This is a genomic window from Sphingosinicella sp. (genome assembly GCF_052387495.1).
GTDB lineage: Bacteria > Pseudomonadota > Alphaproteobacteria > Sphingomonadales > Sphingomonadaceae > Allosphingosinicella.
Genome location: NZ_JBQTJC010000094.1, coordinates 1 through 48814 on the forward strand (window position 1 = coordinate 1; position 48814 = coordinate 48814).

Consider the following 48814-nt stretch of genomic DNA (forward strand, 5'->3'; position numbering starts at 1 on the left):
ACGTTGATGACGTCGTCGACGCGGCCGGTGATCCAGTAATAGCCGTCCTCGTCGCGGCGGCAGCCGTCGCCGGAGAAGTAGCGATTCTGGTAGGTCGAGAAATAGGTCTGCACGAAGCGGTCGTGATCGCCGTAGACGGTGCGCATCTGCCCCGGCCAGGAGGCGGCGATGCAGAGATTGCCCGAGGCGGCCCCGGCGAGCGGGTGGCCGTCGCCGTCGACGATCTGCGGTACGATGCCGAACAGCGGCTTGCCCGCCGAGCCCGGCTTCATGTCGTGCGCGCCGGGCAAGGTCGTGATCATGATCCCGCCCGTCTCGGTCTGCCACCAGGTATCGACGATCGGGCAGCGCTCGTCGCCGACGACGCGATGATACCAGAGCCACGCCTCCGGGTTGATCGGCTCGCCGACCGTGCCGAGCAGGCGCAGCGAGGAGCGGTCGTGGCGCTTCACGGGTCCCTCGCCCTCGCGCATCAAAGCGCGGATCGCGGTCGGGGCGGTGTAGAAAATGTCGACCTTGTGCCGCTCGACCACGTCCCAGAAGCGGCTCGAATCCGGGTAGTTCGGCACGCCCTCGAACATGAAAGTCGTCGCGCCGTTCGCGAGCGGGCCGTAGACGACATAGCTATGCCCGTTGACCCAGCCCTCGTCCGCGGTGCACCAGAAGATCTCGCCGGGGCGATAGTCGAAGACGTAGTGGAAGGTGGCCGCCGTCCACACGGCATAGCCGCCGGTCGTGTGGAGCACGCCCTTGGGCTTTCCGGTCGAGCCCGACGTGTAGAGGATGAACAAAGGGTCCTCCGCACTCATCGGCCCGCACGGGCAGGTGTCGGGGACAGTCTCGCCGATCTCGTCGTACCAATGGTCGCGGCCCTCGCGCATCGCGATCTCGTTGCCGAGATGGCGGACGACGACGACCGCCTCGACGGGCGTCGGCCGCTCGAGCGCGGCATCGACATTGGCCTTGAGCGGCACCAGCTTGCCGCCGCGCCTGCCGCCGTCCGCGGTGATCACGAAGCGGCTCGCGCAATCCTCGATCCGGCCGTGCAGCGCCTCGGGCGAGAAGCCGCCGAAAACGACGCTGTGGACCGCGCCGATACGGGCGCAGGCGAGCATCGCCACCGCCGCCTCGGGGATCATCGGCAGATAGATGGTGACGCGGTCGCCCTTGCCGGCGCCCAGCGTCTTCAGGACGTTCGCCATCCGCACCACCTCGGCGTGGAGCGCGCCGTAGGTCAGAGTGCGGACGGTGCCGGGTTCGTCGCCTTCCCAGACGATCGCGGTCTCGGCGGAGCGCGCCTCGAGATGCCGGTCAACGCAATTGTGGCAGAGGTTGAGGATGCCGTCCTCGAACCATTTGATCTCGACCGGATCGAAGCACCAGTCGGCGATTCGCATCGGAAAGTGCTCCCAGTCGATCCGCCGCGCCTGCTCGGCCCAGAAACCGTCCGGATCGTCGAGCGAGCGGCGGTAGAGCGCCTCATATTGCGCGGCGGTGCAGTGGGTGTTCTCGATAGCGGCGGCAGGGGGCGGAATCCGGTCGGCCATGCGGTCGCCTTAGCCATTCGGGCCCGGTGAGGCCAGCGTCGACTTTGCAGGGTCACTTGAGTCAGCCAATGAGTTTCGATACCTAAGTATCTTGAAACACATGAAAAGATGCCGACCCTTCGGTGGCATGAACGGAAAGGACTCGTCGAAGCGGAACGTCGCCCCTAAATAGCGGCTCCGCGGGCGAGGAATGCGACGGACGCCGCGATTTGCGCGGCCGGCGTGTATTACATATATAACGCACCGACGAGAAAGCTGCTATTGGCAAGACGATGACGGCCGACGCACTGACCCTTCCGACCTTGCGCCTCCCCGAGGCCGTACGCGCTTATTGGCGCGCCGCTTTGGTGGGCGCGCTCATGCTCGCCTTGTTCGCGGCGACCCTGGCCGGCATCGCGCTGCGCGACCCGGCCTCCGACGCCGTTTTCGCCCGCGAGGCCGCGGAGACGGCCCAAGTCTCGCAGCTGCGCCGGCAGGCGATCCAGATGTCCGCGACTCAGATCCGCCCCGTCGCGCCGACCGACGCGCTGGCGATCAACGCCGCGATCCCGATCGCGAACCTCGCCAATCCCGCCGCGCGACCCTTCCGGCTGGCCGGCGGCGAGGCGGAGCGCGCCCGCGCCCTCGATTGCCTGACCGCCGCCATCTATTATGAGGCGGCGACCGAGCCGACCGAGGGCCAGCGCGCGGTCGCCCAGGTGGTGTTGAACCGGGTCCGCCATCCGGCCTATCCCGCCAGCGTCTGCGGCGTCGTCTTCGAGGGCGCGCGCCGCTCCACCGGCTGCCAATTCTCCTTCAGCTGCGACGGCTCGCTGCGCCGCGCGCCGATGGCGCCCTTCTGGCAACGCGCCCGCGCCGTCGCCGAAGCGGCGCTGGGCGGATATGTCCATGCGCCGGCCGGCTGGGCGACCCACTATCATGCCAATTACGTCGTGCCTTACTGGGCCTCGAGCCTGGTCAAGACGGCGACGGTCGGCGCCCACATCTTCTACCGCTGGCGCGGCGGCTGGGGCCGACCCACGGCCTTTCTGAACCGCTATGCCGGCGCCGAGCCGGCGATCGCCTGGCGCGGCGGCTTCGGCCAACCGACCGCGCAGGAGCGGATGCTCGCCGCCGCCGAGGCCAATGCCCGCGACGCGCTCGCCGCGGCGGCGGCCGAGGGCGCCGCGCCGATCCACAGCGTCGACAGCTTCCAGCGCGCGGTCCTCCGCCGCTACGAGCCGCTGCGCCGCGACACCGCCAACGCGCTCATAGCCGAGCGTACTCGCGCCGATTCGTCGATGACCAACAGCCAGCGCTGGGCGCTGACCGGCAATGACGACGAAGCCGAGACGCCGCAGCAGCGCCCGCTGGGGCGCTGGGCGCCGCCTTCCGACACGCAAAGCCAAACGCAAACGCCTCCGCCGGCGGCGGCGGGCGGCGCGCCGCCCTCCCCGATGAACGTCTAGCGGACGCTTCCCCAGCCGGAATCGCGCGCGCGGCGCTCGCCGGCGGCGTCGAGTGGCTCGCCCGCCATCATCGCCTGCGCCGCTTCGAGCACCAATGGCGCCGACCCGCCCGCCTGGCGATAGTCGGTTTGCCGCGCCCGGCTCCCGGCCGCGGTCATCACCAATTGCCAGTCCGCGCCGCCGCGGCAGGCGATGCCGCTCAGCGCGCCGCCCTCGAAGGTGCGGCAGGGGCTGCCGTCGGCGCGGGCGAAGGTGACGCCGATCCGGGTTGCGGCGTCCGCCGCCTGGGTCGAGGCGAGCTGGGTCTCCAGCGCCTCGGCAAGCGCGCCGCGCGCGACCAGCACACCCTCATCGGTCACGACCGTCGCGCTCTCCGGCCAGGCGCGGCCGACGAAGATGCCGAGCACGAGGGTGGCGGCGATCGCGGTCAGGCTCTGCCAGAGCGGCCGCGACCGGCCCGGTCGCGCCGCCGCGATCTCGACGACGTTGGTCTCCAGCATCGCGCGAAAGCGCTCCGGCACGTCTTCGTCGGCCACGGGGCCGTAATGCGCGGCGAGCCGGTCCCGCAGGCGGCGCTGCCCGTCGAGCCGGGCGGCCAGGGCGGGATCCTCGGTCAGCGCCGTCTCGACGCGGCGCCGCTCGACCTCGTTCAGCTCGCCGTCGAGCCAAGCCATCAGGGTGTCGTCATCCACGGCCATTACGCGGCCTCCAGCATGCGGGCGAGCGCCTGACGGCCCCGGGTCAGCCGCGAGGTTAAAGTCCCGATCGGTATCTCAAGCAAATCGGCCGCCTCGCGATAGGCGAGCCCTTCGACCAGGACGAGCGCGATCACCTCGCGCTGCTCTGCCGGCAGCGTATCCATCGCCCGATCGACATCCTGCAACTCCAGGCGCCGTTCGATCCGCTCGTGAGCGTCGCTGCCGATCCGCTCGCCGGCCTCCTCGGGCGCGAAGGTCCGGCCGCTGCGCGCGCGGCGGCGGGCTTCGTCGATCCAGCAATTGCGCATGATCCGCATCATCCAGGCATCCAGTCTCGTTCCGGGCTGCCACTGGCCGCGTGCCTTCAAGGCACGCTCCAGCGCCGCCTGGGTCAGGTCGTCCGCATCGGCCGGGTCGTGAGTCAATGCGCGCGCGAACCGGCGCAGCCGGGGCACCAGCGTCAGCAGCTCACGCTCGAAAGCCTGCAACAGGCGACTCCGTTCGTTGGAGGAAACGGATGGTCCCGCGCGTTTCATCCCCAAGCAAGCGAAAATATGTCAAGAGGAGGCCCGATGGCGCCACGAAGGTTCTTGTCCCGAACTTTGATCGCCGTGCTCGCATTGAGCGCGGCGGCGGCCGGCGCGCAACTCCTGCCGCAGACGCCGATCCCGCCGGTCGGCGATGTGCTCGGCGGGATCGATCGCACCGGACGCGACCTGCTCGATTCGGCCGACGCGACGCTCGGCGAGGTCCGGGCCAGCGCCCGCACGCTCGCCCGCGACCGGATCGACCGCCTCGAAGCGCTCGTCCGCCGCAACCGCGACCGGCTCGAGATGACCGATCTCGGCCCGGCGGTGCGCGGCGAGGTAATCGCAATCGATCCGGGCCCGGCGGCCTTGGCGGCCTTGCAGGAAGCGGGCTTCGTCCGGCGGGGCGAAGAGGCGCTGGACGGGCTCGGTATCCGCGCGGTGACGCTCGCCGTGCCGCGCGGCTGGTCGGTCGACCGCGCCTTGTCGCGGCTGCGCCGGATCGCGCCGGGCACCGAATTCGCCGCCAATCACCTCCACCTGCAAAGCGGCGCCGAGGCCGCGATCGACGGCGCGGTGGCGATGCAGGGGAGCGGATCTGGGCCGCCCGCTGTCGGGATCGTCGATGGCGGCGTCGCGCGCCACCCGGCGCTGCGCGGCGCGATCCAGCAGCGCGGCTTTGTCGCCGGGGCGCCCCGCGCCAGCGCGCACGGTACCGCGGTCGCCTCGCTCGTCGCGGGCCAGGGGGTGATGCGCAGCGCGGCGCCGGGCGCCGCCTTGTTCGTCGCCGACATTTACGGCACCGACCCGGCGGGCGGCAACGCGCTGGCGCTGTCCCGCGCCCTCGCCTGGCTGGCCGGCCAGCGCGTTCGGGTGGTGGCGGTCAGCCTGGTCGGCCCCGCCAATCCGCTCGTCGCGCGGACGGTGGCGCAGGCGCGGGCGCGGGGCATGCACATCGTCGCCGCGGTCGGCAATGACGGCCCGGCCGCGCCACCCGCTTATCCCGCCTCCTATCCCGGCGTGATCGCGGTGACCGGCATCGACGGGCGCGGCCGGGTGCTGATCGAGGCCGGGCGCGCCAGCCATCTCGATTATGCCGCGCCCGGCGCCGATATGGCGGCAGCCGGCGGCGGGGGTCTCGTCGCCGTGCGCGGCACGTCCTATGCGGTGCCGCTCGTCGCGGGACGGCTTGCCCATCATGTGGGCGGTCGCAACCCGATCGCCTCGCTGGACGCCGAGGCGCAGCTCCGGGGCCGCAGAGGCCTCGGACGGGGCGTGATCTGCGGCGGTTGCCGCACGGTTCGTCGACGTTGAGGGATTAAACCCGACAGCTCGTCCGTTTCCCGCACGTGAGGACGCGATCCTCGCCTGTTTCAACGGGAGATCGACAATGAAACTCGCATTCAAGCTCATGGCCGGCTGCGCCTTCCTGATCGCCGCGCCGGCTTCGGCCCAGATCCTGGGCGGCGGCGGCCTTGGCGGCTCGCTGGGCGGCCAGCTCGGCGGTACGCTCGGCCGCCCCCTCGGTGACGTGCGCGGCACGCTCGACAGCACCGTGCGCGGTACTGCCGACACGCGCGTCGAGCGCAATGTCGACCGGCGCCGCGGCCGCGCCAGCGCGCGCGGCTCGGGCAATGCCGCCGCCGACGGCACGCTCGACGGCACCGTCGATTCGGCGCTCGGCAGGCGCAGCGTTTCCGGCAATGCCGGCGGCAGCGCCTCGGGCAGCGCCGGCGCGGACGCCGAGCTGGTCGGCACCGACGCGGTGCGCGATACGGTGGGCAATGCGCGCAACCGGGCCCGCAACACGGTCGCCAACACGCGCGAGCGGGCCGGCAACGCCGCCGCGAACGCGCGCGGCCGCGCCGACGGCGCGCTGAGCGGCGTGGCCGACAAGCTGAACGCGGTCCAGGCCTCCGCCTCCGCGACCGCCGATGCCTCCGGCAATGCCTCGGCCGGCAACAGGTCGAACCGCTCGCGATCGGGCGCCGCACAGTCGGATGCACCGCGCAGCAGCGCGACGAGCGAGCGACGCGGCAGCCGCGCCAGCCGCAGCGAGCGCACCCGTACCCGCGAGGAATAGCACTCGCGGACTTCAGGAAAGCCCCGGCGCCTCCCGACGCCGGGGCTTTTCCTTTGCCCTCTCCGCGAGCCGGCGACATAGGAGCGGCGATGCACCCGCTCTTCGCCCAGCTGCCGGTCTCGATCTTCGAGCATATGTCGGGCCTCGCCCGCGCCCATGAGGCGGTGAATCTCGGCCAGGGCTTTCCCGATTTCGGATGGCCGGACGACGTCGTGCGCCGCGCGGCGGAGGCGCTGACCGGCGAGGCGAGCCAGTATCCGCCAATGCGGGGCAAGCCGGAGCTGCGGGAAGCCGTTGCGGGCCATTATGCGGCACAGCAGGGGCTGACGATCGAATCGGAGCAGGTGATCGTCACCTCGGGCGCGACCGAGGCGCTCGCGGCGTCGCTGATGGCGCTGATCGCGCCCGGCGATGAGGTTTTGCTCTTCCAGCCGCTCTACGATGCCTATCGGCCGCTCGTGCTGCGCGCAGGGGGCGTGCCGCGGCTCGCGGGGCTGAAGCCGCCCGGCTGGCGGATCGACGCGGGGCTGATCGCCGGAGCGTTCAGCGATCGCACCCAGCTCGTCGTCTTCAACAATCCGCACAACCCGACGGCGCGCGTATTCGATGCCGAGGAGCTGGCGTTGCTCGCCGAGGCCTGCGTTCGGCACGACGTGATCGCGCTGACAGACGAGGTCTGGGAGCATGTCCTGTTCGACGGCCGCAAGCACATCCCGCTCGCCTCGCTGCCGGGCATGGCAGAACGGACGGTCAAGGTCGGGTCGGCGGGCAAGATCTTCTCGCTGACCGGCTGGAAGGTCGGTTGGGCGGTGGCTGCGCCGGCGCTCGCGGCGGCGGTCGCCAACGTCCACCAGTTCCTCACCTTCACCACCGCGCCCAATCTACAGAGCGCGGTCGCCTACGGGCTCGGCAAGAGCGACGAATATTACGAGGCGATGCGCGCCCGCTTCGCCGAGGCGCGCGACCATCTCGCGGCCGGGCTCGAAGCGGCGGGCTACGCCGTGCTCCCGGCCGAAGGCACCTATTTCCTCAACGTCGACCTCGCCGCCTCGGGCATCGCCACCGGCGATGTCGATTTCTGCGAGCGCGCGGTGCGCGAATGCGGGGTGGCGGCGATCCCGCTCTCCGCGCTCTACGCCGAGGCGCCCGTGACCAACGTCATCCGCCTCTGCTTTGCCAAGAAGCGGGAGACGCTCGACGAGGGCATCGCCCGCCTCGCCAAAGCGCGCGCGCTGATGAGGGCCTAGAGCGGCCCGCCGCGCCACGCCGGCAGGGGGCGATCGCCGAGCGCCACCTCGACCGCAGCTTTGGCGAGCAGGCGGGTGGAATCGAAGATCGGCAGCGGCGAATTCTCCGCGCCGATCAGCAGCGGGATTTCGGTGCAGACCAAAGCGACCGCATCACAGCCGCGTGCGGCCAGCCCGTCGATGACCCCGACGCAGGTTGCGCGCGATTCGTCGGTGAGGATGCCGAGGCAAAGCTCGTCGAAGATGATGCCGTGGACGGTCTGACGGTCGGCCTCGTCCGGGATTTCCCAGTCAAGCCCGCGCCGGCCGAGCACGCCCGGATAGACCGGTCCGGTCATCGTCCAGTCGGTGCCGAGAATGCCGATCTTGCGCCGGCCGTCGGCGCGCGCCCGATCCGCGACGACCTCACCGATATGAAGGCAGGGAATCGGGAAAGGCGCGCCCGGCGCCTCGAGCGCGATATGGGCGGTGTTGTCCGGCAGCACGAAGAAATCGCAGCCGGCGGCGGCCAGCTTCCCGGCGTCGGCGAGGAAAATGCTGCGCAGCATTTCGAGGTCGCCGCGCTCCCAGGCGTCCAGCCCGAGGTGCATGTCGACGCAAGACATCGTGAACTCGGGATGGAAGTGCGCGACAATCCGCGAGACGCAATCGAGCCAGGCGGTGCGGTAGCAGAGCGTCGCCCCCTCCGCGCTGTGGGCGAGGATGCCGATATGCAGGGTCATGGCCTGTGCTGGCGTGCCGCGGCGCTGCTGGCAAGCGCGGCCGCATTAACGAAGCGTGGAGAATATCGGCGCAGGATGCGGCCCATGCACTTTCTGCTCCTCGCGATGATGATCCAGCCGCAGCTTCAGGCGGTCGCCGAGCCGCCGCGGCGCGTCGCTCGCGCCGAGCGGAGCCGCCGGCTCGACCTACGCTCGCTGGACGCAACGCTCGCCTCCGAGGCGCGGCGCGAGCGGCGTGGTCGCCAGAGCCCGCAGCGGATTCAGGCCTGGCGCGGCGTGCCCGTGGTCATGGTCGACGGGCGGCCGCACGGAATCTGGTAGGCTCAGCGTGGTGCCATCCGGATGGCGCCGTCGAGCCTCACATATTCGCCGTTCAGATAGCTGTTCTCGGCCATGACTACGGCGAGGCGCGCATACTCCTCCGCCCGACCGAGCCGTTTCGGGAAGGGTACCTGCGCGGCGAGCGCGTCCTTCACGTTCTGCGGCATCATCGCCACCATCGGCGTTTCGAACACGCCGGGGAGGATGGTGTTGACCCGGATCCCCTCCCCCATCAGGTCGCGCGCGATCGGGAGCGCCATGCCGAGCACGCCTGCCTTCGAGGCCGAATAGGCCGCTTGGCCGATCTGCCCGTCCTGGGCGGCGACCGAGGCGGTGTTGACGATCACGCCCTTCTCGCCGTCCTCGAGCGGATCGAGCGCGGCCATGCCGGCGGCGGACTTGGCGAGGACGCGGAAGGTGCCGATCAGGTTGATCTGAATGACCAGTTCGAACTGGTGGATCGGATAGGGTCTGATCTCGCCGGTCGTTTTATCGCGGCCGACCGTCTTCATCGCATTGGCGACGCCGGCGCAATTGACGCAGATCCGCTCCTGCCCGTGCGCCGCGCGCGCCGTCGCGAAGGCGGCCTCGACCGCCTCGTCCGAAGTCACGTCGCATTGCGCGAAGATGCCGCCGATCTCGCCGGCGACCTTCTCGCCCCGCTCGGCGTCGCGGTCGAAGACGGCAACCTTCACACCCTTCGCGGCCAGCGCGCGCGCCGTCGCCTCGCCGAGGCCTGACGCGCCGCCGGTGACGACGGCGGCGATGCTGGAGTCGAGCTTCATGGCGGTTCCTCTCGAATTTCGGATGGCCGGCGCACCTAGCGGCATGCCCCCGGGTTGGACAAGACACGCCCCTTATTTACCGTGTTGTTACTATATCCGGAAAGGCGTAAGCAGGCGGCGCCCTTTGGGGGGCATGTGGGGAGAGTCCAAATGAAGGCTGTACGTAAACTCAGCCGCCGCTCGTTCATGACGCGCGTGGCGGGCGGTGCCGTGGTTGGGGGCGGCGCGCTCGTCGCGCTGACCGGGAGAGCCGAGGCGTTCCAGGTAACGGATGCGGACGACGGGGCGAATGCCGACCCGGCCGGCCGCGGCCGCGGCGGGCCGGCGAACCGGATCCGCGGCTGCACCGACGGCGACACCGGCGCCCGTGCCGATCCCGGCGGCGCGGGACGCGGCAATCGCCGCACCGACAGCGACGCTGGACCGGGCTCCGACCCGGCACGATGCGGCCGCCGCTGACGGGCTGAATCGCTGAAACGAGGCGCGCTCGCCGGACCGCCGGCGGGCGCGTTTCTCTACGCCTAAGCGAGATTCTCGACGATCGTCACATTGGCGATGCCGCCGCCTTCGCACATCGTCTGGAGGCCGTAGCGCTTCCCGCGCGCCTTCAGCGCGTGGGTCAGGGTCGCCATCAGCTTGGCGCCGGACGCCCCGAGCGGATGGCCGAGCGCGATTGCGCCACCATTGACGTTCAGCTTGTCGGGTTCGGCCCCGGTTTCGCGCAGCCAGGCGAGCGGCACCGGCGCGAACGCCTCGTTGACCTCGTAGAGATCGATGTCGGCGATGGACATCCCGGCGCGGGCAAGCGCCCGGGCCGTGGCGGGGATCGGCTCCTCCAGCATGATCACCGGATCGCCGGCGGTGACGGTGAGGTTGTGGATGCGCGCCAGGGGCGTCAGCCCGTGCGCCTTGAGCGCCGCCTCGCTGACGATCAGCACGCCGCTCGCCCCGTCGCAAATCTGGGAGGCGTTGGCGGCGCTGATCCGCCCGCCCTCCTTGAGCAATTTGACCGAGGCGATACCCTCGAGCGTCGCGTCGTCCCGAATGCCCTCGTCGCGGCGATGCTCCCCGCCCTCGACCGCGAGCACCACGATCTCGGCGTCGAGCGCGCCGGCGTCGGCGGCGCGCGAGGCCTTGCGGTGGCTTTCCAGCGCGAAGCGATCGAGCTCTTCGCGCTCGAAGCCATATTTCTCCGCGATCATTTCGGCTCCGGCGAACTGGCTGAACATCGCGACTCCGAATCGTTCCTGGATGCTCCTCGGAAATGGCCCGGTGCCGATGCCGTGCTGCATCGGCAGGGTGACGGGCAGGCCCATCGGCACCCGCGTCATCGATTCGACCCCGGCGGCGATCACCACGTCCTGCGTGCCCGACATCACCGCCTGCGCGGCGAAATGGATCGACTGCTGCGAGGAGCCGCACTGGCGGTCGATGGTGACCGCCGGCACGCTCTCGGGCAATTTCGAGGCGAGCACGGCGTTGCGGCCGACATGGAAGGCCTGCTCGCCGGCCTGGCCGACGCAGCCCATGACCACGTCGTCGATCGCCGCCGGATCGACGCCGCTGCGCTCGACCAGGGCATTCAGCACCTGCGCGGCCAGATCGACCGGATGCCAATCCTTCAGCGCGCCGCCCCGGCGCCCGCCCGCGGTGCGGACCGCCTCGACAATATAGGCCTCGGCCATCCCTCGCTCCTTACGTTAACGTCAAGCCGCTCTAGCCGCCGCGCGACGAGTCTGGAAGCCCCGCCCCGAAATCGCTATGCGCGGGCCTCAGAGAGAACGGGACCCACGAGACATGCCCAACCCCTTCACCCATCACCCCCGCGAGGTCGGCGAAAGCTATGGCGAGCATTTCGGCCATGCCGCCTGGTTCGGCGTGCGGATGATCGGCGGCGGCCTCGCCTGCCTGGTCCACGCCATCTTCCCGTTTCTCTGCGTCAGGACCGGCAGCCAGACCATGGACCGGCTGCACAGCAAGCTGCACGGCCGCGCCGACAAGGCCAATTGGGAGCGGCATCCGATCATCTGAACCACCGGGGAGGGATTGATGAAACGTGGCTTGCTGCTCGGCGCGACCCTGATCGCGATCCCCCTCACTGCCGCCCTGGCCCAGACTCCGCCCGCCGGTCTGACGCCCGAGCAGATCGTCGCCGCGCGCCAATCCTCGTTCATGCTCTCGGGCGGAGCGTTCGCGGGGATGAAGTTCGCCGCCGATGCGGGCGCCGACGTCAAACAGCTCGCTTTCCCGGCCCGGTCGCTGGCGCGCTGGGCGCGGACCCTGCCGAGCATGTTCCCGGCCGGCACCAACCTTCCCAACAGCAAGGCGCGGCCGGAAATCTGGAGCGACCGCCCGGGGTTCGAGGCACGGGCCCAGGCCTATGCCGCGGCGGCGACCGCGCTGGCCGAGGCGGCGCAGGCGGGCGACCGCGCCGTGTTCCTCGAACGCTGGGCGGCCGCGCGCGCAGCCTGCTCGGGCTGCCACGACAACTATCGTTCGGACTGACCGGTTTACAGGCCGAGTTTGCGGCGGTCCTTGAGAATCGCGGCGGCCGCATTATGCCCGGGGGCGCCGGTCACGCCGCCGCCCGGATGGGCGCCGGAGCCGCAAAGATAGAGGCCCGGGAGCGGCATGCGGTAATCGGCATGGCCCAGCATCGGCCGGTTCGAGAAGAGCTGGTCGAGCCCCATCTTGCCGTGGAAGATATCGCCGCCGATCAGGCCGAAGCGGCGTTCGAGATCGAGCGGGCTGAGCGCGAGCCGGCCGACCACGCTCGCCGCGAAGCCCGGCGCGAAGCGGTCGACATGGGCGATGATATGATCGGCGACCTCGTCGCGGCGCGCGTCCCAGCCATCCTCGATCACATAAGGGAAATGCTGACAGAATAGGCTGGCGACATGGGCGCCTTCGGGCGCGAGGCTGTCGTCGAGCGTCGAGGGGATCAGCATTTCGACGATCGGCTCGCGCGCATAGTCCTCGGTTCGCGCCGTCAGCCAGGCCCGGTCCATATAGCCGAGCGACGGGGCCATGATGATGCCGGCGGTCATCTGGTCGCCCGGCTCGGGAAGCGAGGTGAAGCGCGGCAGTTCCGAGAGCGCGACGTTCATCCGGAAGGTCGCTGATTCGCTCTGCCAATGCGCCATCCGCAGCTCGATCTCCGGCTCGACCGCGCCGGCGGGTAGCAGGCGGCCAAAGAGGAGCTTCGGATTGACCCCCGCCGCCACCGCCTTCGCCCGCCAGGCCTTGCCGCCGGCGATCGCCCCGGCCGCCTTGTGCTGCTCGACGATGACCGCCTCGACCGGCGTGTCGAGCCGGATCTCGACCCCCTTCTCGCGGCAGGCCCGCGCCATCGCCTCGGTGATCGCGCCCATCCCGCCGATCGCGTGTCCCCAGGCGCCCTCGACCCCCGCCGCCTCGCCGAAGACGTGGTGGAGCAGCACATAGGCGCTGCCCGGCGCGTAGGGGCTGGCATAGTGGCCGACGACCGCGTCGAAGCCGAACAGGGCCTGGACCAGATCGTGGCTGAAATAGCGGCCGAGCACGTCGGCGGCCGAGCGGGTGAAGAAATCGACGAGGTGGCGCTGGTCCTCGATGCCGAGCCGCCCCACTCCGCGCCCGAGCTTCAGCAAAGCGAGCAGCTCGCCGATCCCGCCGCCGGCATTGGGCGGCGCGCGCAGCAGCCACTGGCGGACGATCCCGACCACCTGGCTGAGCGCGGCGGAATAAGCGTCGTAATTCTCCGCGTCCGCCGCGCTGTGTCGCGCGATCTCACGCTTGGTCAGCCCGCCTCGCCCGGCGAGCAGGTAATCCTCGCCGAGCGTGGGCAGGAAATTGTCGATCTTGCGCAGCACGACCTCGAGGCCGTGCTCGTAGAGCCGCATGTCGCGGAGCACCTTGGGATTGAGCAGTCCGACCGTGTAGCTCGCCGTCGAATTGCGAAAACCCGGGGCGAACTCTTCGGTGACGGCCGCACCGCCGACCACGCTCCGCGCCTCCAGCACGGTCACCTTCAGCCCCCGCGCGGCGAGATAATAAGCGCAGACCAAACCGTTATGGCCGGCGCCGATGATGAGCACGTCTGAGGGCGAGGTCATGGCGTTCTATGCCTCGTCGCCTAAAGGCACCGCCAGTGTCGCCTTCACCCGCTTCTTGACGAACGTGCTTTCGAAGCGGCGGACCGCCGGATGCTCGGCCAGGGTCGCGTCGGCGAAGGCGTTGTAGGCCTCCATATCCGGCGCGACGACGAGGAGCAGGATGTCGAAGGTTCCCGCAATGTCGAGACAGAGCTGGACGTTCGGGCTGGCGACGAGGCGGCGGCGGAGCCGGTCGCCCTCGTGCGGCGCGTGGCGCTCGAGTTGAATCTGCACGATCGCCGAGAGCGGATGCCCCGCGGCTTCCTCGGAAATCACGGCGACGTCCGCCGCGATCGCGCCGCCGGCGCGCAGCCGCCGCAGCCGCCGCGCGACGGCGGACGGGGAGCGCCCGACCCGTTCCGCAAGCGCGTCGGCGGTCTGGAGGTTGTCCTCCTGCAGACAGGTGAGAAGGCGCAGATCGAGCTTGTCGAGGCGGGGCATCGCGCCCTTCTCACGTCATTTGCCAGAATCTGGCAAGCGTCGATGCAACTTTGCGCGAAATCACCGTGCGGATCGCGATAGCAAGGTGTGTTGCCCGGATAAAACGGAGGAGACGTATGCGAGGTTCGGTTCTGCTGGCGGCGCTGCTGGGCGCGACCGCGATCGGCGGCGCGGCTCAGGCACTTCAGCCGCCCCCCGCGGTCCAACAGGCCACGATCGATCCGCGCTCGATCGTGACCGAGGTGCGGCGCATCATCGCCGAACGCTATGTTCTGCCGGAGCGGCGCGCGGCGCTCGACGCGCTGCTGGCGCGCGGCCTGGAAACCGGCCGGTACGACACGCGCGATCCTGCGGTCCTGGCCGAGCGGATCAACGCCGACCTGGCCACCGCGAACGACGGCCACCTCAACTTCGGCTACAATTCGCGCCAGGCGCAAATGCTGGGCACGCCGCGCTCGGACGACGGCCCGCCGCCGGAAGCCTTCGTCCGCCTCGCGCGGGCGGCCAATCATGGCGTGAGCGAGCTGCGGGTCCTGCCGGGCAACATCCGCTACATGCGCTATGACGGCTTCATCTGGACCGGCCCGGAGAGCGCGGCGGCGCTGGACAATGCGATGCGCTTCCTGGCCGGCGGCGATGCGATCGTCATCGACATCCGGCACAATGGCGGCGGCAGCCCGCAAGCCGTCCAATATCTGGTGAGCCATTTCCTGCCGCCCAACCGTCCGCTGGTCGAATTCCACATGGGCGGACGGGCCGAGCCCGATCGGCTGTCGACGCTGGCCGAATTGCCCGCCGGGCGGTTGATCGGAAAGCCGTTCTATTTGCTCACCAGCCGTCACAGCGCTTCGGCGGCGGAGGAATTTTCCGGGCACGTCGCCGGCTTCCGGCTTGGCGAGCTGGTCGGCGACCGGACCGCCGGCGCCGCTTTCCGCAACGATCTCGTGCCGATCGCCGACGCCTTCGTGCTCAGCGTTTCCGTGGGGCGCCCGGTGCTCGCCGCGACAGGCGGCGATTGGGAACGAACCGGGATCGCGCCGACCATGCCGGTGCCCGTCGAGAGCGCGCTCGAGGCGGCGCAGGTCCATGCGCTGCGCCGGCTCGCCTCGGCGGCGCAAGGGCAGGATCGCGAACGACTCGAAGCCGTGGCGGAAACCGCCGACGCAAGACTGACGCCCAGGCAGCCCGGACAGGCCCTCGCCACCTATGTCGGTACCTATGGCGAGCGAACGGTACGCACCGATGGCGATCGCCTGCTTTATCAACTGGGCGAGCGACCGCCGGTCGCGCTGATTCCGCTGGGCGGCAATCGCTTCGGCTTCGAGCATGACGCGATGCTGCGGATCGATTTCCTGGTCGCGGAAGGACGCGCCGTCTCCTTCGACCTGGGACCCGCGGGCGGACCTCTCCAGGGCCGTTACGAACGCTCGCGCTGAGATCGCCGCGTTTTTCCGAGAGCGCCCGCATTTGTCGGATTGCCAAGCCGCCGGAAGCCTCTAAGCCTTCGCGCACCGGAAGGGTAAGGGAGGTTCATACATATGAGAAAATTGATGATTGCAGCCGCCGTCGCGCTGTCGATGGCGGCAACGGCCGCTTATGCCGCGATTCAGGATTTCACGATCCACAACAGCACGGGTCAGGCGATCATGACGCTCAACGTCTCGCCGTCGGATTCGAACGATTGGGGGCCGGACATCCTCGGCGTCGACGTGCTCGGCGCGGGCGAATCCGCGGAGGTCAGCTTCGATCCCGGCGACGACCAGTGCGAATGGGACATCCGCGTCACCTATGAGGACGACGACACCGGCGACTGGCGCGGCATCGATCTCTGCTCGACCACGGACATCAACCTGACCTGATTGGGTCTGTCCGCGAAACGACGGGGCCTCGCCGGCGACGACGGGGCCCTTTTCGCGTCAGCGCATCAGCACCAGCTCTTCCGACATGGTCGGGTGGAGCGCTAGCGTGTCGTCGAACTGGGCCTTGGTGAGGCCGGCCTTCACCGCGATCGCGGCGGCCTGGAGGATTTCTGGCGCGTCGGGGCCGATCATGTGGAGGCCCACGACGCGGTCGGTCTCCTGGTCGACGATGATCTTGTAGAGAGCGCGCTCGTTGCGGCCGGCGAGGACGTTCTTCATCGGCCGGAAATCGGAGACATAAGCCTTGTAGGAGCCCAATTTGTCGCGCGCCTCCCCTTCGGTCATGCCGACTCCGGCGATTGGCGGGTGGCTGAAGACGGCTGAGGGGATGTGGGCGTAGTCGACCCGCGTCGGCTTGCCGCCGAAAACGGTGTCGGCGAACGCCTGGCCCTCGCGGATCGCGACCGGCGTGAGCTGCACCCGATCGGTGACGTCGCCGATTCCGTAGATCGAGGGTACTGACGACTGGTTGTCCTCGTCGACCAGGATCGCGCCATTCTTGCCGAGCTCGACCCCGACCTTTTCGAGGCCGAGGCCGGCCGTGTTGGGCGCGCGGCCGACCGCCCAGAGCAGGAGGTCGGCCTCCAGCGGATCCTGCCCCGAGACGTGGATTTTCAGCGTGCCGTCCTTGCGCTTCTCGATCTTCTCGAACGGCGCGTTGAACTTGAACTCGATGCCCTTCATCAGGCTGATCGTCAGCAACCGATCGCGGATCTGCTCGTCATAGTGTCTGAGGATCACCTCGCCGCGATTGACCAGGGTCACGTGGCAGCTGAACTCGTGGAAGATGCCGGCGAACTCGTTGGCGATATAGCCGCCGCCCGCGATCACCACCCGCTTCGGCATCCGCTCTAGGTGGAACACCTCGTTCGAGGTGATGCCGTGCTCCGCGCCGGGCAGCTTCGGGACGACCGGATGCGCGCCGGTGGCGATCAGGATGGTCGCGGCGGTGACCTTCGTCCCGTCCGCCAGCGCGATCTCATGGGGACCGGTGAGGGTCGCGCGCTGGGGGATGGTATCGACCTCATGGCGGTCGAGAATGTCCTGGTAAATGCCTTCGAGCCGCTCGACCTCGCCGAGCACGTTGTCGCGCAGCACCGGCCAGTCGAAATCGCACTTGCCGACCTTCCAGCCGAACCGCGCCGCGTCCTGCAGATCCTCGGCGAAATGAGCACCGTAGACGAGCAGCTTCTTGGGCACGCAGCCGCGGATCACGCAGGTCCCGCCGACCCGATATTCCTCGGCGATCGCCACCCGCGCGCCGTGCGCCGCCGCGACCCGCGAGGCGCGCACCCCGCCCGAGCCCGCGCCGATCACGAACAGATCGTAGTCGTAGGTTTTGGTCATTCGACGGGCTCCAGCCAGATCGCGCGATCCGGAAAATCGGTGGTGATGACGAAATGGCGCAGAATCGACGTGCCGAGGTTAAGATCGGACGCTGTCTCGCCGGGATCGATCGCCGCGCGCACATCTCGGAACTCGCGTCCCCCGACGTTCAGAATCCTCAGGACAACAATGTCGCGATCGAGCGCGCCGCCGAGGCCGCCGCCGCTGCGCCGCTCGACGATCCGTTCGGGCGCGGTCAGGCCTATCCGTTCGGCATAGGCCCGGCCGATCAGCACTTCGCTGCCGTTGCCGATGTCGACCACGGCCTCGACCGGTTCGTGTCCCTCGGCGGCGGCCGGGATGGCGGGGACGCCCCGATGCTCCGTCACCGGCAGGCGCACGGCACCGGCGGGGATCGAATCGACGCGGTCGATCGCGCGCCCCGGGATGTCGATGCGAAAGCGACCCTGATCGAGCAGGTCCCGGCCGAGCAACATGTCCGCCCGGCGTCCGAGCAGCCGTTGCGAGACCTCGTCGAGATCGAGTATCCCGACGCGGGTGGTGAAGCGCGTGCCCGCGCCGTCGATGCGGACATCCTCGGCGAAGCGCGCCTGCACCGCCGCCTCGCCCGAGCCGTGCGCAGTCGCGCTGCCGACCTGAACAAGGCCGAGACGCCGGGCGCTGTCGTCGTCAAGGATGGTCATCTCGGCGGCGGAATCGAGCAACGCCGTGACCGGCTGACCGTTTACGTTGACGGTCAGGAAGAGGCGGTTGTTGACTTCCTGCAGCGGCACCGCGGCGGCGCCCTGCGCGCCGAGGAGGCCAGCACAGGCAGCGGCGGCGAGCCAGATTCGCTTCATTCCACGTCTCCGAAAGCGCGGGCGATCAATGCTTCGGTCGAGGGATCGAAGTCCAATGCGCTTTGGCTATCGAGCGCGTTGGCCATTTCCTTGCCGAGCTCGACGCCGAACTGGTCGAACGGGTTGATTCTGAGCAGCACCGCATTGGCGAAGGTGCGGTGCTCGTAAAAGGCGAGCAAGGCGCCGAGCGTGCGCGGGTCGATGCGGTCGAGCAGGATGGTGGTCGAGGGCCGGTCGCCGGGATAGGCGCGGTGCGGGTCTGCGGCGTCGCGGCCGGCCATCAGCGCCGCCCCTTGCGCGAAGCAGTTGATCAGGAGCTGGCGATGATGCTCCGGGTCGAGCTCGTTGCCCGGCTCCAGCGACGCGACGAACTCGACCGGGACGAGCTGGGTGCCTTGGTGGAGGAGCTGGAAGACCGCGTGCTGGGCGTCGGTGCCGACCCCGCCCCAAGTGACCGGCGCGGCGGTACGGCCGACGGGCGATCCGTCGAGCCGGACCGACTTGCCGTTGGATTCCATTTCGAGCTGCTGGAGATAGGTTGGAAGCAGCCGCAGCCTTTCGTCATAGGCAAAGACTGCGCGCGTGCCGGCGCCCCGGACATTAGCGTAATAGCGGTCGACGAAGGCGGCGATGAGCGGCACGTTGCGCTCCGGCAGGGCGAGGCGGAAATGGCGATCCATCGCCGCCGCGCCTTCGAGCAGGCTCTCGAACGCGTCCCAGCCGAGCGCGGCCGCGGCCGGCAGGCCGATCGACGACCAGAGCGAGAAGCGACCGCCCACCGTCTCGGCGAAGGGCAGTATGCGCGTCTCGTCGATGCCGAACGCCAGCGCCTTGTCCGGCGCCGCGGTGAGCGCGACGGTGCGGCCCAGCGGGTCGGTGACGCCGTGATCGCGCATCCAGTCGAGCGCCGAGCGCGCGTTCAGCATCGCCTCCGACGTGGTGAAGGTTTTGGAGGCGATGACGAGCAGGGTCGCATGCGGATCGAAGGCCAAAGCCGCCTCCTCCAGCGCCGCGCCGTCGACGTTCGAGACGATCGCCACGTCATAGCCTGCGCCCGCCCGGCCGAGCGTGTCGAGCAGCAGCTCCGGTCCGAGCGCCGAGCCGCCGATGCCGATATGGATGATGTGCTCGACCGGACCGAACGCCTCGGCCTCGACCGCGTCGATCAAGGTGCGCATCCGCTGGTGCAGCTTGCGGGCACGGGCGACGCTTTCCGGCGCCCCCTCCCCGCGCTCGGCGCTATGCTCGGCGGCGCGTCCCTCGGTCGGGTTGACGATCTCTCCGGCGAACAAGGCGTCGCGGCGGCCGGCGAAATCCGCCGCCTCGGCGAGTCGGATGAAGGCGGCGAGCGCGTCGCGGCTCAGATGGGTCTTGGAGAAATCGAAATGGATGCCCGCTTCATCGAGGGCGAGCCGCTCCAGTCGGTCCGGCTCGTCGGCGAACAGATCCTTGACCGAGGCCGTTTTCACAGCCTCCACCGCCGCCCACGCTTCGTCCATGCCGGTCCTCCTCGCGCCGCTATCTAGGGGCGGGCGAATGGAATGCCTAGCTTGACCGCCCGCCGCGCGGCGGCGAAAGCGGCGCGGATGGAGCGCGAGTCCCCCGCCGCCGAGCCCGGCGAAGCCACGGCCGAGCCGGAGAAGAAGGAAAGTTGGTGGGACACCATCCGCTTCCTCTTGATCCTGTTCGCGATCACTTTGTTCGTGCGCACGTTCGTCTTCGCGCCCTTTTCGATCCCCTCGGGCTCGATGCTGCCCAACCTGATGATCGGCGACTATCTGTTCGTGACCAAATGGCCCTATGGCTGGTCGCGCTACGCGATGCCGTTCGGGATGGGCGGCTTCGAGGGGCGGATCGGGGGCGCATTGCCCGACCGCGGCGACATCGTCGTCTTCCGCTATCCGGGCCAGGAGGAAGAGGATTATGTGAAGCGGGTGATCGGCCTGCCCGGCGACCGCATCGAGGTGCGCGGCGGAGTCGTGATCCTGAACGGCACGTCGGTGCCGCGCCAGCGGATCGCCGATTACGTGATGCAGGTCAGCGCCAACAGCCCCTGCCGAGTGGTCGGCAACGATCCCGAGGCGGGCGCGCAGCAAAGCTCGAATGGCGAGGAATGCCATTATCCGCGCTACCGCGAGACGCTCCCCGGCGGGCGCAGCTACGAGGTGCTCGATCAGGGCGGCTCGCCAGCCGACGAGTTCGGCCCGATCGTCGTGCCCGACGGCCATCTCTTCGTGATGGGCGACAATCGCGACGACAGCGAGGACAGCCGGGTGTCCCTTGAGGAGGGCGGGGTCGGCTTGCTCCCGGCCGAGAATCTGATCGGCGAGGCGCTGATCGCCTTCTGGTCGACCGACGGCTCGGCCGGCTGGCTGCCCTGGACCTGGCTTTCGGCCGCGCGCTGGGCGCGGATCGGGCGGACCTATTGATGAGCGACCTTTCCGACTGGCTCGAGGACAAGCTCGGCCACCGCCCGCGCGGCCTCGCGCCGTTCGAGGCGGCGCTCACCCATGCCAGTTTCGGCGAGGGCAATTACGAGCGGCTGGAGTTTCTGGGCGACCGCGTCCTCGGCCTCGCTGTCGCGCATTGGCTGATCGAGACCTATCCGAACGAGCCCGAAGGCAATCTCTCGCAGCGCCTCAACGCGCTCGTCACCCGTGAGGTCTGCGCCGAGATCGCGCGCGAGCTCGAGCTGACGCCGCGGCTGCGCCTCGGCCGCCAGGCGATCGACGACGGCGTGTTCGACAGCGACAATGTGCTGGGCGACGTCGTCGAGGCCTTGATCGGTGCGCTCTATCTCGAGGCGGGCTTCGAGGCGGCGAGCAAGTTCGTCCGCGCCGCCTGGGCGGACCGGGTCGACCGGCTCGCCGCGCCGCCCAAGCATCCCAAGGCGGCGCTGCAGGAATGGACCGCGGCGCAGAGACGGCGGGCACCCCATTACGAGGTGGTCGAGGCGCGCGGTCCCGACCATGCCCGCCGCTTCACGGTGACCGTCACCATCAAGGGCGTCGGCGAGGCGACGGGCACCGGCCTTTCCAAGCAGGAAGCCGAAACCGAGGCGGCCCGCGCGATGCTGAAGGACCTGCCATGACGCAGCGTTTCGGCACGGTCGCCGTCGTCGGCGCGCCCAATGCGGGCAAGTCGACCCTGGTCAACGCGCTGGTCGGGCAGAAGGTCGCGATCGTGACCCCCAAGGCGCAGACCACCCGCACCCGCTTGATGGGGATCGCACTGCTCGGCGAGACGCAGCTCCTGCTGACCGACACGCCCGGCATCTTCCAGCCGAAGCGGCGGCTCGACCGGGCGATGGTCGCCGCCGCCTGGGGCAGCGCGCAAGACGCCGACCTGATCGCGCTCGTCGTCGACGCTAAGACCGGGCTGACCCGCGGTCTCGACGAGATGCTCGACCGACTGAAGGAGCGGCGCGAGCCGAAAATCCTGGTCCTCAACAAGGTCGATCTGGTCGCCAAGGAGAGCCTGCTCGCGCTCGCCACGGAGCTCGGGCGGCGGACGGAATTCGAGCAGATTTTCATGATCTCCGCGACGAGTGGCGATGGCGTCGCCGATCTCAAGGCCGCGCTCGCTGCACGCATGCCGGAAGGACCGTGGCACTTCCCCGAAGATCAGGTTTCCGACGCCACCGACCGGATGATGGCGGCCGAGGTGACCCGCGAGCAGCTCTACCACCAGCTTCACGCCGAATTGCCCTACGAAAGCGCGATCGAGACCGAGAAGTTCGAGGAGCGGCCCGACGGCTCGGCTGTGATCCACCAGCAGATCCTCGTCGCCCGCGACAGCCAGAAGGCGATCGTGCTCGGCAAGGGTGGCACCCGCATCAAGGCGATCGGCGAGGCGGCGCGCAAAGAGCTGTCGGCACTCCTCGGCCGCAAGGTCCACCTCTTCCTCCACGTCAAGGTCAACCCGAAATGGGAGGAGGACCGCGGGCTCTACCGCGAGATCGGGCTGGAGTGGGTGGAGTGAGGCCCGCCGCCGCGGACCTCACCCTCATTCACCCTTTGACGTTGACGATCTGCCGCAGCCGGTGCCGGATCCGCACCAGATCGGTCTGCGCGTTCATCACGGCGCCGATGTCCTTGTAGGCGGCCGGACTCTCGTCCAGCACGCCTTCGTCCACCCGCGCCTCGATGCCGCGCATTGCCGCCTCGTGCTGCTCGAGCGTGATCCGGCGCTTGGCTTCGCCGCGCGACATCAGCCGGCCCGCGCCGTGCGAGCAGGAGCAGAAGCTCTCGTCATTGCCGAGCCCCTCGACGATGAAGCTGCCGGTACCCATCGAGCCCGGGATGATCCCGAGCTCGCCCTGGCCGGCGCGCACCGCGCCCTTGCGGGTCACCCAGACGCGCTCGCCGAAATGGGTCTCCTGCACCGCATAATTGTGGTGGCAGTTGATCGCCAGCTTGTCGGTCTTGAACGCCGGCAGGTGCTTGCGCAGCGCGTCGAGGACGCGGCCCATCATCAACTCGCGGTTCGCGATCGCATAATCCTGCGCGAAGTGCATCGCTTCGATATAATCGTCGAAGAGCTGCGAGCCTTCGCTCAGGAACGCGAGATCGCGATCGGCAAGGTGGAAATCCAGCCGCTCCTTCGCGATCGCCTCCCTGGCGGCGTCGATGAAGTAGGTGCCGATCCGGTTGCCGGTGCCGCGCGAGCCCGAATGGAGCATCACCCACAGCCGATCCTCCTCATCGAGGCAGATCTCGATGAAGTGATTGCCCCCGCCCATCGAGCCGAGTTGGTCGCTGGTCTTGCCCTCCACCTTCGGGTGCCTGGCGACGATCTTGCGCCAGCGCGCCTCGAAGCGATCGTACCAGGCGCGCGCCACCGAATTCGGGGTCACGACCCAGCCGCCCTTCGCATGGTTCGCGCTTTGGCTCGATTCGAAGCCCTTGGGTACGGCACGTTCGATCTCCGCCCGGACCGCGCCAAGGCCGTCGGGAAGCCGGTCGGCGGTGAGCGAGGTGCGCACCGCCATCATCCCGCAGCCGATGTCCACGCCCACCGCGGCCGGCACGATCGCCGCCTTGGTGGCGATGACCGAGCCCACGGTCGCGCCCTTGCCCCAGTGCACGTCCGGCATGCCCGCGACATGGCCGAACACGAACGGCAGCGACGCCACGTTGCGAAGCTGCTGCATCGCCCCCGCCTCGAAAGGCTGGTGGCTGTCCCACAATTTCAACGGCACGCCGGCCGTCTGATGAATCGAAAACTTGTCCATGGCCTTGATCCTGATGACTGGAATTTCTGGTCAGGGTGGCCGGACTTGAACCGGCGACCTCCCGCTTCCAAGGCGGGCACTCTATCCACCTGAGCTACACCCTGAACGACGGGCGCAGCGCGGCGACCCGTCAACCTCGTAGGCTGACGCTCCTCGGTCGGAGATAGAGTTCGGTCGCGCACATAGCGGACGGGCCGATACGCGAATGGGCGATTCGGCGCAAGTCAGCCGGCCAGAATCTCGTCTACCCAGGCCGGCACCAACTCGCCCGCTTTGCCGATCCGGCTCTCGTGAAAGTGATAGGAGCCGAGGCTGGGATCGAGGTTCATCTCGATCGTCCGGGCGCCGCAATAGCGGGCGGTCTGGACGAAGCCGGCGGCGGGGTAGACGGCGCCCGAGGTGCCGATCGAGACGAATAGATCGGCCTCCATCAACGCCCGGTCGATCGCCTCCATCCCGTAGGGCATCTCGCCGAACCAGACGATGTCAGGCCGGAGCCCTCCCGCCGCGCCGCAGCCTGGACAGGCGGGATGATCGCCGAGATCGGCTTCCCATCGCGCGCGCCCGTCGCAGCCAAGGCACCAGGCCGAGTTCAATTCGCCGTGCATGTGCAGCACGCGCTTCGCCCCGGCGCGCTCGTGCAGATCGTCCACATTTTGGGTGACAATGAGCAACTCGCCCGGCCACCCGGCATCGAGCCGCGCCAGCGCCCGGTGTGCCGCATTGGGCTCCACCGTCCTCAGCCGCGCCCGCCGCGCGTCGTAAAAGGCCTGGACCAGAGCCGGATCGCGCGCGAACGCCTCGGGCGTCGCCGCGTCCTCGACCCGATGCCCCTCCCACAGCCCGTCCGGCCCGCGAAAGGTGGCGAGCCCGCTTTCGGCGGAGATGCCGGCGCCGGTCAGGACGACGATGTTGTGGATGCCGCGCATTCGCCATCGATAGCGCCCTTCACCCGCCGGACAACCGCATCTTAAACACTCATAGCTAAGGCCTCCCCATGGCGACCACGGCCGCATCTGCGCGCAAGGTACGCGCGCGCCTGTCCTGGGCGGGCGCGGCGGGGCTGACCTTGCCCGCGACGATCCTCGTTACCCTGCTCTTCGAGCTGGCGCTGGCGGAGCGGAAATATGCCTTGTTCGGCGGCGGCTTCGGCGCCTCGCAGGTGCTCGACACGCCGGTCGAGATCGGCGCCTTCCTGATCGGCCTCGTCGCCTGCCAGACCCTCGTTCTCTGGCTGCTCTACCGGCTGGTGCGGCGGCTGCACGGGCGGCGGGGGGACAGCCCGCTCTTTCACCTCAATTTCGCGATCTTCGCGGGCGGCGGGATGATCGGCGCGACGATCGCCAAATATCAGGCGCTCGCTTTCTTTAGCGACGCGATGAGCTTCCAGATCGTTCGCAATCTCGGCGGCGGCAGCCTCACCGACGCCCTGCTTTATTCACTTAGCGAAGCGGGGCTGATGGCGATCGCGCTCGGCGGCGCAGGCCTCGTCTATGCGGGGCTGCTGTTGTGGCTGCGCAGAAAGTGGCGCGACGTGCCGCCGCTCCCCAACTGTTACCGGCTGACGCGCGGGCGGCTCGCGCTCGCATTGATCGGCACGCCCCTCCTTCTCTTCGCGGTCAACCGGGTGGATGATGCGCGCCCCGCCCTCGCCCGCTTCAACGGCGTGCTCGTAGTGGGGACGGCCCTGCACCAGGCGACCGATTTCGATCGCGACGGCTGGAGCTTCTATTCCTTCCCGCTGGACCGGCGGCCGTTCGACGGCAGCCGCCACCCCTATGCGCTCGACGTGCCCAACAACGGCATCGACGAGGATGGGATCGGCGGCGACTTCGTCTTCTCCGGGAACGCGGAAACGGCGCCGCCGCCTGTCATCGCCGGGCGAAGACGCCATGTCATCCTGATCGTGCTCGAAAGCGCCCGCGCCGACGCGCTCGGAATGCGGGTGGATGGCCGTCCCGTCGCGCCGAACCTCGAAGCGATGGCGCGCGCGGGCTCGGCGGCGCGCGAGGCCTACAGCCATGTCGGCTTCACCACCCAGTCGCTGCAAAGCCTATTCAGCGGCGAGCTCGCCCCCACCGATGACCGCCAGTCGCTGATTCGCGACTTCCTCGCCAACGGCTATCGGGTCGGCGTGCTCTCCGGCCAGGCCGAGGATTTCGGCGACACCGCGGCGCGGGTCGGCATGCGGCGCGGCGCCTTCTTCGTCGACGCCGAAACCAACCGCGAGGAACGCGTCTTCGATTTCGCGGCGCAGGGCTCCTTGACCATCGACGGCCGCGTGCTGCTGCGCGAGTTCGACCGGCGGCTGGGGCGGCCGGAGGCCTGGGCGCGGCCCAATTTTCTCTACATGAACCTGCAATCAGCGCATTTTCCCTATTCCTGGCCGGGCATGGACCGGATCCTGCCGGGCGAGCCGATTCCGCGCGGCGAGATTTCGGCGAGCAATCGCGCTTGGGTTGCGCGCACCTATTGGAACGCGATCGCCTATAACGACCAGCTGATCGGCGCGCTCCGCGAGCGGCTGCGGCAGCTGGGTGTGCTCGACGACACTTTGATCGTGGTCACCGCCGATCATGGCGAGTCGCTGTTCGACGATGGCTTCCTCGGCCACGGCCACATGCTGAACGCACAGCAGACGCGGATTCCGTTCATCCTGAGCGACCCGGGCGTCACCCTTCCCGCCCCTCTCGGCCTCGCCGACATGCGCGCGGTGATCCTGAACGCGGCGGGCGCTTCGGCGCCTCGGCGCTCAGGTCCGGTCTTTCAATATCTGGGCAGCCTGGAGCGGCCCGGCTCGATCGGCTTGGTCGGACTGGGCGGCGACTGGACGATCTTCAACTTGTTCACCGAGTCGGTCTGGACCAGCCGCTCGGGCCGCTGGCAGCGTTATGCCCAATTGCCGCCGGAGAGTGCAGAGCGCCGCGCCGCCGATGCGGCCGTCGCCGAATGGGCACGGCAGCGCTGGCTGAAGCACCTGCGCGAGAACGGCTGAACCAAAACGACCCCGGCGCGGCCAATGCGCCGGGGTCGTTTCGGGGAGAACCGGTCAGTTGTTGGTCGCGGGGGTGTCTACCTTGACGTCGGCATTGATGTCGGTCGCCTTGTCGGCGCCGCCGATCAGATTGCCGCCGAAGATCAGGAACAGCACGACGACCACCGCGATCAGCAGCACCACGGCGAGGATCGTTCCGCCGCCGCCACCGCCGCCGTCGCTCGTCACGATCACTTCTTTTTCACGCTCGGCCATCGGAAAACTCCTTGAGTTTCGTTCGGGGGAGGCAACGCCGAGCCGGCGCGCCTGTTCCATTGCGCCGGCTTGCCGCGCCGACGCGCCTCGCCCATGAAGATGAAGCGAAGGGAGCGTGGACGGGCATGGCGATACGGATCGGGATCCTCGGGTCGGCCGGACGGATGGGCCGGGCGATCGCCGCCGCGATCGAGGGCGAGGCGGAGGCGAATCTCGCCGGCGGCGCGGATCAGGGCGACGACCCTGCGGCGCTGGCGCGGAGCTGCGACGTGCTCGTCGATTTCTCCGCGCCAGCCGCGTTGGAGGCGAATCTTGACGCCGCGGTCAGCGCAGGCGTCGCCATCGTCCTCGGCACGACGGGGCTCGATGCTGCGCAGCAGAATCTGATCGACGAGGCCGCCGGGCGCGTCCCGGTGTTGCAGGCGGCGAACATGTCGCTGGGCGTCAACCTGCTTGCCCATCTCGTCCGCGAGGCGGCGGCGCGGCTCGGCGAGGATTGGGACATCGAGATCGTCGAGATGCATCACCGCCACAAGGTCGACGCCCCGTCAGGCACGGCGCTGATGCTCGGGCACGCGGCCGCCGCCGGTCGCGGCGTCGAACTGGACATGGTCAGCGACCGCGGCCGCGACGGCATTACCGGCGCGCGCGAGGCGGGCCATATCGGCTTCGCCGCGCTGCGCGGCGGCTCGGTCGCGGGCGATCACCAGGTGATCCTCGCCGCCGAGGGCGAGCGGCTCGAGCTCGGCCACCGCGCCGAAAGCCGCGACATCTTCGCGCGCGGGGCGGTGAGGGCGGCGCTCTGGCTCCGTGGCAAGGCGCCCGGGCGCTACGACATGGCGGACGTGCTGGGGCTGTGACGGCGCAGGCCGAGCCGCGCCTCGTCCGGCGCCTGGGGCTGTTCGATGCAACCATGCTGGTCATGGGCGGGATCGTCGGCGCGGGCATCTTCCTCAACCCCGCCGAGGTCGCGCGCGCCGTCTCCTCGCCGTTCTGGATCGTCGCCGTCTGGCTGATCGGCGGTGCGATCGCGATCACCGGGGCGTTCGTTTATGCCGAGCTTGCGGCGCGGCGGCCGGAAGTGGGCGGCCAATATGCCTATCTGCGCGACGCCTGGGGGCCGATGCCCGCCTTCCTTTACGGCTGGTCGCTGCTGCTCGTTATCCAGTCGGGCGGGATGGCGGCGGTGGCGATCACCTTCGCCCGCTATTTCCTCGAGCTGACCAACTGGCCGGCGGCGGACGGCGCCGTCGCCGCCGCCGTGCTGGCGCTGCTCACCCTCATCAACTGCCTCAGCGTGCGCGCCGGCGCCACCGTGCAGAGCCTGTTGATGGTGCTCAAGATCGGCGCCATCGCGGCGCTCGTCCTCGCCGGACTGATGCTCGCGGGGCCGGAGGCGGCGCGGCCGGCGACCGCCCCGGAGCCGCCGCCGCTCGGCATGCTGGCGGCGATCGGCGCGGCGATGACGCCGGTGATGTTCGCTTATGGCGGCTGGCAGACGGCGAGCTTCGTCGCCGGCGAGATGCGCGATCCCCGCCGCGACCTCGCCCGAGGATTGCTGTTCGGCGTGATCGGCGTGGTGACGCTCTACGCCGCCGTCGCCTTCACCTGCGCCTACGTGCTCGGGCCCGCGGGTCTCGCGGACTCGCAAGTCCCGGCGTGCGACGTGATGCGCCTCGCGCTCGGCGAAACCGGCGCGACCCTGATCGCGCTCGGCATCGCCATCTCGGCGCTCGGCTTCCTCAGCCAGGGTATGCTGACGACGCCGCGCGTCTATTTCGCGATGGCGGAGGACCGGCTCTTCTTCCGCCGCTTCGCCGAGGTGAACGCGAAGACGCACGTTCCCGTTTTCGCGATCCTGCTGCAAGGCGCCGCCGCCTGCCTGATCGCATTGAGCGGTACCTACGGCCAAATCCTGAGCTACGTCGTCTCGGTCGACTTCATCTGGTTCGCGCTGACCGGCGCCGCCCTGCTCGTCTTCCGCTGCCGCGACCGCGAGAAAGCCTCGTTTGAAGTGCCGGGACATCCCTTCACGACCCTCTTCTTCATCGCCGCCTGCCTCGTCACCGTGATCGGCACGATCTGGCATCACCCGGCGAACAGCGCCGTGGGCTTCCTCATCCTGCTCGCCGGGGTGCCGGCCTGCCTTTACTGGCTGCGCAAAAGATGAGGGCCATGCGCTCCGAATATATGCATTGGGCGAAGACGCAGGCGCCCGTGCGCTTTCACCTCGCCTCGAGCGAGGTGCCGCACTTCCGGCTCGACCGCTTTCCCATCGACATCGCGGACCTGGAGCTCGATGGCGCGAGCCGCTACCGCTATCCGCCGTTGCGCGCGGCGATCGCGCGAAAGTGCGGGGTGAGTGCCGACCGGGTGGTGATGGCCGACGGCACCTCGCTCGCGAACATGCTGGCGATGAGCGCCCTGCTCTCGCCCGGCGACGAGGTGGTGGCGGAGCACCCCGCCTACGAACCGATGACCGCGACGGCCGAGCATCTCGGCGCGAAGCTTCGGCGCTTCACGAGACGAGGACCGGGCTTCACGATCGACCTGGCTGCGCTCGAAGCCGCCGTGACGCCAGCGACGCGGCTGATCCTGCTCACCAATCTCCACAATCCCACGGGCAATCTCACCGACGAAGCGACCTTGCGCGGCGTGGCCGCCATCGCCGAACGCGTGGGCGCTTATGTGCTGATCGACGAGGTCTATCTCGACGCGGCGACGCCGCGGCCGCAGAGCGCGCATCTGCTGAGCGAACGCTTCGTCGTCACTTCGAGCCTGACCAAATGCTACGGTCTTTCGGGTCTGCGCTGCGGCTGGATTCTGGCTGCGCCGGAGCTGGCCGAGCGGATGTGGCGGCTGAACGAATTGTTCGGCGTGGCGCAGGCGCATCCGGCCGAACAGCTGTCGCTGCTCGCGCTGGAGCGGCTCGACGAGATCGCGGCGGACACCCCTGCCCTGCTCGCCCGCAACCGCGCGCTGGCCAATGCCTTCTTCGAGAGCCGCAACGACCTCGAAGTCGCGCCGATGGTGCACGGCATCACCGCCTTTCCTCGGCTGCGCCACCGCGATGTCGACGAACTCAATGCGCGGCTGCGCGCGGATTACGACACCTCGATCGTGCCAGGACGCTTCTTCGGCCTCGCCGATCATTTCCGGATCGGCGTCGGCGGTCCGACCGACACGGTCGAGGAGGGCCTTTCGCGTCTCGGTGCGGCGCTGGATGCGGCGCGATGAAGAAAGCCGACATTCACGAATTCTACCGCCGGCTTGCGGAGCGAACGCCCGATCCCGAGACCGAGCTCGACTATGTCAACGACTATACCCTGCTCGTCGCCGTCGTCCTCTCCGCGCAGGCGACCGACGCGGGGGTGAACGTCGCGACGCGCGACTTGTTCAGGGCTGTGACGACGCCGGCACAGATGGTCGCGCTCGGCGAGGAGGGGCTGAAGCGGCACATCCGGACGATCGGCCTGTTCAACACCAAGGCGAAGAACGTCATCGCCCTGTCGCAGGCGCTGATCGAACGCCACGGCGGCAGGGTCCCCGCCGACCGCGACGCGCTTCAGGCGCTCCCCGGGGTCGGACGCAAGACCGCCAACGTGGTGATGAACGTGGCGTTCGGCGCCGAGACTTTCCCGGTCGACACCCATGTCTTCCGCGTCGCCAACCGCACCGGCCTCGCCCCGGGCAAGGACGTCGCGAAGGTCGAGGCCAGGCTGGAGAAGGAGACGCCGGCGCCGTGGCGCAGCTCGGCGCACCACCTGCTGATCCTCCACGGCCGCTACGTCTGCAAGGCGCGGCGACCCGAATGCTGGCGCTGCGTCGTCGCCGACCTCTGCCGCTACAAGCCTAAGACGCCGTCGCCGGGCGGGGGGCCGCCCCGGCGAAAAGCGGCGAGATAAGGGGCTGGCCCCCTTGCCGGGCCTTTGCTAAGCGCCCACTTCCTTTCCGGCCATGCACCCATAGCTCAGCTGGATAGAGCGCTGCCCTCCGAAGGCAGAGGTCAGAGGTTCGAATCCTCTTGGGTGCGCCATTTCCCTCCTTCGACCGCCGCCGCCGCGCCGCGCGCGAGCAACGCGAGCTGGCGAGTCGCCGCTTCGAGGAAGCGCGGATCGGCGGCCAGCGCGGGAAGGAAGATCGCATCGATGCCGGCCAGCGCACGTACCTGCGCTTCGGGCTCGCGGAGGCTGGCGAGCCGTCGCGCCGTCTCCGCCGCGAGAGGGTCGTCGACGATGAACGCTTCGCCGGCGTCGGTCCGGCAGCCTTGCCAGCGCATCCAGGCGGCGACCGCCAGTGCGAGCGCATCTATGCTTTGGCCGCGCTCCAGCCGCGCGGCGATGGGCGCGAGCAGGCGCTGGGGCAGCTTTTGCGAGCCGTCCATCGCGATCTGGCGGGTGCGGTGCTGAAGGCCGGCGTTGGCGAAGCGTGCCATCAGATCGCGGCGGTAGGTGGCAAGATCGAGTCCGGGAGGCGGCGTCAGCGTCGACGCCGCCTCCCCCCACAATGCCTCGACATATTGGCGCCCTTTTGGCCGGTCGACGAACTCGTGGACGAACTCGATCCCGGCGAGGCCGCCAAGGTAGGCGATCGCGCTGTGAGCGCCATTGAGCAGGCGCAGCTTCGCCTCCGCCCATGGCGCGATGTCGCCGGTCAGTTGCACGCCCGCCGCCTCGAAGTCGGGGCGCTCGGCGGCGAAGCGATCCTCGATCACCCACTGGGTGAAGGGCTCGGTCCTCACCATGGCGCGGTCGATCAGGCCGGTGCGCGCGGCGAGGGCTTCGATGTCGCTCTCCTCGGTCGCCGGGACGATGCGGTCGACCATGGTCTGGGGGAAGGCAAGTTGCGCTTTTGGTTGCGCATATAGGGCATGAACCGCGTCGCGGAGGCGGGCGCCGTTATTGGGAATATTATCGCAGGAAACGATCGTAAGCGGTTCAGATCGCTTGGCCAGCGCGGCAGCAAGCAAGACGAGGGCCGGGCTGCCCGGGAGGTAGCCTTTCTCGGTGACCGTCAATGTCACCAGCTTTGTTTCGGGCGACGCGATGCGGGCCGCGACGGCGGCATGATCGGTGAGCACGTCGCGGACGGCGCCGATCACGCGGACCTCGTCGCCGACGACGAGGCTGTAGAGCCCGTCCTGCGGCGCCAACGTCTCGCGCACCGCGGGCGAGCGGAGTGAGGCGCCGGTCACGCCCCAGCCGAGATCGTCGAACACTGCCGCCTGATGCGCGCGGTGGAAGGCGCCAAGGCCGAGATGGACGATCTTGGGGTCGGGCCGCGCCGCCGGACGCTTGACCCACGCGGGAAGCTGCCCGAGCGTCGCCTCCCTCAGCCGTTTCACAATTTGTAGGCCGCCTTGACCAGATCGTAGGCGAGCGCGCGGGCGACCTCGTGGGCCTCGTCCTCCTCAAGGCGGTGCTCGGCGACCAAGCGGGCGAGGAAGGCGCAGTCCATCCGCCGCGCGACGTCGTGGCGGGCGGGGATGGAGAGGAAGGCGCGGGTGTCGTCGTTGAAACCGACTGTGTTGTAGAAGCCCGCCGTCTCGGTCGCCGCCTCGCGGAAGCGCCGCATCCCTTCCGGGCTGTCGTGGAACCACCAAGGCGGGCCGAGCCGCAGCGCCGGATAATGGCCCGCGAGCGGAGCGAGCTCGCGCGAATAGACGTCCTCGTCGAGGGTGAAGAGGATGATCGTGAGCCTCGCCTCGTTGCCGAAGCGATCGAGCAGCGGCTTCAATGCGCGGACATATTCCGTCGCGGTCGGGATGTCGGCCCCCTTGTCGCGGCCGAAGCGGGCGAGCAGCGGCTCGTTGTGGCTGCGGAAGGCGCCGGGGTGGATCTGCATCACCATGCCATCGTCGAGGCTCATCCGCGCCATTTCGGTTAGCATCTGGCCGCGGAACAGCTCCGCCTCCTCCGACCCGAAGCTGCAGACGAAAATCCTCGCGTAGAGCGCCTCGGCCTCCTCGCGCGGCAAGTCGGCAGTGAAGGCGCTTGGATGGCCGTGATCGGTCGAGGTCGCGCCCGCCGCGCGGAAGTAAGCGCGGCGATTTTCGTGCCCGCGCAAATAGCCCGCGTAGGTGGCGACATCCTCGCCCGTAATTTCGCCGAAGCGGCGCAGATTGTCAGCGAAGCCGGGATGCTCCGGGTCCATCACGGGGTCGGGGCGGTAGGCGGTGACGACGCGGCCGCTCCAGCCGCTCTCGCGGATCGCGCGATGATGGTCGAGCGGGTCTAGCGGACTCTCGGTCGTGGCGATGATCTCGATATTATAGCGTTCAAACAAGGCGCGCGGGCGGAAGGCGTCGGTCTTCAGCACCGCCTCGATCGTCTCGTAATAGTGGTCCGCGGTCGCCGCCCCGAGCCGCACGTCGAGTCCGAAGACTTCCGAGAACACCCAGTCCAGCCAGAGCCGGGACGGCGTGCCGCGGAACAGGTGGTAGTGCTCCGCAAAAAGCCGCCAGATTTTGCGGGGGTCGCTCTCGGTGGGACTGCCGTCCTCGGTCGGGATGCCGAGCGCCTCTAGCTTCACGCCTTGGCTGTAGAGCATGCGGAAGACGTAATGATCGGGGACGATCAGCAGCTGCGCCGGATCGGCGAAGGCTTCGTTGGTGGCAAACCACGCCGGGTCGGTATGGCCGTGCGGGCTGACGATCGGGAGATCGCGGATCGGCTCATACAGCGCCCGCGCGATCGCCCGCGTGCCGGGATCGGCGGGGAAGAGGCGGTCGGGATCGAGGCGGAGCGGCTTCGTCATCCGGCGACGTAGACGGTCTTCGTCTGGGTGTAGAATTCGACCGCGGCGAAGCCCTGCTCGCGCGCGCCGTAGCTCGACTTGCGCGTGCCGCCGAAGGGCACGTGATAATCGACGCCCGCGGTCGGCAGGTTGACCATCACCATCCCGGCGCGGACGTTGCGGCGGAAATGGCGGGCATGCTTGAGGCTCTCGGTGACGATCCCGGCGGAGAGGCCGAACTGGCCGCGATTGGCGATGCCGAGCGCCTCCTCATAGTCCGCAACCCGGACCGTGCTGACCACGGGCCCGAACACCTCCTCGCAATTGATCCGCATCTCGGGCGCGGTGTCGGCGATGATCGCGGGGGACATGAAATAGCCCGGGTTGGCGAGACCGAGCCGTTCGCCGCCAGTGACCAGCCGGCCCCCTTCGTCGGTGGCGATATGAACGTAGCGCAGATTCTGCTCGAGCTGGCTCTCGCTCACCGCGGGTCCGATCTGCGTCGCCGGATCGAGCGCGTCGCCCACCTTTAGCGCCTTCGCCCGCTCGGCCAGCGCGGCGACGAAGCGGTCGTGGATGCCGTCGGTCACGATCACCCGCGACGAGGCGGTGCAGCGCTGGCCGGTGCCGTAAAAGGCACCGTCGATCGCGCAAGCGACGGCCCGGTCGAGATCGGCGTCGTCGAGCACGACGAGCGGGTTCTTGCCGCCCATCTCCAGCTGCACGCGCGCCTGCCGCCGCACCGCCCCTTCCGCGACGCGCGCGCCGACGGTCTGCGAGCCGGTAAAGCTGATTCCGTCCACCTCAGGGTGATCGACGATGGCGGCGCCGACATTGCCCTCCCCCATCACCAGGTTGAAGACGCCTGCCGGCGCGCCGCATTCGTGGACGATCGCGGCGAGCGCATGCGCGATGGCCGGCGTTGGGCTGGCGGGTTTCAGCACGATCGTGTTGCCGAAGGCGAGCGCGGGGGCCGCCTTCCACGCGGGGATCGCGATCGGGAAGTTCCAAGGCGCGATCAGCCCGAACACGCCGACCGCTTCGCGATAGGTCGAAACGTCGAGGCCGGGGCGGGTCGAATCGAGGGTGCGGCCGTGGCGGCGCAGCGCCTCGCCGGCGAAATATTTGAAGATGCGCGCGGCGCGCATCACCTCGCCCGTGCCTTCGGCAAGGGTCTTACCCTCCTCGCGCGAGAGCAGCTCGCCGAGCTCCCTGGCGCGGGCCATGATCGTCGCGCCGACCTTGTCGAGCAGGTCGGAGCGGACCTCGGGCGAGGCCTCGGCCCAAGCTGGGAAGGCCCGCCGCGCCGCCATCACCGCAGCATCGACCTCGGCGCCGCTGCCGGCCGGATAGCGGGCGACGATTTCGTCGGTGTTGGAGGGATTGATGCTGGCGTTCGGCGTCTCGGCCGCGACCTGCTCGCCGCCGATAAAGTGTGTGAGGGTTCTGGTCATGGCGCGTCCCTGCCCGCCTGCGCGGCCGAGATCAATCAGCGGCGGACGTCGAGCTGGCCGGCGAGGAAGGCGTCGACATCCTTCGTCCCGAACAGGCTCGCGTCGCCCGGCAGGCTGTGCTTGAGGCAGGCGAGCGCGAGGCCCGCGCGCACCGTCCAGTCCGTTTCGCGGCCGCTGAGCAGGCCGTGGAGCACCCCGGCAGCGAAGGCGTCGCCCGCGCCGATCCGGTCGACGATGCCGGCCACGATCACCTCCTCGGTCTGCGCCGCGGCCTCGCGCGTGTCGATCCGAGCGGCGAGACGATGGGTGTCGGCGTCGGTCAGGTGCCGGGCGGTCGAGGCGATCAGCCCAAGCTTCGGGAAATGCGCGAACGCCGCCTCCGCCGCCTCCCGGCGCCGCTCGGCCCCGTCGCCGCTAAAGTCCTGGCCGAGCAGCAGGGCGATGTCGCGATGATTGCCGAAGAGGATGTCGGCCTGCCCGACCAGCCGCGAGAGGATCGCGCGCGCGTCGCCGTCCCAGCGCTGCCAGAGCGCCGGGCGGTAATTGCCGTCGAACGAGACCCGGATGCCCTTCGCCACCGCCGCTTCGGCCGCCGCGACGGCGTTCTCCGCCGCAACCGGCCCGAGCGCGGGCGTGATCCCCGACAGGTGCAGCAGCCCGGCCCCGTCGAGCAGATCGTCCCACTCGAACGCGTCCCCGCCGGCGAGCGTGAAGCTGCTCCCCTCGCGATCGTAGACGATTTCCGACGAGCGCAGCCCCGCGCCCGGCGAGAGGAAATAGAGCCCCATCCGCCCCGGCCCAGTCGATACGTTCGCGGCATCGACGCCCCAGCGCTGGAGATAGCCGGTCGCGGCGTCGCCCAGCGCATTGTCCGGCACGACGCTCACCATCGCCGTCTCATGGCCGAGCCGGGCGAGGCCGACCGCGACATTGGCTTCGGCGCCGCCGACATGGACCTCGAGCCGCCCCTCCTGCAGCAACAAGCCGCGGCCCGGCGCGGCGAGGCGCAGCAGCAATTCGCCGAAGCAGACGACCCGGCCCATCGGCCGCGACAATGACGGCGCCCCGGCCAAGGTCAATCCCGCTCCAGCGCGCGCAGCAGCAGCGCCATGTTCGCCATATAGGTCGCGGTCGAGATGCCGATCACGGGATTGTCGGTCGGATAAGGCGAGGTGTCGCTCGCATCGCCGACATGGGTGGTGCGGAAATCGCCCGGCGGCGGGTGCCGCGGGCCGGGGCCGCGATAGGGATTGCTGGTCGCGCGCAGCGGCGTCGGCCACCAGCCTTCCTCGTTGAGCGACGCGATCGCCTCTGCGGCGGTGGCGGCGGCGCTGGCGTTGAGGTCCGAGCCCGTCTCGAGGTTGATCACGAAATAGCGCGGCAGCGGCTCGTTGGCGGGCGCACGGAGCGGCGATTGCGCGAGCAGCCGCTCGCGCGGCGTCGCGCGCAATTCCTCATATTCGCGGCGGAGCGCCGGGATGTCGATCGCGCGCCAGGCGCCGTAATGGCCGAGCGGCGCCTCCGGATTGTAATCCCAATAATAGCGGCCGTTGACGACGTTCGAGCCGCGGCGGTGAATGTAGATCGGCCGGTTCGTGCCGATCTCGATGAAGGTGGGAAAATCGCGCCCACGCCGCGCCGGATCGGGCGGCAGGCGCAGCGATTCGAGCCAGTCCAGCGTCTCCGGCACGCGCGCGATGAAGCTGGAGTCGGCGGTCATCCGGTAGAAATTCAGCATCATCCTGAGGTTCGACGCGGTCGTGTGGGTGGCGAGCGACAGCGGCTCGTAGGAGCGCGCGCCGGATGGAGTCAGATCGAGATTGTGCTGCAGGCTCCAGCCCGGCTGCGGCATCGGCTGCTGGGTGGCGGGGAAGACCTCCATCGCGCGGCGGATGGTCGGGATCACCCGTTCGACACCAAGCGAGCGATAGACCATCAGCAGGAAGCGGATATTCTTCTGCGCGACGTCGTCGTTGAAGGTGATGAGATCGGCATAATCCGGCCATTCGTCGCTCGGCGGCCAGCGCTGCGGCCAGCCCCCGTTCGGATACTGGCTGTCGATCACGAAGGAAATCGCCCGATCGAGCGGCGCGCGGTAAAATTCGTCGCGCTTCTCGAGATAGATGCGGAGCAGCAGCTGCATCGATTCGGCGGTGCCGGCGTCGTCGAAGGTGGCGTTGTCGCCATAATGATGGAATTCCTCCATCCGCCAGGCGTTGCGGCCGATCGTCTCGTACCAGCGCCGCGTCGAGGCGGGGCCGGCGAAGTCGATGAAATAATGCCAGCCGCCCGAGCGGTGCTGGCCCGCGACGAGTGCGCGCGCGGCGCGGTCGGCGGCCTGGTAATAATATTCGTCGCCGGTGGCGTGATAGGCATCGAGGAAGAGGTGCCCCATCGTCGCCGTGCCGGGGGGCTGGACCCAGATCATCGATGGGTAAGCCTCGATCTCGCCCCAGCGGCGGGAGCCGTCCGGAAGTTGCGCCCAGACATAGCCGCCGTTGACCGCCACCCGCTCGACCATGAACTCGGTAGCCCGGCGCATCGTGTGGCGAATCTCGTCGTCGCTCTGCGCCGCGGCCGGCGCGGCGAGGAAGAACAGGGCCAGAGCAGCGAGCAGGCGAGCGATCATGTCCACAACCCCTGATAGCGGCCCCAGCCGAGAAAGAGATCTGGCCAGTTCTCGACCGACTTGCCCCGCGCCAGCCTCAGGCCGAAGCCGTGGCCACCGTCGGGGAAGACATGCGTCTCGGTCGCGACGCCGCGCGCGCGCAGCGCTTCGCGCAGCATCAGGCTGTTTTCGATCGGAACCGAATTATCGTCCTCGGCATGAAGCAGGAAGGTGGGCGGCGCATCTGCGGGCACATTGAGGTGCGGCGAGTGGGCGCGCTCGAGCACCGCGGTGGCGTTTTCCCCGACCAGATTGCGGCGCGAGCCGGCATGGGCGTGCGGCGCGCTCATGGTGACGACGGGATAGATGGGCGCGGCCGCGTCGGGACGCGCGGAGAGGCAGTCGGCGGCGTCGATGGGGTCGTAGGCCGGCGCGGCGAAGCGAGTCATCAGGTCGGCGCAGACATGGCCGCCGGCCGAAAAGCCGATCGCGCAGACGCGCGCCGGATCGAGCCCGTCCTGCCGCCGGATCAGCCGCATCGCCCGCTGCGCATCGGAAAGCGCGACGTTCGGCCCCGCCGCCCAGCCCTGGTGCGGCAGCCGGTAGAAGAGCACGAAGGCGGTGATCCCGCGCGCGGCGAGCAGGCGGGCGAGCTCGTAGCCCTCCTTGTCGACCACCACCCAGGCATAGCCGCCGCCGGGGATGATCAAAGCCGCCGCGCCGTTCGGCCGCTCCGGGCGGAACACCGCCATGCGCGGGCGGGCGACGTTGGTCAGGATGCGGTCGTTGAACGCTGCGTCGGTGCTGCGCTCGCGGAGCGCCTCGGCGGGCAGCGGCGAGGGCGCGCCGGGCGCGCCGTTCGGCCATAGGTCGATGAACTCGGTCGGATCGGCATGGACGAGCGGGCGCGCGTCCTGGGCGGGGGGCAAAGACGTCTGCGCGGCCGCCCGGGCGGCGAGGCCGGCGGCGAGCCCGCCGAGCAGGATCGTGCGCCGGCCGATGCTCATGCCATGGCCGTGTAGCGGAAGTCGCGGAAGCGCGCCTCGCCCCGGCCGGCGGCGTAGAGTGCGGGCCTGAGGCTCAGGAAATCGTAGGCGACATTGTGGTGATAGCCGGAGACTTCCATCTGGACGTCGAACTTCCGCCAGCTCGCGCCGCCGTCGGCGCTGGTGTGGATGGTGAGGATGTTGCGTTCGTTGGTGAGGCGGATGCGCAGCGCGCGCACCGGCCCGGCCGCGCCCGCCTCGCGCTGCCCCGGAATTGCGCCGCGCGCGCGCTGGAGGCCGTAGCGGTGCATGACCAGGCCGTTGTCGCCGAAGCCGAGCCCCGCATAGAGCCGGCGGTTGTAGAAGAGCAAAAGCCCCGCCTCGGCGCCCGGATCGACCTCGACCGCCGCCTCGATCCGGTAGCTCTGGTCGCCGCAGATGCAGGTGATCGGCGCGCAATCGCCGGGCGTCGTCCCCTTGGCCCTCAGGTGCAGCGTCGACCCGGCATGGCGGACGCGCGCCATCTCGTCTGGCGCCGGGTCGTAGAAGGCCCATTGAATGCCGAAGCGGTTCTCTGAAAAATCGTCGCTGAGCTGCATGCCGTGGCGCTGATCCGGCAGGTTCAGCGGCTTGGCGAGCGGTCGCGAGAGGTCGCCGCCCAGCGGCCGCACCCAGCCGTCGACGGTCCATTCGATCGGCTCGAGCAGGGCCTGGCGGCCCAGCGTCCAATAGCCGTTCTCATAGCCGTGATAGATCATCCACCAGCGGCCGCCCGGCCCCTCGAAGATCGTCGCGTGGCCGCGCGACCACCATTTCTCCCGCTCCGACCGGGTGCGAATGACCGGGTTGCGCGGATAATTCTGCCACGGCCCGTGGATCGAGCGCGACCGCGCCATTATCACCATATGCCCGGTCGGCGGGCCCGCCGTGCCGCCGACCGCGGTCACCATGTAGAACCAGTCGCCGCGGCGCAGAATCTTCGGCCCTTCCGGCGCGAAGGTCTCCACGACCCAATCCTCCGGATAGCGCCAGGGATCGTAGACATGCTCGACCGGCCCCGCCTTGGCGAGCCCGTCGCGGCTGAGCTTCACCCGGTCGCCGCCGGAGAGGAAGAGATAGCGCTCGTCGTCCTCGCCGACGGCATGGCCGGGATCGATATGGTTGGGCAGACCAAGGTCGATCGGCTCCGACCAGGGTCCTTCGATCCGCTCGGCATGGATGACGTAGATCGAGCGCCGGTCGGGAAAGCGCGCCGGGATGTAGAGGAAGAAGCGGCCCTCATGCTTGACCAGCTCGGGCGCCCAGACCGAGCCGATTGGCGTTCGGAGCGCCGCCGTCACCGGCCGCCAGTTCACCAGATCACGGCTGCGCCAGATGGTAAGGCCCGGATAGGCATCGAAGCTGGAGAAGGTGAGATAATAATCCTCGCCGTCGCGCAGGATGGTGGGATCGGGCCGGTCACCGGCGAAGACCGGATTGAGAAAAGTGCCGTCGCCGAGGTCGGCACAGCGCTGCCCCTCATAGGTGCGGCCCCAGCGCATCCCGGCATAGGGATCGAGCGACGATGAGGCCCGGGAGCCCTGGGCCAGCGCGCGCACGGGCCAGGGCAGCAGCGCCGCCGCGCCGGTCGCGGCGATCGCTTTCAGGCTGGTGCGTCGGTCCATCTCACGCCTTCGAAAAAGAAAGGCCGGGAACCTGATGCCAGGCGCCCGGCCCCAGGCCAGCCCCCTTCGGGGGTCTAGAGCCGGTAGCGGATGCCGAACAGGATCGTCCGGCCGAAATGGTTGTTCTCGTAATTGCGGTTGGCGTCGATATCGACGAACCGGTCGCGATAGTCGTCGGTGAGGTTGATCCCCTCCAGCGAGACCTCGAAATTGTCGGTGATCTCATAGCGGACCGCGGCATCGACATTGAGCGACGAATTATAGCCCTCGAAGACGTTGCCCGTGCCGCTGGCCGCATCGACAAAGCGGCTGCGATAGCTCGCCGAGACGCGCGCGGAGAAGCGGCCGTCGTCATAATAAAGCGTGCCGTTATAGGCGCGCCGCGAGAGGCCGAACAGAGTCGAGGTTAGAGACGTTGACGGTGCGAGCGCCCCGCCCGGCGTGGTCGCCGGGCCACGAATATTGTATTCGGCATCGGAATCGACCAGAGTGACGTTGACGAGGCCGCCGAAATTCGAAAGCCACCCGGGCAGGAAGCGGAAGGGCGCCTGCAGCGCGATCTCGATACCGTTCAGCGTCGCCCCTTCGCCGTTGACCGTCGTATTCAGGGTCCAGATGTTTTGCGCGCGCAGGTCGGGATTCAGCGCCGCGGGCGAAGAGGGCACCAGCACCGACACCGGCAGGCCGGTGGCATTGAAGCTGGTGGTCAGGGATTGTGAGACCGGGAAGCTCGAAATCTCCTTGCGGAACAATGCGACCGAAAAGACCGATTCCGGCGCGAAATACCATTCAACGCCGAGGTCGTAGGCCCAAGCGCGGAAGGGGTTGAGAAAGGGATTGCCATTGGTGATTCTAAAATTGAAGCCGTCGGCGCTGCCACCCGGGGTCAGGTTGCCGAGTGTCGGCCGGGTCATCACCCGCGCGACCGCGGCGCGAATGATGAGGTCCCGGCGGGCATAGATGGCGAGGTTCACCGCCGGCAGCCAGTCGTCATAGTTGCGTGAGATGGTGGCCGGCGTGCCGCTGACGAGCCCGGTCGAGCTCTGGTCGGTGCGCACGTAGCGAAGGCCGGCATTGGTCGCGACTTCGATGCCCCCTACGTCGAAGCGGGCATCGAGCTGCAGATAGCCGCCATGCACCGACTCGGTCACTGCGCGGGTGTTGCCCGCATCGACCCTGGCCTCGCGGCTATAGAGTTGAGTAAAGGCGGTAGAGGCGTCGAGATTGGGGATCAGCCAACTATTGCTGTTGCCCTGTGGTTGGCCTGCCGGACCCAATTCGAACAATTCGCCCAGATTGCCCGCCGGGAAGCCGTAGACGGCAGCCGGGCCGAACACAGACGAGGGCGAGCAGGTCAGCGTACCGAGCACGCGATCAAGCCCGCCATTGCCGCAGACGGCCGTGTCGCGCGTGAATGCCTCGATGTCGAAGCGGAAGCGGCGATAGAGCGCGCCCGCCCTCAAGGTCACGCGATCGACGATATCCCACTCGCCGTTGAGCTGGACGGTGTGGAAGCGGTTGTTCACGTTCGAGGGCCGGTCGCGAATCTCGGCGAGCTGGAAGTTCGCCGGGTTGGTCGGATCCGTGCCGAAGGTGAGCCGCGGGAAGCGGCTGTTCGTATAGTCGAACTGATAATTTTGCGCGTCGCGGTCGTCGAAGACGATCGTGGTCTCGACCGGAATGTCGGCATCCGATTCCGACATGCCCGCAAGGAGGTTGAGGCGGACGTCGTCGCCGACTTCCTGTTCGATACGCGCGCCGACCTGCCAGAAGGTCGTGATCGAGCGCCGCAGATAATGTTCGTTGCGCACCCAGGCGTCGTTCAGGGTCGCGCTCGTCATCGTGTTGGTGCCGTCGACCGTGAAATTGACGATGTCGATCGAGCGCTCGTTGCTGCGCAGCAGGACTTCGCCCCATTTCTCCTCGCGGACCTCGCGGAAGCGCGAATAGAGACCATCGATCGAGATGCGCGTGCCCTCGGCCGGCTCGACCTGGAAGCTGGCGGTGATGCCCAGCCGCTCGCGGTCGTGCCGCACCTCGCCGTAGCGCGGAATGCGCGGATGGAAAGCGAGCGCGGCCTGGTCGCAGGGGGCGCTGGGGATGTAGGTGCCGCCGCTATTCTGAGTGGTGAAGCAGGTCGTGCCGTTCACCGAGTCGAAGCGCGCCTGCGCCCAGCGCACGGTGTTGTTGCCGAGCTCGAGTGTGTCGGTGGTGGAATAAGCGGCCGAGATCATGAAGCCGACGGTCCCCTCGGCATTGCGCCAGGAGAGCAGGCCGGAAACGCGCGGGCCGACATTATCGCTGAGGTCGTTATACGAACCCTGCACATTCAGGGCGAGGTTGAGGCCGGCGCGGCCGCCGAGCGGATTGCCCGTGTTGAGATCGACGACGGCGCCGAGCGAGCCCTCGTCGATCGAAGCTTCCGCGGTCTTGCGCACGATGATCGAGGTGAACAGCTCGGAGGCGAAGACGTTGAAATCGAAAGCGCGGTCGCGATTGGCAGAGGCACCGTCGCTGGAGGTCGCGACGGTCTCCATGCCGTTGAGACGAACGCGGGTGAACTGGGCGCCGAGGCCGCGCACCGTGATCGCGCGGCCTTCGCCGCCGTCGCGCTGGATCGAGATGCCGGGAATGCGCTGCAGCGATTCGGCGAGGTTCTGATCCGGGAACTGGGCGATATCCTCGGCGACGATCGCATCGACCGAAGCCACCGAGTCGCGCTTCACATTGAGCGCGGCGTTGAGCGAGGCGCGAAAGCCGGTGACGACGATCGCCTGCTCGTCCTCCTCCGTCTGGGCGCCGTCGGCCGGGGCCGGCGGATCCTGCGCGAGGGCCGCCTGGGGCGCCGCCGCGACGGCGACGAGGGACGCGGCGCCGAGCATCCGGATCAACAGCTGCCTGCGCGAAGACTTGTCCACGGTCGAGATCATTGCCGCACCCTCCCTGTCGGCCGCGCGGAGCGCAACCATTCGCTTATGACACCGGTGTCTAAACCGGCCAAAAAAGCGCGCGTGCAATCTGGCACGTCATGGCGAAGGGCGTGATGAGGCCACACCGGCCGCTTTCTCCCCTCTCCAAAGTGCCGCGTTTGCCGCGGTCGCCTTCTTCCGGTCATCGACTTAAGTAACCGGTGTCATAAGATTGACCCGATCCGCTGCGGCTTGTCAAGGCCGCGTATTTGCGGGCCCGTTCCGACAAAGAGACAGCTCCGATTTCCCTCGGCCCCGTGGCCTGCCGACACGCCGGTTCATGTGCCCGGCTGGATGTAGGGGAAACGGGCGAAGAGCTCGCGCTGCCAGCGGCGCGGATCGGCCTCGACGCGTGGCTCGGAATCGAAGATCATCGTCCGGCGCTCGGGCAAGGCATAAGCCGGCCAGCCGGGATCGCCCGTGCGGGCGAAGGCGAGGAAGGCGCGCTGCATCGCTTCGCTCACCGCGCGCGAGTCGGCGCCGGTCCCGGCAATCGAGCCGGGCGCGTCGAGCGTGCCGAAGACGAGCGGGATGTCGAGCGTATGGGGCGCGGCGCGCCAGGGCTCGACCGGCGAGGCGAAGTCGAGCTGGTAGACGAAGGCCGGGGCGCCGGCGCGGTCGCGCTCCTCCGCTTCGATCACCTGGCCGCGCCAGCTCCGCGCCGCCGTGGTCGCGGCGAAGAAGACCTGTTCCGCCGTCCAGTCCGGAAAGCGCTCGCGATATTGCGCCACGACCCATTCGGGATGGGCGTCGAGGCGCAGCTCGGGCGCGATCCGCCCGGCGATATTGTCCCAGTCCAGCCCCGCGATCCGCGGATGGTCCGGCGCGTAGAAGCCGCGCGTCTCGTCGCGCGTGTTGCCGAGCAGCATCGGGATCGCGTTCGATTGCGGGTTGGCGTCAGGCCAGAAGGGATGGCGGGTCAGCCACTTCATGTCGAGCACCGGCCCCATATAGACGCCGCCGCCGAGGATCGGATCGGGCGCGGCGAGGCCTTCGACCAGCGCCTCGGCCGGCATCGTCAGCAGCGCCCCGGCATCGGCCACGCCGAGCCGCTCGAGATAGGCCTGGGTCCGCCGCGTCGCATTCTGCGGACCGGAGACGGTGACCTGCTGGCCGCTCATCGTCGCGGCGCGGTGGAACAGGCCGGCCACGGCGGGCGTCCCCATCAGGGTCGCGATCTTGGCGCCGCCGCCGGACTGGCCGAAGACCATGACCTTGTCCGGATCGCCGCCGAACGCGGCGATATTGTCGCGGACCCATTGCAGCGCGAGTATCAGGTCGAGCTGACCGGCACTGCCGCTGTCAGCAAAGCGCGGATCGAGCCGGGCGAGATAGAGATAGCCGAAGGCGTTAAGGCGGTGGTTGACCGTGACCACCACGACGTCGCCGCGCGCCGAGAGGTGGCGCCCGTCGAGCAGGGGATCGACGGCGCTGCCCGAGGAATAGGCGCCACCGTGGAAATAGACCATCACCGGCCGCCGCGCCCGCGCGTCCGGGCCGGGCGTCCAGACGTTGAGGAACAGGCAGTCCTCGCTCTGCGGCCTGTAGCGATCGCCCGATTGCGGGCAGGAGGGGCCGAATTCCAGCGCGTCGGCGGGGCGGGTCCATGGCGCGGGCGGCCGCGGCGCCTGGAAACGAAGCGGGCGCGTGTCCGCGCCGTAGCGCAGGCCATGGAAGACATGGAGGCCGCCCTCGACCATGCCGCGCACCGGGCCAGGCACCGTCCGCACCAGGTTGGTCCTGCCGGATGCTGCGGCAACCGAAGGCATCAACGCCGCTATGCCGAAGCCCGCGCCGGCAGTCAGGACGGAGCGGCGATCAAGCAAACCGGTCCTTCCGCGCCCATCGCCCCTCACCGCGCCAGCCAGCCTCCGTCGACCGCGAGAATGTGGCCGTGGACGTAATCGGAGGCCGCCGAGGACAGGAACACGGCCGCGCCGCCAAGATCGGCTGGCGCGCCCCAGCGGCCGGCGGGGATGCGCTCGATGATCTGGCGGTTGCGGCTCTCGTCCGCCTGCAGCGCCGCCGTATTGTTGGTGGCGATATAGCCGGGCGCGATCGCGTTGACGTTGACGCCCTTCGCCGCCCATTCGTTGGCGAGCAATTTGGTGAGGCCGGCGAGGCCCGATTTGGACGCGGTGTAGCTCGCGACGCGGATGCCGCCCTGGAAGCTCAGCATCGAGGCGATGTTGACGATCTTGCCGCGCCCCTGCCCGATCATGTGGCGCCCGGCGGCTTGACAGAGGAAGAAGGCGGACTTGAGGTTGGTGTCGATCACCGCGTCCCAGTCCGCCTCGCTGAACTCGACCGCGTCCGCGCGGCGGATGATCCCGGCATTGTTGACGAGGATGTCGAGCCCGCCGAGCTCGGCGATCGTGCGGGCGACGACCCCCTGGACCGGCGCCGCGCTCGACAGGTCCGCGTCGATCAGAGCGGCCCGGCGCCCGAGCGCCTCGACCTGCGCTGCCGTCTCCTCTGCCCGCGAGCGGCCGACCAAAGCGACATCGGCGCCCGCCTCGGCCAGCGCCAGGGCGATGCCTTGGCCGATGCCGGTATTGGCGCCGGTGACTACCGCCACCTTGCCCGAAAGGTCGAACGACACGTTCATTGCAGCTGGCAGATGTCGAGGACGTTCATGTCGGTATAATCCTGGTTCTCGCCCGCCATCGCCCAGATGAAGGCATAGGCCTTGGTGCCGCTGCCCATGTGGATCGACCAGACGGGCGAGATCACCGCCTCGTCATTCTGGACGACGAGGTGGCGGGTCGCCTCCCCTTCCCCCATGAAGTGGAAGACGCGGTCCTTCTCCAGATCGTCCAGCTCGAAATAGAAATAGATTTCGCTGCGCCGCTCGTGGATGTGCGGCGGCATCGTGTTCCAGACGCTGCCGGGCTTGAGCACGGTGAGGCCCATGACAAGCTGCGCCGAATCGCAGACGCCGGGAATGACGAGCTGGTAGATCGTCCGTTCGTTCGATTCCGCGAGGCTGCCGCGCTCCAGCGCATTGGCCTCGGCGATGGAGATCTTGCGCGTCTGGCAGGCTTTGTGCGCCGGGCAGGAGGCGAGGTAGAATTTGGCGCCTTCGCCGGCGAATTCCACGTTCGCCGCGCCCATCGTGACGTAGAGGCAGTCCTTGTTGCCGAGCGCGAACGACTCGCCGTCGACCGTCACCGTACCCTCGGCCCGGCCGACATTGACGATCGCCAGTTCGCGCCGTTCGAGAAGCGGGTGTCCGGCCGCCGACGCCGGCTCGCTCTGCGCGGGCAGCTTCACAGGCGCCGCGCCGACCTGAACGCCCCCGATCACGAAGCGGTCGGCATGCGTATAGTGCAGCACGCACCCGCCCTCGCGGAACAGGCCCTGGATCAGATAGCGGTCGCGGAGCTCCTCGTTCGAGACGCATTCCATCATGTCCGGATGGGTGGCGTAATAGGTTCGTTCGAACATCATTCTCTCCGCTGTTGCGTCTCTTATGGTAACCGGTGTCACAACAAGCCGCAAGCCGCTCAGGCCGGCGGGGCGGCGACCGAACCGCGGCGGACCAGGGTCGAGGGCAGCTCAGAGGGCTCCTCGGCGGGCCCTTTCCCCTCCACCACGTCGCCGACCAGCTTGCGCGCCGCGGCGCGGGCCATCGAGACGATCGGCCAGCGCACGGTGGTGAGCGGCGGCCAGATATGGGCGGCGATCGGGGTGTCGTCGAAGCCGATCACCGACAGGTCTTCGGGAACCGAGATGCCGCGCTCGCGCGCCGCGAAGACGACGCCGGCCGCCATCTCGTCGTTGCTCGCGAAGATCGCGGTCGGCCGGGGTGACAGATCGAGCAGCCGATTGGCAGCGGTCACGCCGGTCTCGAACGTATAATTGCCGCGCGCGATCAGGCTGCGGGCGAGCGTGAGGCCCGCCGATTTCAGTGCATCCTCGAAGCCCAGCCGCCGCTCGCGTGCCGACCGGAAGCCGTCCGGACCCTCAATCAGCCCGATCAGCTTGTGGCCGTGCTGGATGAGATGCTCAGTCGCCTCCCGGACCGCCTCGCGGTCGTTCGAGGCGACCATATGCGCGGCGTCGTCGAGCTCGGCCGAGCCCATCCGCACATAACGGCAGCCGACCTCGTCACAGAGTCGCGCGAGCGCGTCGTTCTCGCTGATCGGCGGCAGCAGGACGACTCCGAACAGGCGCTGCCGCTCGAGGAAATGGCGCACGTCGTCGAGCATCATCGAGGAGGTGCGGTCGACCGGGCGGACGACCATCTCGAAGTCAGTGCCCTGCAGCGCCTCCAATATGCCCTGCTGCACGTTGAGGACCATCTGGGCATTCGGATTGTCGTGAATCAGGCCGACCAGGAAATTTCGGCGCAGAGCGAGCGCGCGCGCTTGCGGATTGGGAACATAGCCGAGCTCGCGGATCACCTTTTCGACCCGCTGCCTCGTCTCCTCATTTAGCAAGGGCGAGCGGTTGATGACTCGGCTCACCGTCTTCTTGGAGACGCCGGCGATGCGCGCGACGTCGTTGATCGTCGGCTTGGCGGCGCGGCCGCCGCTCGCCTCGTCCGTCTTGCGCACGCTTCGGTCTCCCATCCACACCCGATTAGCCGGGCTTGCCCCGTCCCGCCAGCCAAAGGCGGCGGCGAGGCTTGCCCAGACCGCGCTTAGGATTTAGGATGACACCGGTTTCCATATGTCGCAAGCCCAGGCCCAGACCGCGCCCGAAGCGCCCGCCTTGCTCCGGCTGACGCCGGCCGACGACGTCGCCGCGGCACTGCGTCCGCTCGCCCCGGGCGAGGCGCTGGACGTCACCGTGACCGAGCCGATCCCGCAGGGGCACAAGATCGCGCTGCGCGATCTGAAGGAGGGCGAGACGCTGCGCAAATATGGCTGGCCGATCGGGCGGCTGACCGCCGACGTCGTCACCGGGGCGCATGTTCACAGCCACAATCTCGAGACCCTGCTGGGCGGCGTCGAAGGCTATCGCTTCGCCCCGGCGGAGCCGGTTTCGCTCCCAGTCGACGATGCCCGCTTCGAAGGCTATCGCCGGCCCGACGGGCGGGTCGGCACGCGCAACGAGATCTGGATCCTGCCGACGGTGGGCTGCGTCGCGCGCACCGCCGAGCGGATCGCCGCGATCGCCCACGCCCGCCACGCCAGGGCGATCGACGGCGTCTACGCCTTCGGCCATCCGCACGGCTGCTCCCAGCTCGGCGACGATCTCGACGGCACCCGCTCGCTGCTCGCCGCGCTCGCCTGCCATCCCAATGCCGGCGGCGTGCTGATCGTCGGCCTGGGCTGCGAATCGAACCAGCTCGATGCCTTGCTCGCCGAGATTCCCGAACCGCTGCGCCACCGGGTCCGCGCGCTGAAGGCGCAGGGGGTCGAGGACGAGATCGAGGCGGGCCTTGCCGAGGTCGACGCGCTCGCGGTCGGCGCGGCGCTGGCGACGCGGCAGCCGGCGAGCCTCGCCGACCTCGTCATCGGCCTCAAATGCGGCGGCTCGGACGGCTTTTCCGGGCTCACCGCCAATCCTTTGCTGGGCCGCATTTCCGACCGCGTGATCGGCGCCGGGGGCGCCGCGATCCTGACCGAGATTCCGGAGATTTTCGGCGCCGAGCGGCTTCTGATGGCGCGCGCTAAGGACCGCGAGGTGTTCGAGCGGATGGTCGACCTGGTGAACGACTTCAAGCGCTACTTCCTCGATAACGGTGAGGCGGTTTCGGAAAATCCCTCGCCCGGAAATATCGAAGGCGGGATCACGACGCTCGAGGAGAAGTCGCTGGGGGCGGTGCAGAAAGCAGGCCGCGCGCCAGTGGCGGACGTGCTGCGCTACGGCGCGCGGGTCAGGCGCAAGGGGCTGAGCCTGCTCGAGGC

General features: G+C 68.9%; 45 protein-coding genes and 2 tRNA genes. 20 read left to right on the plus strand and 27 right to left on the minus strand.

Features of this window, described 5'->3' with window-relative positions; translation table 11 throughout:
* On the minus strand, positions 1–1547 hold a 1547-nt coding region (acs, locus tag ACT4N8_RS05120; RefSeq protein ID WP_444857055.1), incomplete at its 3' end, for an acetate--CoA ligase.
* 272 nt (positions 1548–1819) lie between these two features.
* Here acs and ACT4N8_RS05125 point away from each other — a divergent pair.
* Positions 1820–2995, plus strand: coding sequence for a cell wall hydrolase (locus ACT4N8_RS05125; protein WP_444857056.1), 1176 nt, complete (start codon positions 1820–1822; stop codon positions 2993–2995).
* Here the strand turns inward: ACT4N8_RS05125 and ACT4N8_RS05130 are convergent.
* Both ACT4N8_RS05130 and ACT4N8_RS05135 read right to left on the minus strand, forming a co-directional pair.
* Positions 2992–3693 (minus strand): anti-sigma factor family protein, encoded by a 702-nt coding sequence (locus ACT4N8_RS05130; RefSeq protein ID WP_444857057.1) that lies wholly within the window; start codon positions 3691–3693, stop codon positions 2992–2994. The two genes, ACT4N8_RS05125 and ACT4N8_RS05130, sit on opposite strands and share 4 nt — an antisense overlap.
* The gene (locus tag ACT4N8_RS05135) at positions 3693–4229 is read right to left on the minus strand and encodes an RNA polymerase sigma factor (protein ID WP_444857058.1); all 537 of its coding nucleotides are present in this window, start codon (positions 4227–4229) and stop codon (positions 3693–3695) included. Before ACT4N8_RS05135 ends, ACT4N8_RS05130 begins: the two co-directional genes overlap by 1 nt.
* Positions 4230–4283: 54 nt before the next feature.
* Here ACT4N8_RS05135 and ACT4N8_RS05140 point away from each other — a divergent pair, with 54 nt between their 5' ends.
* The 3 genes from ACT4N8_RS05140 (at position 4284) to ACT4N8_RS05150 (ending at position 7550) form a co-directional block, all read left to right on the plus strand.
* Positions 4284–5534 carry a S8 family serine peptidase gene (locus tag ACT4N8_RS05140; RefSeq protein WP_444857059.1) on the plus strand — a complete coding sequence of 417 codons (1251 nt, stop codon included), beginning with the start codon at positions 4284–4286 and terminating at the stop codon, positions 5532–5534.
* A 76-nt stretch (positions 5535–5610) separates the two neighbouring features.
* Positions 5611–6303, plus strand: a complete 693-nt coding sequence (locus ACT4N8_RS05145; protein WP_444857060.1) for a hypothetical protein — start codon at positions 5611–5613, stop codon at positions 6301–6303.
* Positions 6304–6392: 89 nt separating this feature from the next.
* Positions 6393–7550, plus strand: coding sequence for an aminotransferase (locus tag ACT4N8_RS05150; RefSeq protein WP_444857061.1), 1158 nt, complete (start codon positions 6393–6395; stop codon positions 7548–7550).
* Here the strand turns inward: ACT4N8_RS05150 and ACT4N8_RS05155 are convergent.
* Entirely contained in the window at positions 7547–8272 is a 726-nt protein-coding gene (locus ACT4N8_RS05155) for an aspartate/glutamate racemase family protein (protein WP_444857062.1), read from the minus strand. The two genes, ACT4N8_RS05150 and ACT4N8_RS05155, sit on opposite strands and share 4 nt — an antisense overlap.
* Positions 8273–8356: 84 nt before the next feature.
* On the opposite strand from ACT4N8_RS05155, the gene ACT4N8_RS05160 reads away from it, so the two are divergent.
* Complete coding sequence (locus ACT4N8_RS05160; protein ID WP_444857063.1) at positions 8357–8593, plus strand: hypothetical protein; 237 nt, start codon at positions 8357–8359, stop codon at positions 8591–8593.
* Between the two features lie 2 nt (positions 8594–8595).
* Here ACT4N8_RS05160 and ACT4N8_RS05165 read toward each other — a convergent pair whose 3' ends face one another.
* The gene (locus ACT4N8_RS05165; protein WP_444857064.1) at positions 8596–9378 is read right to left on the minus strand and encodes an SDR family NAD(P)-dependent oxidoreductase; all 783 of its coding nucleotides are present in this window, start codon (positions 9376–9378) and stop codon (positions 8596–8598) included.
* 150 nt (positions 9379–9528) lie between these two features.
* Between ACT4N8_RS05165 and ACT4N8_RS05170 the strand changes: the two genes are divergently transcribed.
* Positions 9529–9837: a twin-arginine translocation signal domain-containing protein gene (locus tag ACT4N8_RS05170; protein WP_444857065.1), complete on the plus strand. Its 309-nt coding sequence runs from the start codon at positions 9529–9531 to the stop codon at positions 9835–9837.
* 62 nt (positions 9838–9899) lie between these two features.
* On the opposite strand, the gene ACT4N8_RS05175 is transcribed toward ACT4N8_RS05170, so the two are convergent.
* Positions 9900–11063 carry an acetyl-CoA C-acetyltransferase gene (locus ACT4N8_RS05175; protein WP_444857066.1) on the minus strand — a complete coding sequence of 388 codons (1164 nt, stop codon included), beginning with the start codon at positions 11061–11063 and terminating at the stop codon, positions 9900–9902.
* 112 nt (positions 11064–11175) lie between these two features.
* Between ACT4N8_RS05175 and ACT4N8_RS05180 the strand changes: the two genes are divergently transcribed.
* Positions 11176–11409, plus strand: coding sequence for a DUF6356 family protein (locus ACT4N8_RS05180; protein WP_444857067.1), 234 nt, complete (start codon positions 11176–11178; stop codon positions 11407–11409).
* Positions 11410–11427: 18 nt separating this feature from the next.
* Positions 11428–11883, plus strand: coding sequence for a cytochrome c (locus tag ACT4N8_RS05185; RefSeq protein WP_444857068.1), 456 nt, complete (start codon positions 11428–11430; stop codon positions 11881–11883).
* 5 nt (positions 11884–11888) lie between these two features.
* Here the strand turns inward: ACT4N8_RS05185 and ACT4N8_RS05190 are convergent, their stop codons facing one another.
* Positions 11889–13472 carry a phytoene desaturase family protein gene (locus tag ACT4N8_RS05190; protein ID WP_444857069.1) on the minus strand — a complete coding sequence of 528 codons (1584 nt, stop codon included), beginning with the start codon at positions 13470–13472 and terminating at the stop codon, positions 11889–11891.
* A 6-nt stretch (positions 13473–13478) separates the two neighbouring features.
* Positions 13479–13952, minus strand: a complete 474-nt coding sequence (locus ACT4N8_RS05195) for an Lrp/AsnC family transcriptional regulator (RefSeq protein ID WP_444857070.1) — start codon at positions 13950–13952, stop codon at positions 13479–13481.
* A 116-nt stretch (positions 13953–14068) separates the two neighbouring features.
* Between ACT4N8_RS05195 and ACT4N8_RS05200 the strand changes: the two genes are divergently transcribed.
* Complete coding sequence (locus ACT4N8_RS05200; protein WP_444857071.1) at positions 14069–15388, plus strand: S41 family peptidase; 1320 nt, start codon at positions 14069–14071, stop codon at positions 15386–15388.
* A gap of 102 nt (positions 15389–15490) precedes the next feature.
* A complete protein-coding gene (locus ACT4N8_RS05205) occupies positions 15491–15811 on the plus strand; it encodes a hypothetical protein (RefSeq protein WP_444857072.1) in 321 nt (106 codons plus the stop codon).
* A 57-nt stretch (positions 15812–15868) separates the two neighbouring features.
* Here the strand turns inward: ACT4N8_RS05205 and gorA are convergent, their stop codons facing one another.
* Genes gorA through pgi form a run of 3 tightly spaced genes read right to left on the minus strand, consistent with a single transcriptional unit; the run spans position 15869 to position 19556 of the window.
* Positions 15869–17218, minus strand: a complete 1350-nt coding sequence (gene gorA / locus ACT4N8_RS05210; RefSeq protein WP_444857073.1) for a glutathione-disulfide reductase — start codon at positions 17216–17218, stop codon at positions 15869–15871.
* Positions 17215–18057, minus strand: a complete 843-nt coding sequence (locus tag ACT4N8_RS05215; protein ID WP_444857074.1) for an aspartyl protease family protein — start codon at positions 18055–18057, stop codon at positions 17215–17217. Before ACT4N8_RS05215 ends, gorA begins: the two co-directional genes overlap by 4 nt.
* On the minus strand, positions 18054–19556 hold the full coding sequence (pgi, locus tag ACT4N8_RS05220; protein ID WP_444857075.1) for a glucose-6-phosphate isomerase: 1503 nt from the start codon (positions 19554–19556) through the stop codon (positions 18054–18056). The genes ACT4N8_RS05215 and pgi overlap by 4 nt, the downstream gene beginning before the upstream one ends.
* A gap of 87 nt (positions 19557–19643) precedes the next feature.
* Between pgi and lepB the strand changes: the two genes are divergently transcribed.
* Genes lepB through era form a run of 3 tightly spaced genes read left to right on the plus strand, consistent with a single transcriptional unit; the run spans position 19644 to position 22038 of the window.
* Positions 19644–20486 (plus strand): signal peptidase I, encoded by an 843-nt coding sequence (gene lepB, locus ACT4N8_RS05225; RefSeq protein WP_444857098.1) that lies wholly within the window; start codon positions 19644–19646, stop codon positions 20484–20486.
* Positions 20486–21148 (plus strand): ribonuclease III, encoded by a 663-nt coding sequence (gene rnc / locus ACT4N8_RS05230; RefSeq protein ID WP_444857076.1) that lies wholly within the window; start codon positions 20486–20488, stop codon positions 21146–21148. The genes lepB and rnc overlap by 1 nt, the downstream gene beginning before the upstream one ends.
* Entirely contained in the window at positions 21145–22038 is an 894-nt protein-coding gene (era, locus tag ACT4N8_RS05235) for a GTPase Era (RefSeq protein ID WP_444857077.1), read from the plus strand. Before rnc ends, era begins: the two co-directional genes overlap by 4 nt.
* Before the next feature lie 28 nt (positions 22039–22066).
* On the opposite strand, the gene ACT4N8_RS05240 is transcribed toward era, so the two are convergent.
* The 3 genes from ACT4N8_RS05240 to ACT4N8_RS05250 form a co-directional block, all read right to left on the minus strand.
* A complete protein-coding gene (locus tag ACT4N8_RS05240) occupies positions 22067–23290 on the minus strand; it encodes an RtcB family protein (protein ID WP_444857078.1) in 1224 nt (407 codons plus the stop codon).
* Between the two features lie 27 nt (positions 23291–23317).
* A tRNA-Pro gene (locus tag ACT4N8_RS05245) sits at positions 23318–23394 on the minus strand.
* A 120-nt stretch (positions 23395–23514) separates the two neighbouring features.
* Positions 23515–24219, minus strand: a complete 705-nt coding sequence (locus tag ACT4N8_RS05250) for an NAD-dependent deacylase (RefSeq protein ID WP_444857079.1) — start codon at positions 24217–24219, stop codon at positions 23515–23517.
* Positions 24220–24287: 68 nt separating this feature from the next.
* Between ACT4N8_RS05250 and ACT4N8_RS05255 the strand changes: the two genes are divergently transcribed.
* A complete protein-coding gene (locus ACT4N8_RS05255) occupies positions 24288–26285 on the plus strand; it encodes a sulfatase-like hydrolase/transferase (RefSeq protein ID WP_444857080.1) in 1998 nt (665 codons plus the stop codon).
* A gap of 54 nt (positions 26286–26339) precedes the next feature.
* Here the strand turns inward: ACT4N8_RS05255 and ACT4N8_RS05260 are convergent, their stop codons facing one another.
* Positions 26340–26540 (minus strand): hypothetical protein, encoded by a 201-nt coding sequence (locus ACT4N8_RS05260; protein WP_444857081.1) that lies wholly within the window; start codon positions 26538–26540, stop codon positions 26340–26342.
* Between the two features lie 125 nt (positions 26541–26665).
* Here ACT4N8_RS05260 and dapB point away from each other — a divergent pair, with 125 nt between their 5' ends.
* The 5 genes from dapB (at position 26666) to ACT4N8_RS05285 (ending at position 30576) form a co-directional block, all read left to right on the plus strand.
* Positions 26666–27400, plus strand: a complete 735-nt coding sequence (dapB, locus tag ACT4N8_RS05265; protein WP_444857082.1) for a 4-hydroxy-tetrahydrodipicolinate reductase — start codon at positions 26666–26668, stop codon at positions 27398–27400.
* The gene (locus tag ACT4N8_RS05270) at positions 27397–28710 is read left to right on the plus strand and encodes an APC family permease (RefSeq protein WP_444857083.1); all 1314 of its coding nucleotides are present in this window, start codon (positions 27397–27399) and stop codon (positions 28708–28710) included. Before dapB ends, ACT4N8_RS05270 begins: the two co-directional genes overlap by 4 nt.
* Positions 28711–28715: 5 nt before the next feature.
* Complete coding sequence (locus tag ACT4N8_RS05275) at positions 28716–29777, plus strand: aminotransferase class I/II-fold pyridoxal phosphate-dependent enzyme (protein WP_444857084.1); 1062 nt, start codon at positions 28716–28718, stop codon at positions 29775–29777.
* Positions 29774–30445: an endonuclease III gene (gene nth / locus ACT4N8_RS05280; RefSeq protein ID WP_444857085.1), complete on the plus strand. Its 672-nt coding sequence runs from the start codon at positions 29774–29776 to the stop codon at positions 30443–30445. Before ACT4N8_RS05275 ends, nth begins: the two co-directional genes overlap by 4 nt.
* A 54-nt stretch (positions 30446–30499) precedes the next feature.
* Positions 30500–30576: transfer RNA gene (locus ACT4N8_RS05285), tRNA-Arg, on the plus strand.
* Here ACT4N8_RS05285 and ACT4N8_RS05290 read toward each other — a convergent pair.
* The 12 genes from ACT4N8_RS05290 to ACT4N8_RS05345 form a co-directional block, all read right to left on the minus strand.
* Complete coding sequence (locus tag ACT4N8_RS05290; protein WP_444857086.1) at positions 30547–31884, minus strand: mannitol dehydrogenase family protein; 1338 nt, start codon at positions 31882–31884, stop codon at positions 30547–30549. The genes ACT4N8_RS05285 and ACT4N8_RS05290 overlap by 30 nt on opposite strands.
* Positions 31881–33296, minus strand: coding sequence for a glucuronate isomerase (uxaC, locus tag ACT4N8_RS05295; RefSeq protein ID WP_444857087.1), 1416 nt, complete (start codon positions 33294–33296; stop codon positions 31881–31883). Before uxaC ends, ACT4N8_RS05290 begins: the two co-directional genes overlap by 4 nt.
* Entirely contained in the window at positions 33293–34729 is a 1437-nt protein-coding gene (locus ACT4N8_RS05300) for an aldehyde dehydrogenase family protein (protein ID WP_444857088.1), read from the minus strand. Before ACT4N8_RS05300 ends, uxaC begins: the two co-directional genes overlap by 4 nt.
* 35 nt (positions 34730–34764) lie before the next feature.
* Positions 34765–35772 (minus strand): sugar kinase, encoded by a 1008-nt coding sequence (locus ACT4N8_RS05305; RefSeq protein ID WP_444857099.1) that lies wholly within the window; start codon positions 35770–35772, stop codon positions 34765–34767.
* A 32-nt stretch (positions 35773–35804) separates the two neighbouring features.
* Positions 35805–37358, minus strand: a complete 1554-nt coding sequence (locus ACT4N8_RS05310; RefSeq protein WP_444857089.1) for a pectate lyase — start codon at positions 37356–37358, stop codon at positions 35805–35807.
* The gene (locus ACT4N8_RS05315; RefSeq protein WP_444857090.1) at positions 37355–38344 is read right to left on the minus strand and encodes an alpha/beta hydrolase; all 990 of its coding nucleotides are present in this window, start codon (positions 38342–38344) and stop codon (positions 37355–37357) included. Before ACT4N8_RS05315 ends, ACT4N8_RS05310 begins: the two co-directional genes overlap by 4 nt.
* A complete protein-coding gene (locus ACT4N8_RS05320; RefSeq protein WP_444857091.1) occupies positions 38341–39987 on the minus strand; it encodes a family 43 glycosylhydrolase in 1647 nt (548 codons plus the stop codon). Before ACT4N8_RS05320 ends, ACT4N8_RS05315 begins: the two co-directional genes overlap by 4 nt.
* 74 nt (positions 39988–40061) lie before the next feature.
* Positions 40062–42917 (minus strand): TonB-dependent receptor, encoded by a 2856-nt coding sequence (locus ACT4N8_RS05325; RefSeq protein WP_444857092.1) that lies wholly within the window; start codon positions 42915–42917, stop codon positions 40062–40064.
* A 317-nt stretch (positions 42918–43234) separates the two neighbouring features.
* The gene (locus ACT4N8_RS05330; RefSeq protein WP_444857093.1) at positions 43235–44725 is read right to left on the minus strand and encodes a carboxylesterase/lipase family protein; all 1491 of its coding nucleotides are present in this window, start codon (positions 44723–44725) and stop codon (positions 43235–43237) included.
* Between the two features lie 83 nt (positions 44726–44808).
* Complete coding sequence (kduD, locus tag ACT4N8_RS05335; RefSeq protein ID WP_444857094.1) at positions 44809–45564, minus strand: 2-dehydro-3-deoxy-D-gluconate 5-dehydrogenase KduD; 756 nt, start codon at positions 45562–45564, stop codon at positions 44809–44811.
* Positions 45561–46403 (minus strand): 5-dehydro-4-deoxy-D-glucuronate isomerase, encoded by an 843-nt coding sequence (gene kduI / locus ACT4N8_RS05340; protein WP_444857095.1) that lies wholly within the window; start codon positions 46401–46403, stop codon positions 45561–45563. Before kduI ends, kduD begins: the two co-directional genes overlap by 4 nt.
* Before the next feature lie 59 nt (positions 46404–46462).
* Positions 46463–47515, minus strand: a complete 1053-nt coding sequence (locus tag ACT4N8_RS05345) for a LacI family DNA-binding transcriptional regulator (protein WP_444857096.1) — start codon at positions 47513–47515, stop codon at positions 46463–46465.
* Positions 47516–47630: 115 nt separating this feature from the next.
* On the opposite strand from ACT4N8_RS05345, the gene ACT4N8_RS05350 reads away from it, so the two are divergent.
* The coding region (locus ACT4N8_RS05350) for a UxaA family hydrolase (protein ID WP_444857097.1) at positions 47631–48814 on the plus strand (1184 nt) is incomplete at its 3' end.

Coding starts and splice junctions, on each gene's coding strand:
- ACT4N8_RS05255 (WP_444857080.1), top strand. CDS start 24,288: ATGGCGACCACGGCCGCATCTGCGCGCAAGGTACGCGCGCGCCTGTCC.
- ACT4N8_RS05185 (WP_444857068.1), top strand. CDS start 11,428: ATGAAACGTGGCTTGCTGCTCGGCGCGACCCTGATCGCGATCCCCCTC.
- ACT4N8_RS05165 (WP_444857064.1), bottom strand. CDS start 9,378: ATGAAGCTCGACTCCAGCATCGCCGCCGTCGTCACCGGCGGCGCGTCA.
- uxaC (WP_444857087.1), bottom strand. CDS start 33,296: ATGACGAAGCCGCTCCGCCTCGATCCCGACCGCCTCTTCCCCGCCGAT.
- ACT4N8_RS05320 (WP_444857091.1), bottom strand. CDS start 39,987: ATGGACCGACGCACCAGCCTGAAAGCGATCGCCGCGACCGGCGCGGCG.
- ACT4N8_RS05125 (WP_444857056.1), top strand. CDS start 1,820: ATGACGGCCGACGCACTGACCCTTCCGACCTTGCGCCTCCCCGAGGCC.
- ACT4N8_RS05260 (WP_444857081.1), bottom strand. CDS start 26,540: ATGGCCGAGCGTGAAAAAGAAGTGATCGTGACGAGCGACGGCGGCGGT.
- ACT4N8_RS05145 (WP_444857060.1), top strand. CDS start 5,611: ATGAAACTCGCATTCAAGCTCATGGCCGGCTGCGCCTTCCTGATCGCC.
- ACT4N8_RS05330 (WP_444857093.1), bottom strand. CDS start 44,725: ATGCCTTCGGTTGCCGCAGCATCCGGCAGGACCAACCTGGTGCGGACG.
- ACT4N8_RS05240 (WP_444857078.1), bottom strand. CDS start 23,290: ATGGACAAGTTTTCGATTCATCAGACGGCCGGCGTGCCGTTGAAATTG.
- ACT4N8_RS05175 (WP_444857066.1), bottom strand. CDS start 11,063: ATGGCCGAGGCCTATATTGTCGAGGCGGTCCGCACCGCGGGCGGGCGC.
- ACT4N8_RS05205 (WP_444857072.1), top strand. CDS start 15,491: ATGAGAAAATTGATGATTGCAGCCGCCGTCGCGCTGTCGATGGCGGCA.
- ACT4N8_RS05170 (WP_444857065.1), top strand. CDS start 9,529: ATGAAGGCTGTACGTAAACTCAGCCGCCGCTCGTTCATGACGCGCGTG.
- ACT4N8_RS05305 (WP_444857099.1), bottom strand. CDS start 35,772: ATGGGCCGGGTCGTCTGCTTCGGCGAATTGCTGCTGCGCCTCGCCGCG.
- ACT4N8_RS05190 (WP_444857069.1), bottom strand. CDS start 13,472: ATGACCTCGCCCTCAGACGTGCTCATCATCGGCGCCGGCCATAACGGT.
- ACT4N8_RS05150 (WP_444857061.1), top strand. CDS start 6,393: ATGCACCCGCTCTTCGCCCAGCTGCCGGTCTCGATCTTCGAGCATATG.
- nth (WP_444857085.1), top strand. CDS start 29,774: ATGAAGAAAGCCGACATTCACGAATTCTACCGCCGGCTTGCGGAGCGA.
- dapB (WP_444857082.1), top strand. CDS start 26,666: ATGGCGATACGGATCGGGATCCTCGGGTCGGCCGGACGGATGGGCCGG.
- ACT4N8_RS05135 (WP_444857058.1), bottom strand. CDS start 4,229: ATGAAACGCGCGGGACCATCCGTTTCCTCCAACGAACGGAGTCGCCTG.
- ACT4N8_RS05300 (WP_444857088.1), bottom strand. CDS start 34,729: ATGACCAGAACCCTCACACACTTTATCGGCGGCGAGCAGGTCGCGGCC.
- ACT4N8_RS05250 (WP_444857079.1), bottom strand. CDS start 24,219: ATGCGCGGCATCCACAACATCGTCGTCCTGACCGGCGCCGGCATCTCC.
- kduI (WP_444857095.1), bottom strand. CDS start 46,403: ATGTTCGAACGAACCTATTACGCCACCCATCCGGACATGATGGAATGC.
- ACT4N8_RS05130 (WP_444857057.1), bottom strand. CDS start 3,693: ATGGCCGTGGATGACGACACCCTGATGGCTTGGCTCGACGGCGAGCTG.
- ACT4N8_RS05155 (WP_444857062.1), bottom strand. CDS start 8,272: ATGACCCTGCATATCGGCATCCTCGCCCACAGCGCGGAGGGGGCGACG.
- lepB (WP_444857098.1), top strand. CDS start 19,644: ATGGAGCGCGAGTCCCCCGCCGCCGAGCCCGGCGAAGCCACGGCCGAG.
- ACT4N8_RS05160 (WP_444857063.1), top strand. CDS start 8,357: ATGCACTTTCTGCTCCTCGCGATGATGATCCAGCCGCAGCTTCAGGCG.
- ACT4N8_RS05310 (WP_444857089.1), bottom strand. CDS start 37,358: ATGATCGCTCGCCTGCTCGCTGCTCTGGCCCTGTTCTTCCTCGCCGCG.
- ACT4N8_RS05200 (WP_444857071.1), top strand. CDS start 14,069: ATGCGAGGTTCGGTTCTGCTGGCGGCGCTGCTGGGCGCGACCGCGATC.
- ACT4N8_RS05275 (WP_444857084.1), top strand. CDS start 28,716: ATGCGCTCCGAATATATGCATTGGGCGAAGACGCAGGCGCCCGTGCGC.
- era (WP_444857077.1), top strand. CDS start 21,145: ATGACGCAGCGTTTCGGCACGGTCGCCGTCGTCGGCGCGCCCAATGCG.
- ACT4N8_RS05325 (WP_444857092.1), bottom strand. CDS start 42,917: ATGATCTCGACCGTGGACAAGTCTTCGCGCAGGCAGCTGTTGATCCGG.
- ACT4N8_RS05215 (WP_444857074.1), bottom strand. CDS start 18,057: ATGAAGCGAATCTGGCTCGCCGCCGCTGCCTGTGCTGGCCTCCTCGGC.
- ACT4N8_RS05315 (WP_444857090.1), bottom strand. CDS start 38,344: ATGAGCATCGGCCGGCGCACGATCCTGCTCGGCGGGCTCGCCGCCGGC.
- ACT4N8_RS05180 (WP_444857067.1), top strand. CDS start 11,176: ATGCCCAACCCCTTCACCCATCACCCCCGCGAGGTCGGCGAAAGCTAT.
- ACT4N8_RS05195 (WP_444857070.1), bottom strand. CDS start 13,952: ATGCCCCGCCTCGACAAGCTCGATCTGCGCCTTCTCACCTGTCTGCAG.
- kduD (WP_444857094.1), bottom strand. CDS start 45,564: ATGAACGTGTCGTTCGACCTTTCGGGCAAGGTGGCGGTAGTCACCGGC.
- gorA (WP_444857073.1), bottom strand. CDS start 17,218: ATGACCAAAACCTACGACTACGATCTGTTCGTGATCGGCGCGGGCTCG.
- pgi (WP_444857075.1), bottom strand. CDS start 19,556: ATGGACGAAGCGTGGGCGGCGGTGGAGGCTGTGAAAACGGCCTCGGTC.
- rnc (WP_444857076.1), top strand. CDS start 20,486: ATGAGCGACCTTTCCGACTGGCTCGAGGACAAGCTCGGCCACCGCCCG.